Below are 51,983 nucleotides of genomic sequence, written 5' to 3'. Positions count from 1 at the left end.
ACAAGAATTTTAGCAAAAATAACAGCATTAACATTGGTTCAATATATCAATAAATTTATCTTTGATAGACCAATAAATAATATCAAAAATCAAATCATTTAATTACACCCAACGGGTTAAGTTCTAATAAAATTGTATGATGGTTGGATAAATATGTTCTTCAAGTTTTTGCTATTCTTTTAAAAAAGAATACTTTAGTGTTTTAGAATTACTTTTAAAATAAACCGATGAAAAAAACATTATTTTTATTACTCTTAACTTGTTGTGTACATTATTCCAATGCACAACAATCCTCAACACCTCCTAAAGAAACCAAACCAGTTGTCAAAGAGGATTTTTCTCCCTCTAATCTTGTTTTCAATCCTGATCAAAATGTTGTTACTGAACACACCACGACCATAAAAGGACAAAGAGTTTCATACAAAGCGACCACTGGTACCATGCCGGTTTGGGACGAAGAGGGAAAAGCAATTGCAGGATTATTTTATACTTATTATGAACGCTCTGATGTTAAAGATCGTGCTTCACGCCCGTTGGTAATTTCTTTCAACGGCGGTCCCGGTTCTGCTTCGGTTTGGATGCAAATTGCTTACACTGGTCCTAGTTTATTAAATATTGATGATGAAGGATATCCTTTGCAGCCTTATGGAATTAAAGAAAATCCTTATTCTATTTTAGATGTTGCTGATATTGTTTTTGTAAATCCCGTTAACACCGCCTATTCCAGAGCAACAAGCAAAGAAATTCCAACGACTAAGTTTTTTGGCATCAATGCGGATATTAAATATTTAGCCGATTGGATTGGCGGATTTGTAACGCGCACGAACCGTTGGGCTTCGCCTAAATATCTTATTGGCGAAAGCTACGGCACAACCCGAGTTTCCGGATTGGCGCTTCAATTGCAAAACAATCAATGGATGTATCTTAACGGAGTTATATTAGTCTCCCCAACGACATTAGGAATAACTCGTGGCGTGGCTGCTGATGGAGCCCTGAAACTTCCTTATTTTGCAGCTACTGCATGGTATCATAAAATGCTTCCTCCAGATTTACAGAATAAAGATTTGACTGATATGCTGCCAGAAGTGGAAGATTTTACTATCAATGAACTTCTTCCTTCTTTAAGCAAAGGCGGTTCACTTGACGAGCAAAAAAGAAAAGAAATTGCTATAAAAATAGCACGGTACTCCGGTATTTCAGAAAAAGTGGTTATGCAAAACAATTTAGACGTTCCTTATAATTATTTCTGGAAAGAATTGTTGCGCGACAAAGGTTTTACGGTAGGCAGACTAGACTCCCGTTACAAAGGAATTGATCGTAAGAATGCAGGAGATGGTCCTGATTTTAATGCTGAACTTACTTCGTGGCTGCATTCCTTTACTCCCGCAATCAACATGTACATTCGCAATGATTTGAATTATAAAACTGATTTCAAATACAATATGTTTGGTTCGGTAAATCCTTGGGATAAATCAAATGATGAAACAGGTGAAAATCTACGTCAGGCAATGGCACAAAATCCTTATTTGAATGTTATGGTTCAGTCTGGATATTATGATGGCGCCTGCGATTATTTCAATGCAAAATACAATTTATGGCAAATGGATCCCAGCGGAAAGCTAAAAGACAGAATGAGTTGGAAAGGCTACCGAAGCGGACACATGATGTATTTAAGAAAAAAGGATTTAGAAACGGCTAATGAGGATATCAGAGCGTTCATAAAAAATTCATTGCCTAAAACGGGAGAAGCGGCGAAATATTAAGGCTGTGACTTTTGGCTAAAAAGACAAATCAAATCTATTTTTGATTTGTCTTTTTTTGTTTAATAACGCATCGTAATTATTAAAAAAAGATTGAAATTGAATAACAAATTCCCTAGCCCAGATAGAAATGGAAAGCCCACAGTCAAGCCTTTTTAGGCGAGACGAGGACTTGAAATGGAAAGCTGGAAATAGCTCCAAAAAAGATTTAGACGATGACGTTTCAGTAATACTTCGAAAACGTTTGAAACTTTAAACTTTGCTTGCTATCGCCTTTGTCACTCAAAATAAAAGCAATAAATTAGCGCCATCAAATTTTATACAAAAACACAATGAAAAACACTGCGCTTACGCACATACATGAAAGTTTGGGAGCAAAAATGCTTCCGTTTGCCGGATACAATATGCCTATTTTATATGAAGGGGTGAACGCGGAACATGAAACGGTTAGAAATGCTGTTGGTGTTTTTGACGTGTCACACATGGGAGAATTCTTGCTTTCGGGTCAAAATGCTTTGGCTTTGATTCAGAAAGTGACTTCGAATGATGCTTCAACTCTAACAATTGGACGAGCGCAATATTCTTGTTTTCCAAATAATGACGGTGGAATTGTAGATGATTTGATTGTCTATAAAATGAAAGAAGAGCAGTATTTATTAGTGGTAAATGCGTCGAATATTGATAAAGATTGGAATTGGATTTCAGCTCATAATGATCTGGGTGTGGATATGAGAAACCTTTCGGATGATTATTCTTTATTGGCCATTCAAGGACCAAAAGCGGTTGAAGCGATGCAACCTTTGTCTTCATTAGATTTAGCGGCTATTCCTTATTACCATTTTGAAGTGGGTGATTTTGCCGGAATTGAAAACGTGATTATTTCAGCTACGGGTTATACCGGTTCTGGAGGTTTTGAGATTTATTGTAAAAACTCGGAAGTGGAACAAATTTGGAATAAAGTTTTTGAAGCGGGCGCTGCATTTGGTATTAAACCAATTGGATTGGCGGCTCGTGATACGTTGCGTTTAGAAATGGGTTTCTGTTTGTACGGAAATGACATTAATGACACAACTTCACCTCTTGAAGCTGGTTTGGGTTGGATTACAAAATTCAATAAAGAATTCACGAATTCAGAAAACCTGAAAAAACAAAAAGAAGCTGGGGTTACTAAAAAACTGGTTGCTTTTGAAATGCAAGAGCGCTCTGTGCCAAGACATGACTATGAAATTGTGAATGCTGCCGGAGATGTAATCGGGATTGTAACATCAGGAACGATGTCTCCGTCTATGAATAAAGGAATTGGTTTAGGTTATGTAACTGTTGAAAACAGTCCAGTTGACAGCGATATTTTCATTAGAATCCGTAAAAATGATGTTCCTGCCAAAGTGGTAAAATTGCCTTTTTACAAGAAATAAATTATAAATGAAAGGATTTTCGCTGGTAATATTCTTGACTACATTTTCACTATTTGGTCAAAATAGCGCCATCACTTGTGAAAAACTTTCCAAAATAAATGCGTTGATTCAACGCGAGCATCTAAATCCAAAACCGGTAGACGACAGTTTATCGGTTTTTGTTTTTGACAGTTTTATTGATAAATTGGATCCATCAAGAAACATTTTTCTAAAATCAGAATACGATATTCTTTCTAAAAAATACCGACTAAATATTGATGATTTTATCAAAAGTAACGATTGTTCTTTTCTAACGGAAATCTCAAGCGTTTACAAAAAAGACCTTTTGAGAAACAAAGCTATTTTAGAAAAAATTGACCGTGAAGCTATCGATTATGAATTGAAAGATACGATTCGGTTTTATAAAAAAGCATTTCCCATTTATTTATTGGATAGCCAAGTGGAGAAAGTTTGGCGAAAAAAAATCAGATATCAAATTCTGGATGACATCTCCCAAACCAGTAAAAATCTGGATTCTATAAAAGCCAATTTTAATTCTATAGAAGCTTTAGTAAAAGATATTGTCATTCAAAATGAACTTTGCAGAATAAATACCATTTTACAAAATGACACCGATTTAGAAGAAAATCTATATAATGACTTTTGCGGTTATTTTGATCCTCACACTTCGTATTTCAGTGACGATTCTAAGTCCAGTTTTGTAGCATCATTATCAAAAGAACACTTGTCACTAGGACTAAATGTAAGCTTAAATGAAAAAAGCGAAATTATTGTTGAGGATTTAGATCCAAACGGTCCCGCATTTTTAACAGGAAAAATAAAAAAAGGAGATCAAATTATTTCAATTTCAAACCGAAAGGAAACGTTATTGGTTACCTGCGCATCACTAGAATCGATTTCGAATATGATTTTGTCAGAAGCGAATAAAAACATTGTTTTGACCTTAAAACGAAAGACTGGAAAAAGTTTTGAGGTACTTATTGAAAAACAAATAATCAAAGATGAAGAAAACACGGTTTACAGTTTTATTGTTGAAAAAAACATCAAAATAGGATACATAAAAATACCTAGCTTTTACGCTGATTTTGAAGACAATAATGGCAAAGGCTGCGCTCAGGATGTCGTAAAAGAAATAATCAAATTACAAAAAGATAATATTAAAGGATTAATTATCGATCTTGTGGATAATGGTGGTGGTTCCATGGAAGAAGCTATAAAATTGGCGGGCATTTTTATAGACAAAGGTCCTATTTCTGTTGTTATTGACAAAAATAAAATTCAAACGAAAATTGAAGATCCGTTTAAAGGAATGTTTTATAAAGATCCTATTGTGCTACTTGTTAATGGAAATTCAGCATCAGCGAGTGAATTTTTTGCATCCGTTCTTCAAGATTACAATAGAGCAGTATTGATAGGAAGTACGACGTTAGGAAAAGCGACGATGCAAACGATTCTGCCATTGGAGGAAAATGACAACGAAAATTTTGTAAAAGTTACCGTTAATAAATTTTATAGAATTACAGGAAAAAGCCATCAAAGTGTGGGTATATCTCCTAATGTAATCCTTCCTGAAATTTACGAAACCATCTTTCAAAAAGAAAGTAACTTTCCAACGGCTTTTAAAAATGATAGCATAAACACTTCAATAAAATTCAGGACTTACTTTAAGAATAGTTTAATTGAAAAAATAACAAAAAAAAGTAATCAAAGGGTTGCAAACGATTCTTATTTTAATGCGATTAAGAACCGGAATAAAAGAATCGATGATTTGGTTAACCAACCAAAAACAGCAACGCCAGTAAATGTAGATGCCGTTTTTGAAGAACAAAATAAAGTAACCGCTTTATGGGATGATATCACAATTTTTAATTCGAAGAGCATCGATTTGAATGTCTACAACTCGAATTTAAATAAATACCTTCTTGCTATTCACCCTTTGGAAAAAACATATAATCAATTCCAATTAGATGGTTTGAAAACAAATCACTATCTAAATGAAGCAATTACTATAATTGAAGATTTTAACAGTTTAAAATAAAAAATATCACCACAAATCAGCTTAAAATGATGAAAAGAATTTAAATTGATTTTGGTAAAATAACTAATAGCTGTATTTTTGCAGTTCAAAATAAAAAATTAGCAATGGGAAGAGCGTTTGAGTTTAGAAAAGGTAGAAAAATGAAACGTTGGTCAGCAATGGCTAAAGCATTTACAAGAATTGGAAAGGATATCGTCATGGCTGTTAAGGAAGGCGGACCAAATCCAGATGCTAATTCAAGATTAAGAGCAGTTATCCAGAATTCAAAGGCTGCAAATATGCCTAAAGAGAATGTGGAACGTGCCATTAAAAAAGCAACCGATAAAGATACTGCAAACTATAAAGAAGTTTTATTTGAAGGATATGCACCTCATGGGATTGCAATTCTTGTGGAAACGGCTACCGATAACAATAATAGAACTGTTGCAAATGTTAGAAGTTATTTTAACAAATGTAATGGGACAATGGGAACTCAGGGTTCTGTAGAATTTATGTTTGACCATACTTGTAACTTCCGAATTCCAGCTAACGGAATTGATCCGGAAGAATTAGAATTAGAATTAATCGATTTTGGTGCTGAAGAAGTTTTTGAAGATGAAGATGGTATTTTAATTTATGCGCCATTTAATAGTTTTGGAACAATTCAAAAAGAATTGGAAAGCAGAGGTCTTGAAATCCTTTCTTCTGGTTTTGAAAGAATTCCTCAAATTACTAAGACATTAACAGAAGCTGAAATGGCCGATGTAGAAAAACTAATCGAAAAATTAGAAGAAGATGATGATGTAATGAACGTATATCATACAATGGAAGAGGCATAAACTTCAGTACAATTATATATAAAACTCTGGCTCCGGCTGGAGTTTTTTTGTCTCAAATTATTTGCATTTAATATAAAGCCCATGTTTTTTCTTATTTTAAGTATTCTCTGTAGCGTAACCGTAGGGGTAATTTTCAAAGTCGGCCGAAAATACACTTTAAATACAACCCAAGTAGTTGCATGGAATTATGTGTTTGCACTGTTGCTTTGTTACTTCTTTTATAGCCCTGATTTAACCGCAATTAATACATCTGCACCGTGGATTATTTATATTCCGTTAGGGATTTTATTACCCACAATATTTTTGTTTTTAGCGGCTTCCATCAAGCACATGGGAATTGTAAAAACAGATGCTGCACAACGCCTTTCCCTTTTTATTCCTGTACTCGCAGCTTGGTTATTATTCAATGAAGAATTCAACACTATCAAACTGACTGCCTTCTTGATAGCCCTACCCGCTTTAGTATTAATACTTTCAAAAAAAACCGACAATCTAAATAATAAATGGATATATCCAGCGGTCGTATTAGTGGGTTTTGGAGCGATAGACATCTTGTTCAAACAAATCGCTCTAACTACTGGTTTGCCTTTTACAACTTCGCTTTTTATTGTTTTTGGCATTTCGCTCATCTTAATTTTGGCAATAGTCCTTTACGAAATAGCGTTTAAAAAAGCCCCCTTTAAAAGGAACAATTTTCTTTTTGGAGCGCTTGTAGGAGTGTTTAATTTTGGAAATATTTTATTTTATCTTAAAGCGCATCAGGCTTTCGCCAAAAATCCATCGACAGTATTTGCTGCAATGAATATGGGCGTAATCATTATAGGAAGCATCGTAGGAATAGTTGTATTTAAAGAGAAAGTTAGCCGTTACAATTATTTTGGATTATTATTAGCAATAGTTGCTATTGTGCTTATAACATTTTCTCAAGTTCTCACCTAATAAAAAAATTTTGTGCTACATCATACATATAATTGGTATATTACATGCGAAGCCAAAAAAAAAGGCGACACTTTAAACTATTTTTAGGGTAATTATTTGATAAGTAGAACATTATTAATTAAAATATAGAATACAAAAGGGGAAATCAGTTTTTTATGATGATTTTTCACAGAATATAGCCGTTTATTGAATCAGTTTAGTCAATTAACTAAATTTCTTAATAAAGAATATCGTTCTAAGGAACGTTTTAAATTATAACATATATGACAAACAACATTCTAATTGAAAATCAATATAAAAGAACAAGTTTATTTGAAAAAGAAAATGTAAACTATTTAGTTCGTATTTTAAAAAGATTCAATACTGTACCAAAGATAAATAACATCAATATTATCACTTCAACCCGTGAGCCTGATATTTTCAAAATTGTACCCAATAAATCGATTATAATTGGTTCTTCCTTTTTAGACAAACCCATATTAGCGTTAGTTTATTTAAGATATGGTATCGAATGGCAGTTATGGTATAAAGCGTTGAATAACGAAAAAAAAGATACTGTATTATGTGATATCGCAGCACTTGAAGTGATTCGAATCTTTTATAATTTACTACCTAAAGCTGATAAAGAAAAATTAGAAAATCTTGATTATGTTTTAATTAATTTAATTAAAAATAGTAGCGATTTAAATACTGAATATACGTTAAACCACGAAGAGCTACAATCTTTTCATGGCTTGAAGAATTCAGACCACGAACTTAAAGAATCTTGGAAACCTATTGTTGAAAATCTGGCAAAACCTACTGAATACTTACTGATGTCTGGAGGCGATCTGAGATTAAATATAGACGAAATTCATTTGCTAAATAAATACGGATGCCGTCCATTCCCAAGACCTGATGCATTTACTTTTGCCTCGTCTACAGCGTCAAGCGTTTCAAATTTTGCTTTTGATAAAACAGATAAAGTTAGAAGCATATTAATTAGAAACAGCTTGAAAAATGGTTTTAAAAATGCCACTATGGAGTTTTCTGAATTACTAAAAAACAACCTTAGAAAAATATTCAAATTAAATGAGGAATGCGAAATAATTTTTTCCCCATCAGGAACAGATTCTTCACTTCAAATTGCAGCTATAACGCAAATTATTTCCGATAAAGAAATTACACATATTCTGGTTGCGTCTGATGAAACCGGCAGTGGTGTTGCTGCAGCCTTAAAAGGATATCATTTTGAAAACACAACAGCTTTAAATTATCCGATAAAAAAAGGCGATAAAATTGAAGGCTTTAGAGATGTTGATTTAATTGAAATCCCTTTTAGAGATGAAAATGGTGCCTTGAAATCTTCTAATCAATTAGATGAAGAAGTATTTAATGCCGTTTCCAGGACCAAAGATCTTGGCAGGCACGTTGTGTTGCATACCATGGATCAATCGAAATTAGGCTATCAATCTCCTAGCGACGATTTTATAAAAAAACTAAATACACTTGAAAATTTATCAATTCAGATAATTGTGGATGGTTCACAGCTTAGATTAGATCCAAAAGACATACAAAATTATTTAAATAAAGGATATATTGTTACCATAACAGGGAGTAAATTCTTCACTGGTCCTCCATATTGCGGGGCACTAATCCTGCCTGAAACTGTCAATAAATTAATTCATTCTGTAAAAAACACATTACCTAAAGGTTTAACTAAATATTACAATCATTCTGATTGGCCGACTTCTTGGTACTGTTCAAATGAATTATCTGATGGTTATAATTATGGTTCCTATATGCGCTGGAATGCTGCCGTAGTTGAAATGGACAGGTATTACAAAACACCTATTTTATACCGAAATATGGGTATTGAGATGTTTTGCAATTTTGTTGATGACTCAATCAAAGAGGCCACTTTTTTACAGCCTATTTATGGTGATGAAACCAAAACGAAGTGTTACAGCAGTAAAGAGTTTGGAATAAGAAATATCCGCACCATTTTTCCTTTCTTTATTTTTAAAGATAATGAAGTCTTATCTGTTGATAAAGTAAAAAAACTTTATACTTTATTAAATTCCGATTTATCCGATCAGTTTGAAGACTCTTCTTTAGAAATCATCCGACTTGCTGCTCAAAAATGTCATATTGGTCAAGCAGTTAATGTAAAATATACTAACGAAATTGAAAGTGCTATTTTAAGAATTAGTTTGGGTTCAAGAGTTATTTCTGAAAGTTGGGTCAATAGAGATATTAGTCTCTTTTTTAGAAATATAGAATTGCAAATGAGTCAGATCACAATTACTATTAAAAAAATAGAATTAATACTTAGTAATGCTGAATTACTGAAATAAATAGTGTTATCAATGGTCAAAAAAAAGTCCCATTTGCATCAGCAAATGGGACTATAAATCTATAATTTTAAATTTATTTTATAAATTCTATTTTTTGAGCTTCTTCTTCATTGATGCTGTCAAAGAAACCTTGTTCATTCATCCAGTCGTCACTAAATACTTTACTCATATAACGAGAACCATGATCTGGAAAAATAGCAATTACATTACTGTTTTTATCAAATTCTCCTTCTTCGGCATATTGTTTAATGGCTTGCATTACTGCTCCTGAAGTATATCCTACAAATAAACCTTCTTTTTTTACAATCTCTCTGGCTGCATGAGCACTTTCCTCATCAGAAACTTTCATGAACTTATCGATAATATCAAAATCGGTCGCTGATGGAATTAAGTTTTTACCCAAACCTTCTATTCTGTAAGGATAAATTTCATCATTGTCAAACTCTCCTGTTTCATGGTATTTTTTTAATACTGAACCAAAAGCATCTACACCTAAAACTCTAATATTTGGATTTTGCTCTTTCAAGTATTTTGCAGTTCCTGATATAGTACCACCCGTTCCGCTACAAGCGATAAGATGCGTAATTTTACCATTTGTTTGTTTCCAAATTTCTGGCCCGGTAGATTTATAATGTGCGTCAATATTCAATTGATTAAAATATTGATTGATATATACAGAACCTTTCGTTTCTTCATGCAAACGTTTGGCAACATTGTAATACGAACGCTCGTCATCGGCAGAAACATGAGCAGGGCAAACATAAACTTTAGCTCCTAAACTACGAAGCATATCTATTTTATCTTTGGATGATTTTGAACTTACAGCAAGAATACAATTATAGCCTTTTATAATGCTTACCATTGCTAAACTAAAACCGGTATTCCCGGATGTCGTTTCGATTATTGTGTCTCCAGGAGATAAAACACCTCTTTTTTCAGCCTCTTCGATTATATATAAAGCAATTCTATCTTTAGAAGAATGTCCCGGATTAAAAGCTTCTACTTTAGCATAGAAATTACCGTCTAACTCTTCGGTGACTCTATTTAGCTTAATAAGTGGAGTATTACCTATTAATTCTAATACATTATTATAAGCGTTTATTTCTTCTTTCATAAAAAAATAGTTAATCAAGATTCTTTTTATTTAACCTCGAAATATCACAAATTTAACAAAATTTTTTGAATTACTTTTTAATTTTTTCTAAATCTAATAAAAAACTAAATTCTTTCGCCAATTCCTTTAATGCTTCAAATCGTCCAGATGCACCTCCATGACCTGCTTCCATATTTGTATCAAGATATAAAACGGTATCATTTGTTTTTATGGTTCTTAATTTAGCCACCCATTTAGCAGGTTCCCAATACTGCACTTGTGAATCATGAAGACCAGTAGAAACATACATATTGGGGTAATTTTGTTGTTTAATATTATCATAAGGAGAATAGGATAACATATAATTATAATATTTCTTTTTGTTTGGATTTCCCCATTCATCATATTCACCGGTTGTCAGTGGAATGCTATCATCAAGCATTGTGGTTATTACATCCACAAAAGCCACCTGTGCTATAATCCCATTATACAATTCGGGTGCCATATTTACCACTACACCCATTAATAATCCTCCCGCAGAGCCACCTTCGGCATATAAATGAGTTGGTGAAGTATATTTTTGTTCTATTAAAAATTTAGAACAATCAATAAAGTCCGTGAATGTATTTTTCTTCTTTAATAACTTTCCGTCCTCATACCATTGTCTTCCCAGATCTTCCCCGCCTCGAATGTGTGCAATTGCATATATAAATCCTCGATCCAACAATGATAATCTAGTGGAAGAAAAAGTAGCATCCATAGAATGCCCATAAGAACCATACGCATATTGAAGCAGGGGATTTTTCCCGTCTTTTTTTACTTCTTTTCGATACACCAGCGAAATTGGAATTTTTATTCCGTCTTTGGCAGTTGCCCAAACGCGTTCCTCGGTATAATTATTTTTATCAAACTTTCCTCCTAAAACTTGCTGCTCTTTTTTGATTTCTTTCTCTTTAGTTCTCATATTGAAATCAATAACCGAAGAGGGAGTTGTCATTGATTGATAGCCGTACCTCAAAATTTCTGTTTCAAAATCAACATTGGTGCTGGTATATGCGGTATACGTTTCGCTTTCAAAAGGCAAATAATATTCTCCTTCCCCACTCCAAGGCATAATTCGGATTTTGTTTAAACCGTTCGAACGTTCTTCAACAACTAAATAATTAGCAAAAATTTCGATATCTTCCAGCAATACATCTTCTCGATGCGCTATAACTTCTTTCCAATTCTCTTTGGTTGTTGTTGTTTCGAGCGTTTTCATCAATTTGAAATTCTCTGCATCATCCGCATTAGTCATAATATAAAAACTGTCCTCATAATGATTAATACTATACTCTACTCCTCGAATTCGCTTTTGAAAAATTTCAAATTTTCCATCAGGATTATCTGCATTTAGAATTCTGTATTCCGTTGTTAAGGTACTTCCAGACTCAATTGCAAGGTATTTTCTAGATTTAGATTTAGCAATTTCTACATTATAAGTATCATCTTTTTCGAAATAAACCAAAACATCATCCGCCTGTTCTGAACCTAATTTATGCTTAAAAATTTTATCAGACCGCAAAGTAACTTCATCTTGGCTGGAATAAAACATAGTTTTATTATCGTTAGCCCAGACAGCACTTCCAGTAACTTTTTCTATTTTATCTTCTAAAATTTCATTGGTTTCTAAACTTTTAACCTGAATCGTGTATATTCTTCTTCCAACAGTATCAAAACTAAAAATAGCTAATTTATTATCTGGACTAACACTCAAACCACCCAATTGAAAGTAGGATTGCCCTTTGGCCATATCATTACAATCAAACATGATTTCTTCTTTTGCCGTAAGGCTTTCTTTTTTTCGAGAATAAATAGGATAGTCTTTTCCTTTCTCAAAACGAGTGATATAGTAATAACCATTATATAAATAAGGAACCGATTCGTCGTCTTCCTTGATTCGGCTCTTCATTTCCTCAAATAATTCTTTTTGGAAATCTTTAGTATGCGCAGTCATTTTATGATAATATTCATTCTCCTTGTTCAAATAATCGATGACTTCAGGGTTTTCTCTGTCGTTCATCCAAAAATAATTATCAGTTCTGGAGTGTCCTAAATTTTCTAATGTTTTAGGAATTATTTTAGCAACAGGTGGTAGTATATTTTCTGACATTTTTATTCGTTTATTAAATATGTGATTTTACAAAAATAGTACAAAGGTGATTTAAAACACCCCCGTTTTTCATCTAATTTAACATTGCTTATTCCTTCAAATGTAGTAATTTCGTATTTCAATAATTTAAAATTTATCAAAATGGATTTAATGGGAATGATGGGAAAACTTAAAGAGACCCAACAAAAAATAGAGGATACAAAAAAACGTTTGGATACTGTTCTTATCGATGAGCAAAGCACAGATGGTTTATTGAAAGTAACTTTGACTGCCAATAGAAAAATAAAATCAATTACAATTGACGATACTTTACTGGAAGACAAAGATCAACTGGAAGATTATTTAATTCTAACTATAAATAAAGCCATTGAAAAAGCTAGTAAAACAAATGAAGCTGAACTTGATGCCGTTGCAAAAATGGATATGCCAATGATTCCAGGAATGGACAATTTGTTCAAATAAAAAAATAAAGTTTAAGGCTTAGAGTTTTTGAGAATGCGAAAAACTTTAAACCTTAAACAAATTTTACATATTAGAAAATTAATTTTTCTAAAGTTTCCAAAACATACGTATGCATAACTTCTCTATAATCAAGATGTGTAACGATTCTTAATTTTCCATGACCCATAGAACTAATGGAAATATTTTTTTGTTTTAATGTTTCTATTAAAACAGTATCACTTACATTATTTGCCAAAGAAAAGATTAAAATATTAGTTTCAACAGGTTCCACCGATGCTACCCAATTCACTTTTTTCAGTACTTCGGCTATTTCTTTAGCTCTTCGATGGTCTTCACTGAGACGCTCCATATTATGATCTAAAGCATAAATTCCGGCTGCCGCCAAATAACCTACCTGACGCATTCCTCCTCCTAATATTTTTCTGATTCGCAAAGCTCTGTGAATTGTTACCTTATCAGCCAATAAAACAGAACCGATAGGCGCTCCAAGTCCTTTGGACAAACAAACAGAAATGGTATCAAACAATTTCCCAAATTGTTTTGGGTCTTGTTTTTTGGCTACCAATGCATTCCAAATTCGGGCTCCATCCATATGAAACTTCAAATTATTGGCATCACAAACCTGTTTTATTTTTTGCAAATCTTCTAGTTCATAACAGGCACCACCGCCTTTATTAGTTGTATTCTCCACACATACTAAACTGGTTAAAGGGCTGTGATAAAACTCCGGATCATTAATGGCTCCAGCAACTTGTTGGGCAGTAATCATTCCACGATTTCCATCTAATAAACAACAGGAAACTCCGCTATTAAAAGAAACTCCTCCTCCTTCGTAATGATAAACATGAGCATATTTATCGGCTATTAATTGTTCTCCAGGTTGCGTATGTAATTTTATAGCCGTTTGATTTGCCATGGTTCCAGAGGGAAAAAAAAGACCTGCTTCCATGCCAAACATTTCAGCAACTTTAGCTTCTAGCTCAATAACTGTAGGATCTTGTTTATATACGTCATCGCCAACTTGGGCTTTAAACATATACTGTAACATTTCGTATGACGGCTTGGTAATCGTATCGCTAACTAAATTTATTTCCATTTATTTGTTTTATATTTATGTTACGGACAAGCTGTGACTTGTCTCTTCTCAAAATTTTCTTATTTTTGTACCACAAAATTACATAATTTATGACAACTACCGAACAAATTAAAGGTATTGTAGAGCGCCTTGGTGCGTTGAGGAGGTATCTTTGACGTTGATGCCAAATTAATTGAAATTTCTAACGAAGAAGAAAAAACTTTTGCTCCCGACTTTTGGAATAACGCAAAAGAAGCGGAATTGATTGTAAAGAATCTTCGAAATAAAAAAAAATGGATTGAAGATTACAACAAAGCAATCGAAATGACTGACGAGTTGCAACTCGCCCATGATTTTTATAAAGAAGGAGAATTTACCGTAGAAGAACTAGACGATCAATACAAGCAAACCCAAGACCACATTGAAGCTATCGAGTTCAAAAACATGCTTTCGGACGAAGGTGATACTTTGAGCGCAGTAGTGCAAATAACCGCGGGTGCTGGTGGAACGGAAAGTTGCGATTGGGCTGAAATGCTTATGCGTATGTACATGATGTGGGGCGAAAAATACGGTTACAAAATAAAAGAACTGAATTACCAAAAAGGAGAGGCTGCAGGAATAAAAACCGTTACACTTGAATTTGAAGGAGACTATTCTTTTGGATATTTAAAAGGCGAAAACGGTGTACATCGATTGGTTCGTATTTCTCCATTTGATAGTAATGCAAAGCGTCATACTTCGTTTGCATCCGTTTATGTATATCCGCTTGTAGATGATAGTATCGAAATTGACATTAATCCTGCTGATATTGAAATTACAACATCGCGATCCAGTGGTGCTGGAGGACAAAATGTAAATAAAGTAGAAACCAAAGTACAATTGTTTCATAAACCAACCGGAATTCAAATACAATGTTCTGAAACACGGTCACAACAAGATAACAGACAACGTGCGATGCAAATGTTACGATCTCAATTATACGAAATTGAGTTAAAAAAGAAACAGGCACAACGCGCTGATATCGAAGCCGGAAAAATGAAAATTGAATGGGGTTCACAAATCAGAAATTATGTGATGCAACCCTATAAATTAGTCAAAGACGTTCGAACCGGTCATGAAACCAGCAATGTTGATGGCGTTATGAATGGAGAAATCGATGAGTTCCTAAAAGCCTATTTGATGATGATGGGACAAAAGGAAGAAGAATAGTATTTAGCTTTCAGTGGTCAGTTTTCAGTGAAAAGTGAGTTCTTCAAAAGATAAAATAAGTAATAAAATTCTCTTAACTTTCGTTATTCGAAATATTTAAGGGGTTTCTTTTGAATTTTAAAAAACTTACTTATTAGACTTTAGCCTTAGTACTTATTTAAAGACCACTTTTCAAAACATTGTAATTACCCATAATAATTATAGGGTTCTGTTTGGGATCTAACCAATTTACTATCAACTTCATATTTTCCTCATTAATAGCAACACAACCAGCAGTGAAATAAGGCTTTTTTATACCCAAATGAAAAAAGATAGCGCTACCTTTTCCTTTTATTACTGGGTTCGTATTGTATTCTATAACCAAACAATATTTGTAGGCATCACTTTTCAATAATAGATTTTCATAAGATTTCGCATTGGTAAAACCTCTGATAAAGGTATTATAATCCTTCGAATTTGGATCATCAATCCATTTATCTTCTTTAGTCGTTTGTTGGTATTCCAATAATGTGTTTACTTGTTTTTCATAGGTAAATAATTTTCCCAAACGAAATATACCAGTTGGGGATTTGCCGTCACCTTCAAGTTTATTAAGTGGTGGTGCAAATCCATTTTTACCAATACCAGCTTCTATCGGATTATCTTTTACAACCCAATTCCTGTCTTTTCTCTCTAAAGCTACAAGAACAGCGCTATAATTTTCTGGTTGATAATTGTACACCACCAACAATTGTTCACTATTTTCTAATTTTTTTTTATTATTCTCAGCAATTAATAATGCATTTTCAATAATACTATTATTTGTTTGAGACTGCAGATTAATAGAAAAAAGTAGTATAACAGGTAAAAACAAAAATCCGTCTAATAGTTTCATTTTTATGGTAGGTTTATTATTTAAAAGCTAACTAGAAAATAGTGTTAGCATTGTAAATTCGATTTTACGCTCTTTAACAAACATAAACAAATTATCGCAAAACCATTACATTTGCGAAGCACGCATTTTTAAAGTACTAATTTACACACTTACAACCATTCAATCAAAGAAACTCCAACACCTATAGCTGTCTGCAAATGATTTAAGATCGCCTCGACCAATATATTATGCAATATCAGGATTGTCGTTTTTTGCTACTGATAAAATGAGCCAAGGTCTACTGTAAACACTCAAATGATTGTTTAAAAATCCAGCATGAAAAATAATTCTGTTCCAGCTTCGTGAATAAAGATCACTTTTCCCATTTGATTCATGATTTATTTCCATACCTATCATGCGTGTATTTAACCCAAAAAGTTTAAACTTGATAGGGAAATTCAGAATTAATTCTGGTTCATAATTAGCTTCCCTGAAAGGGCGTAATAAATCAGTATTGTAAATTTGCCAGTGTCATATTTGGGTATAAGCCACCCAGAAATCACTATGTTCGCTAAAAAAGTTCTGCAATACATTAGTCTTCAAACTCAATTGAAATTTAGATTCAATACTCTTATAATTAACTCTTGTTGTTGCAGTATAATCAGGATCTACAAGTTGTTCAGTAGGGGAATTAGTTTAGTGCACCGATAAAACATCCATAGGTTTATCGGATGTTTCTAAAAAGGTTCCGCTAACTGACGTTGTATCTAATTCCAAACGCTCCGTCATATTACGGAGTTGCGTTTTCTGATTAAAGTAAGCCTGCATCTGAGCATTTGCAGTAAAATTAGAAAATAAAAGTATAAAAATTAAGAACTTTATATGTCGTAATTCCATAATATATTAGCGCATATTAACCGACAAAAATAATTGTTTAAAACTGTTATTTGATCTATTTTTTTTTGGTTATGTAAATGCCACTTGTAATCGTGTTAAAGAATTGCGAAAGATTAGGAATTATAAACCCAATTTGTTTTATTTGATGACTATAACTAAACAATCCAATCTAAGCTTAATGAAATCCTATTCAATCCAAGAAATAAATGAAATTTTAAAAGGGGAAATTGTCGGGGAAATTTTCCAAAAAATCACTGCTCCTGAACAACTTGAAGTGGCTAATGAATCCGAAATTTCTTTTATTGGAAATAAAAAATACGAAAAATTTTGGGTAACTTCTAAAGCTGCTGTAGCGGTTGTAAATGAGGATATTTCGATAGAACCAGGAGAAAACAGGGCTTTCATAAAAGTTAAAAATGCTGATCTGGCTATGTCACAAGTTTTAGCTCTTTTTGCACCTCCAACCCCATTATTTAATATTGATATTCATCCGACAGCAGTTATAGATGACACCGCAATTATTTGTAATGGTGTTCGAATTGGTGCAGGGTGTTATATAGGAGCTAAAGTTGTTCTTGGAGACAATTCAACAATATATCCAAATGTCACTATTCTAGACGAATGTACCCTAGGAAAAAACACTGTAATCTGGTCTGGGGCGGTAATTCGAGAGCGTTGTCACATAGGGAACGATTGCATAATACACCCTAATGCAACTATTGGTGCGGATGGTTTTGGTTTTCGGCCTGATCCTGAAAGAGGTTTGGTGAAAATCCCACAAATTGGAAATGTAATTATAGGCAATGGTGTTGAAATTGGCGCTAATACTTGCATTGACCGAGGAAAATTCAGTTCTACTATTTTAGGTGATGGTTGTAAAATTGATAATTTAGTTCAAATTGGGCACAATAGTAAATTGGGCAAATTTTGCATTATGGCTGGAAACAGTGGATTGGCAGGGTCCGTAACTTTAGGAAATGGTGTAATTATAGGCGGAAGCGCTTCTATAAAAGACCATACAACAATTGGCGACGGTGCCATTGTAGGCGCTGGTTCTGGTGTCACGGGAGATATTCCTGCAGGGAAAACCATGTTGGGGTATCCTGCTGTCGAAGCACGTGATGCTTTAAAACAATGGGCAATTTTAAAAAGAATGGTTAACGATTCAAAAAAATAACTAATTATATTTTTTGTTAAATTCATAAAAAAACAGAACTTAAACTCTGTTTTTTTGCTATAATACCAATAATACATTCAATTTTATTTCTAAACTAATAGCGTTTAAAAGATTTATCTCAATAAATTTTTTACTTTAGCTCTAATTATTTAACAACTATTTCATCATGGATTTGAACTTCAATAAAAACGAAGACCACAATAAACTTTTACTTTCAGCATTACGCCAAAAATTAAGCCTGGTGAAATTGGGCGGTGGTGAAAAACGCATTCAAAAATTACATAACGAAGGTAAAATGACTGCTCGGGAACGCATTGATTATTTGCTAGATCCCAAAGCTAAAAGTATAGAAATTGGAGCATTTGTTGGTGAAGGAATGTATGCTGAACATGGCGGTTGCCCTTCGGGTGGAGTTGTTGTGAAAATAGGATATATCAAAGGAAAACAATGCATTGTGGTGGCCAATGATGCTACCGTAAAAGCGGGTGCTTGGTTTCCAATTACCGCTAAGAAAAACTTACGTGCTCAGGAAATCGCAATGGAAAATAGATTACCAATTATCTATTTAGTTGATAGTGCCGGTGTGTATTTGCCTTTGCAAGATGAAATTTTTCCTGACAAAGAACATTTTGGTCGCATTTTTAGAAATAATGCTCAAATGAGTAGTATGGGAATCACCCAAATTGCTGCTGTTATGGGAAGTTGCGTTGCCGGTGGAGCTTATCTGCCAATTATGAGTGATGAAGCTTTGATTGTAGAAAAAACAGGAAGTATTTTCTTAGCAGGAAGTTATTTAGTTAAAGCAGCCATTGGCGAAAGCATCGATAATGAAACATTGGGCGGAGCAACTACACACTGCGAAATTTCGGGTGTTACGGATTATAAAGCCAAAGATGACAAAGATGCATTAGACAAAATAAAAAATATAGTTGATAAAATTGGTGATTTCGACAAGGCAGGCTATAGCCGAATAAAAGCGGTAAAACCAGCATTAGACGAAAATGATATTTATGGTATTTTGCCAAAAGCTAGAAATGAACAATATGATATGATGGAAATCATTAATCGTTTGGTTGACAATTCTGAGTTTGAAGCGTACAAAGACGGTTACGGTCAAACCATTATTACTGGTTATGCCAGAATTGATGGTTGGGCAGTGGGAATTGTTGCTAATCAACGAAAAGTGGTGAAAACTAAAAATGGTGAAATGCAGTTTGGAGGCGTAATTTATTCGGATAGTGCAGATAAAGCTACTCGATTTATCGCAAATTGTAATCAAAAGAAAATCCCTTTAATATTCGTTCAAGATGTTACTGGTTTTATGGTTGGATCTAAATCAGAACATGGCGGAATTATAAAAGATGGGGCTAAAATGGTGAATGCTGTTTCTAATTCGGTTGTTCCAAAATTTACCGTTATTGTAGGAAATTCATATGGTGCCGGAAATTATGCTATGTGTGGAAAAGCGTATGACCCAAGATTAATTTTTGCTTGGCCAAGTGCTGAATTGGCCGTTATGGGCGGAACACAAGCTGCAAAAGTATTGGCACAAATTGAAGCTTCTTCGCTTAAAGCAAAAGGAGAAATAGTTGATGAAGCCAAAGAGAAAGCCCTTTTTGACAAAATTAAAGCAAGATATGACGAGCAAGTTTCTCCCTATTATGCAGCCTCTCGCTTGTGGACAGACGCGATCATTGATCCTTTGGATACTCGAACTTGGATTTCTATGGGAATTGAAGCGGCAAATCACTCGCCTATTGAAAAAAAGTTTAACTTAGGAGTAATTCAGGTATAAAAAATAGTTTTCAGTCGTCAGTGCTCAGTCATCTGTGTTAAGGGAAAAACATTCGTAGGTAAAAAATGAGAAAAATAATTCTATTCGGTTTTACATTATTGTTCTTTAGTCAGTGTGCCTCCATAAAAAAGCATAACGAGCATTTGAATGATCTAATTTCTGAAAAAGATTTAAAATCTGATGTTGATTTTACTTATAAAAAACTTCAGCAATTACATCCCAATTTATACTGGTACATTTCTAAAAAAGAACTCGATTATAAATTTGACAGTTTAAAAACGACTATTCGAAAACCAATTACGAGTTTAGATTTTTTCAAAAAACTCAGTCCTATTGTTGCAGCGGTAAGACAAGGACATACGTTTGTATATCCTGCTACAAAATTAAAAACAAAGAAGGAAACCAAAGCACTTCTTAAAAAAGGGACTGGACCATTTTCTCAATTTGATTTTGATTATTTTAATGACAAACTGTATGTCATAAAAAATAAATCTTATGATAAAAGCATCAAACCAGGAACCGAAGTTGTCGATGCAAACGGAACAAAACCAAAAGATTTAATTCAGGAATACAATAAATTTTATAGTTCTGACGGCTATAATACTACTCTTAAAACACGTAGTTCTGGTAAGCGATTTCCTTCCTTTTTTACAACTCAAAATGGCATAAAAGACAGTCTGAAATTTAATTTTAAATTTAATGACAGTCTGAAAACCATTACAATTAAAAGGGATAAAGACACAACTGATAAGCAGAATAAAAAAGTCAAAAAAAGACTAACTGAGGTTGACAGAGCAAAAACAAAAGCATTCAAAAAGAAGAAAAGAGTCAATGGCTATAATCCAGATTTGAAAAATTACAACCGAAACCTACATTTTGAAGAAAAAGACAGCAGTGTAGCTGTAATGAAAATCAGAGGCTTCAAAAGTGGGGTTTTTCGAACTTTTTACAAAGAGAGCTTCAGTAAAATTAAGAACTGTAAATCGACCACATTTGTACTTGATTTAAGAGATAATGGTGGCGGACGTGTAACTGAAATCAACAATTTATACTCTTACTTATCCGATTCAACTTTTGTGTTTTTGGATAAATCTGAGGTAGTATCCAGATCAAGTTTATTCGAGGGAGCCTATTTTAATGGCGGTTCTTTCGCAGTGAAAACTATAAAAACAATTTTTTCTCCTTTAATATATGCGTATCTGCTTTTAACCGTTCATAAAGACAAGAACGGGAAAAATTTTTATGCAACACAAACAAAGCCTCAAAAAATTAATAAAAATTCTTTCAAAGGAAAGGTATATGTTCTTATCAACGGAAGGAGCTTTTCGGCTTCCAGCATTATTTCCTCCAATTTGAAAGGTTCAAAAAGAGCCACTTTTGTAGGGGAAGAAACCGGAGGAGCATACAACGGAACTGTCGCTGGATTTATGCCTCTTGTAAAATTACCCCATTCTGAATTAAAAATTAGAATAGGCTTGATGATGATGGCCACACATTATAAGTCAGAAATTAATGGTAGAGGTATTTTTCCTGATGCGCCAATTATCCCAACATTGCAAGACCAAATTAAAGGAACTGACCCAGAAATGAATTGGATTTTGAATGATATAAAATCAACTGTTTCAGAAATTCCTAAAACAAAGTAGTTTTCTATAAAATCTATCCTATACTATTTTTAAACCTTTTTTAAAGACAAATGTTCCTCATTTCCGACAAAGATTGTAGTGCATAACTCTTCTTAAATGAAAATTGAATTTTACTACGATTCGCTTCCTTTATAAATTTTCTAATAATCCTTACAAAATTTAATCAATTATATAGTTCATAAAACCTTGATTAATAAGATTTTAAAACAATTGTTGTTTGTATCTTTGATTAATATATTGGTAAATATAATTCCCCAAACTGCAACTTATCATTTATCATCATTTTTTTTTTAAAATAAATTTTTTCCAACAAAATTTTAATTTTAATTCCAAGAAAAAATGAAAAAAATTTTAAAAAGATATCGTTTGCATTGTTTTTCTTATGATTGCTCCGTTTGCATGCCATTTCCGACGAAGACCCGAAAATTGGATTAGGTTTTGTCGATGAATATAATGGTCCTACTAGTTTTGGCACTTGTTCCCAAATATATTTAGGGAAATACCTTGCTAATGACAAACTGAACATCTCCTTGAATCTAACAAATTTCGTTGCTCATAGGCATGCCGAAAACACACTTGGGCTGAAGTTTAATTATTGCTTTTTTAAATAAAAAAATGCCTGTTTTTTATTTAAAAATCTATTTTACAGCAAAAAATTTCGCATTTTTTTTTGCAAAGTATTTCCTATGTCATTAAAAATTAATATCTTAGTGTATCATTTCTAAAACTAAGTATTATGAACAGCGTAAAAGAATTAAATAAATGGGCTAATACCCATACTTATTTACCTATTGATTTGTTACGAATAGCGCTTGGTGTTTTTTTATTTATGAAAGGAATTTCCTTTATAACTAACATCCAATATCTAGCGGATTTAATATCTCCAATCGACAAAATTGGTGGAGGAATGTTTCTCATCCATTATATTGCTCCAGCACATATGGTAGGTGGAATAATGATTGTTTTTGGTTTACTGACCAGATGGGCAATCATTGCACAATTACCTATTTTAATATCCGCAATTATCATAAATTTCATGGGAGAAATGCATTCTCAAAATCTATTATTAGCATTATTTACATTGGCAATTTGTGTGTTTTTCCTGTTTTATGGCAGCGGAAAACATTCAGCCGATTACTATTTTAAAATGCAAAAATAACAAATCATAAAAAAAGCATCACGCGCTAACGGATGCTTTTTTTATGATTTAAATTAGTCTACAGACTTTCTTGAATTTCTTTTCTTTTTATTTTTCCGTTATGTGTTTCAATAAACTTTGAAACATAAAAAACTTCTTTGGGTTTTTCATATTTGTCCAATTCATCAAAAGTGCTTTCATCTAAAACTTGTTTTTCCCCTTCAACAACTAATATTAGTTTTTCTCCCAAAATAGGATCTTGAATACCACTAACAAAAAATCTTGACTGAATTTTGTACGATAATTTATCTTCAATTTGTTCCGGAATCAGTTTAATTCCTCCACTATTGATTACATTATCAATTCGTCCTAAATAACTAAATTGTTTTTCATTTATAAGTTCCGCTAAATCATTGGTAACAATTGTATCGTTTGAAATATTTGGAGCATCAATCACCAAACAATTTCGATTGTCTTGATAAATTTTAATATTAGGCAAAACAGTAAAATATTTTTCGCCAATTTTTTTTGCAGCAATATGAGTAATCGTCTCCGTCATACCATACGTCTCATAGGTCTCTGTTTTCAACTTAGAAAGACTTTTTTCTAAAGATTTACTCATTTTGACACCTCCAACGATCATTTTCTTCACGTTTTTGAGTTCTGCCAAAGAATTTTGCGCTTGCAAAGGAACCATTGCCACAAAATCATACTTTGTATCGTTACGCAGCATAGGATGTGAGCTTGGAGCGACAAAGTCGATATCAAGTCCCAAAATAAAACTTCTGACAAACATCATTTTTCCGGCAATATATTTTGTGGGCAAACAATGCAGTGCTTTATCGCCAGGACTCAAATTAAAAAAATCGCCTGTCGCTAAAGCAGAATTTACCATCGCTTGTTTTTCAATTCTAATAATTTTTGGAGTACCAGTTGTCCCGGAAGTATTAAGTTCAAGATATGACTTGTTGTCAAACCAGTCCAAAATAAAATCACCGACAGACTTTTCATGATCTTCACCTTCTTTTATAAAACTATAGGCTACTCTGCACAAATCTTTTCGGTCTAAATGAAATCCATTCAGTTTAAAATGATTGTGTACGTTTTTGTAAGTGATTGTATTCATAATATTTTTACTTGTATTTAAGTTTTTTTTTGAAAGATGTTTGTTATTCTATTTTGCCTGTTAGCTTCTCTTTCCAATTAGTCCAGTTGTATTTTTTACTAAAGATAAATAAAAGTATTGGGTAAATGATGACAACAGGAAATATAACATCTAAACCAGCTGATGGCTGGGAAATATCTTTGAAAATAGAATGCGTTTGAAAAGCCGACCAATCTGATGTTACCAATAATGCACTAACTAAATTGTTAGCAGCATGAAATCCCAAAGCTAATTCCATTCCATCATCCATCAAAGTGATTATTCCTAACATTAATCCTGTTCCTATGTAATATACTAAAATGATATTTCCCATTTTAGTTACTTCCGGATTAGAAAGATGCATAGCGCCAAAAATTACAGAAGTCATGATTAGCGGAAACCATTTATTTTTAGCGAGATTAGCAAAACCTTGCATTAAATAACCTCGAAAAATATATTCTTCCGTGCTGGTTTGAATTGGAATTAAGACCGTGCCTATTAAACCCAAAATTGCAAATGGAATAGGTTTAAAATTGATTACAAAATCAGCTGGATTAGATAAATAGAAACCTAATGTGGATATAATAGTAAACAGTGCCCAAATAGAAAATGAAAAAAAAACTCTTTTCCAATCTATTTTTGCCCTTGAGGTCGTTATAGAAAGCAACGTTTGATGGTGCAAGTAGCGCACAACAAAGAAAATCCCAAACATCGTAAAAACAAAGGAAATCAATATCAAAAATAATGTCAGATTTGGTTCAAAAAAACGCATAACATCATCATTTTCTGAAGGATATGCTTTACCATTAACAAAACTGTCATACAAAATAGCAACTAATAAAGGAGCTTGACCTAAAAAAGAAGCAACGATAATAAGCAATGATCCTACAATATACTTCCAAAATTTATTCTCTGACTTGATACCCTGCTTTATGAACATAGATTATTTGTTTTTATATTTTATTAAAATTAGAGTAACAAATTCAACTTTTGTTACACTTATAATGAGCATTTACAACTCTATTTTCTTAATCACATGATACAAATATACCATAATCCACGATGTGGAAAATCAAGAAATTGTCTACTTCTCATAAAAGAATCTGAAAAAGAACATCAAGTCATTAACTACCTTGAAAATGGACCAACTTTCGATGAATTAATTGCTCTTACTCAAAAGCTAGATTTTGAGCCTATCGCTTTGGTTCGGCAAAAAGAAAAAATTTGGGTTGAAAACTTCAAAAATAAACAAATGACTAACGATGAAATCATACAAGCAATGGTTAATTATCCCATTCTTATCGAAAGACCTATTGTTATTATTGGAGATAAAGCTATAATAGGAAGAGAATTAGACTCCGTTATTGATTTTATTTAATTAACATTTTTTTGTGATTTGGCATTTAAACCAAATCCATTTTTCACAATCTAAAATAGCATATCTAATACTACTAGCATGCCGAAAAAAACAAAACAATTCTTAGCCTTTGTAATCCTTTTTATAAGCTCAATAAATTTTGCGCAACAAGGACCCAATTCAAAACCAAAAATTAAAATTACTGGAAATGTAATAGAAAAAATAAGCAAACAGCCGCTTGAATACGCTACAATTACTTTTCTTTTTCCAAATAATCCAAAACCTGTTGCTGGTGGAATTACAAACGCAAAAGGAGAATTTGATATTGATGTGAATCCTGGAGTTTACGATATAAAAATTGAGTTTATTTCTTTCAAACTAAATCAAATTAAACAAAAAAATCTTCAGGCAAGTACAAATCTGGGGCAAATCGCTTTAGAAGAAGATGCAAATCAATTAAATGAAGTTGTTATTCGATCTGAGAAAACGACCGTTGAAATTAAATTAGACAAAAAAGTTTATAATGTAGGGAATGATTTAATGGTAAAAGGCGGAACGGTAAGTGATGTTTTAGACAATATACCATCGGTTTCAGTGGATGTAGAAGGAAATGTAAGCCTTCGTGGAAACGATAATGTAAAAGTACTTATCGACGGAAAACCTTCTAATGCAATTAATATTGCTGAAGCTTTACGTTTAATCCCTGCTGATGCTATTGAAAAAGTAGAAGTTATCACTAATCCATCCGCCAGATATGATGCTGAAGGTGGCGGTGGTATATTAAATATTATTTTGAAAAAGGGGAAAAATCTTGGATTAAACGGGACTTTTATTGCATCTACTGGTTATCCAGAAAATTATGGACTGAGCGGTACTTTAAATTACAAATCAAAAAACTTTAATCTTTTTACTAACCAAGGTTACAATTACAGAAGTAGCCCAGGAAATATGATCACAAATACCGAATATTTAAATTCAGATAATTCGATAAGAAACTATGTGAATGAAAATAGAGAAAACGAGAGATTCAGTAAAGGATATAATGGGAATTTTGGTATCGAACTTTATATAGATAAAACAACTTCATGGACCAATACTTTTAATTACAGAAAAAGTAATGGAGATGATACGGATAATGTTTTCCAAAAATATTACGATGTTAATTATGTTTACGACTACACTCGAACTCGTATAAATGTCGAAGACAGTAAGAGTGAAAATGTCGAATTTGCCACAAATTTTATTAAAAACTTTAAAAAGGACGGACATAAATTGACTATTGACGGTTCCTTTTCAGCCAATGACGACAACACAACAGCTTTGGTAACGGATACAGCAAATAATACCGCGGACATAAAATTAGACAACACACTTAATCATCAAACTCAAAATAGAAATTTACTGCAGGCAGATTATGTTTTGCCGTTAGCAAAGGGAAGCCAATTTGAAGCCGGATATCGTGGAGATTTCTCTAAACTGGTTACTGATTACAAAGTAGAAAATGATGGCGTGATTGATCCAAACTTCACCAATACATTAGAATACAAAGAAAAAGTGAATGCCATTTACACTCAATATGGTTTGAAAGTAAATAAATTCTCCGCTCTTTTTGGTTTGCGTTGGGAGGATTCTAATATCGATATCAATCAGTTAGCTACGAATGATTTCAACAATAAAAAATACAATAATTTCTTCCCCAGTGCTTTCTTTACCTATGAAATTTCAGATAAAAGCAGCACTTCTATAAGCTACAGCCGAAGAATCCAAAGACCTAGAGGAAGAATGATAAATCCATTTAGCAATTTATCCAGTAATATCAATATTTTTATGGGAAATCCTGATTTAGATCCAGCATTTACTGATGCTATTGATTTAGGATATATCAAACGTTGGGACAAACTGACTTTTAATACGTCATTATACGTCAACAAAACTAGCGATGTTTTTCAATTTGCAAGAAGAGAATCAGGAGATTTTGTCAATGGCACACCAATTATCATCAGTTCACCAATCAATTTGGCTACGGAATATAGAACAGGATTTGAATTTACTTTAAACTACTCTCCATACAAATGGTGGAAATTAAACGGTAATTTCAATTTCTTCAGAAACCAAACTCAAGGGAATTATGTGTACACGGATTTTAATAATGTTGAAATAACTCAAAATTTTGACAACACAGCAACTTCATGGTTTACAAGAATCACATCAAAAGTTACCTTGCCTTACAAAATTGACTGGCAAACTAATGCGACATATAATGGTCCGCAAAGTAATGCTCAAGGAAAAAGTCTAGCTGTTTTTGCTGCCAACTTAGCGTTTAGTAAAGATGTAATGAAAGATAAAGGAACACTTTCTTTCAACATCAGTGACGTATTCAATTCCAGAAAAAGGATAATGGAAACAAATCTTCCAGGAATACTTAATTCTTATTCTGAAATGCAGTGGAGAGAAAGACAGTTTACCTTATCATTTACCTATCGTTTCAACAAACAGAAAAACGAAAAAGAAAAACAACCTAAGAAAAACATGAATGAAGGTGAGGGAGACTTTCAAGGCTAAATAGAAAAAGGACTCGTACAAAAGGATCCTTTTTATGCAATAATTAATTATAATAAAAAAAAGGACTCGTAAAAACGGGTCCTTTTTTTATGTCACAATCAGATTAAACTGACTGTTGTTGTTGCTTCTTTTTAGCTCTTTTCTCTTTATATGATTCCCAAGTTGCTCCACCTATCCAATAAGATACGAAACCAACTAAAAAAAACATCAACCAGAATCCTATAGTAAGAACGGTTAAGAAAAGTAAAAAGCCTAAGTACTGTGAAAATTCAAACATGTTTTCCAGAATTTTGAATGTAGCCACAAATGTAAGTTTAATTCCTTTTCTTACCAATAAAAAAGAACAAAAACTATCAATCAATTTTTATAAAAAGGGAATTATCCGTATTTTTGAGCTCAGAATTTAGAGCTACTCCCGCTATACGTTACAATCTTTTATGCCGAACACCGGCATAAAAGGATTTTCACTATTATCGGGGCTAAAAATCAAACAAACTACTTAATACTTATAAACAACAACGAAATGAAATTCAGAATAGAAAAAGACACGATGGGTGAAGTGCAGGTTCCTGCAGACAAATATTGGGGAGCACAAACAGAACGTTCCCGAAACAATTTCAAAATCGGATCTTCGGCTTCCATGCCAAAAGAAATTATTGAAGGCTTTGCTTATTTAAAAAAAGCAGCCGCGTATGCTAACTGTGATTTAGGCGTTTTGCCAATCGAAAAGCGTGATGCTATTGCTGCCGTTTGTGACGAAATCCTAGCCGGTAAATTAGACAACGAATTTCCATTGGTGATTTGGCAAACTGGTTCTGGTACGCAAAGTAACATGAACGTAAATGAAGTAGTTGCTAATCGTGCTCAAGTATTAAAAGGATTCAATATTGGCGAAGGCGAACAATTCATCAAAGCTAATGATGATGTAAACAAATCACAATCTTCTAACGATACGTTCCCAACAGGAATGCATATTGCAGCATACAAAGCGGTAGTAGAAATAACTATTCCAGGTGTAGAAAAGTTAAGAGATACACTTCACGCAAAAGCGCTTGAATTTAATACTGTAGTTAAAATTGGTCGTACCCACTTAATGGATGCTACTCCACTTACATTAGGACAAGAAATTTCAGGATACGTAGCGCAATTAAACTACGGTTTGAAAGCGGTTAAAAACACTTTAGCGCACTTATCAGAAGTGGCTTTGGGTGGAACGGCTGTAGGAACCGGATTGAATACTCCTGAAGGGTATGACGTAAAAGTAGCCGAATATATTGCTGAATTTACCGGACATCCATTTGTAACTGCTGAAAACAAATTTGAAGCTTTGGCAGCTCATGATGCAATCGTAGAAACTCATGGTGCATTAAAGCAATTGGCGGTTTCATTGAATAAAATTGCAAATGACGTTCGTATGTTGGCTTCAGGGCCACGTTCAGGAATTGGTGAAATTATTATTCCGGAAAACGAGCCGGGTTCATCTATTATGCCGGGAAAAGTAAATCCTACGCAATGTGAAGCTTTAACTATGGTTTGCGCACAAGTAATGGGTAACGATGTTGCGATAACTGTTGGAGGAATGCAAGGTCATTATGAATTGAATGTATTCAAACCATTGATGGCAGCTAACTTCTTGCAATCAGCAAGATTATTAGGTGATGCTTGCATGTCTTTTGACGAGCATTGTGCACAAGGTATAGAACCAAACTACAAACGAATTAAAGAATTAGTAGATAATTCATTAATGCTTGTTACGGCGTTAAACACTAAAATTGGATATTATAAATCGGCTGAAATTGCTCAAACTGCTCACAAAAACGGGACGACTCTAAAAGAAGAAGCTGTTCGTTTGGGTTATGTAACTCCAGAAGATTTTGATGCTTGGGTAAAACCCGAAGATATGGTAGGAAGCTTGAAATAATTTTGAATTTTGAGTTATAAATAAAAACCCTGCAGTGATAAAACATTGCAGGGTTTTTAGTTTTAATAATTTTAAAAAAAAATGTTTCAATTCGGCATTTATAATTTACAATTCATAACTATTTCCCATCTACATAATCTTGTAAATAACTAAATCTAGGCGTCAATTTTCCTTTTTCGGTGATTTTGGCTCTTTGAAGAATCCCGTCTTTATCACCATTAAAAAAGGCTGGAATTACATGTTCCATGAACATCTCACCAAAACCTTCGCTGGCATCTTTTGGTAATTCGCATGGCAAATTATCAACTGCCATTACAACTACTGCAGCAGGATGAAATACATCAACTTCTTTATTTTCAGCAGATAAATATCCATACAAAGGTTCCGCAATAGTTGATGATCTAAGGGTAGACGCAACTGGACCATTGACATCACAGGAAATATCAGCAACCACTTTTATTTTACAGTCATTGGATTGAAGCATTTCCTGAGTAAGAATTACTGGCGACTGATTGGCATAATAATGACCCGCAATAAAAACCTCTGTTACTTTTGTGAATTTTTCGAAATCAGAAACATATTCCTGTGGATTATTATAAAAATCATTGAAATCTAATACTTGACCGTCTTTACGTTTATTATAATCCAATACATCAATTTGAGTATAAACGGGCTGTGTATAGTTTTTAGTTAAGTAATTTTCAATCGAAACTTCTTTGATTTTTATAGCATCCAAAATTTCTTTTGCACCGTTACCCACTTTTCCGGTTCCGGTAATAACAAATTTTAAAGGTGGCAAAACCACTCGTTTTAAATGCGCTATTAGTGCTTCTTTTCCAGAAAGTGTTTCTGCTTTCGGGATTTTAAACAAGCCAAATTTTATTCCAAAAGCTCTGATACTATTATAAGCACCTACAATTCCGGCATATCTCCCAAAACCTATTAATCGGCGATTGTTAGCATCAACAATCGTTTCATGATCATATAGATCAATATTTTTTTCAAGTATAGCCTGCAGCAATTTTCTGTTGTAAGGTTGCTTTTTTATGGTGTGAGAAAAAAAGAAATATGATTTATTAGGAATAAGATAATCGACCGGAACTTCTTTTACCCCAAAAAAAACATCGCAATCACTTATGTCATTTGCAACTTCAATTCCCAATTTCTTGTACTGCTCGTCAGTAAAAATTCTAATATCTGAACTTTCTACTTTTATAGAAGCGTCCTGATATAGCTGTTTTATTTTTGCCAATTCATCTGGTGAAAAAACAACTCTTCTGTCTGGTGGGGTTTTTCTCTCTTTTATAATTCCGAATTTCATTTTTAAATGCTTTATTTATGATTTAATATAACTTAATACCTTTAATTTGTTACAAATATAACAAATAAGATGAAATTTAATTTATTTTTTTAATAAATTTATAATTCTGAAACGATTAAAAGCTGATGTCCATAAACATAGAAAACGGCTAATGCCAGACAGTGATAAAATAGTGTTAAGGTTTTGGAAAAAAAATAAATCAACAGGGATTGATTCTATATATTTGCCTTTCTAGCACTATTGAAATGAATTTTATAAAAAACGCAAATATACTACAAATACTCATCCTTATATTAGTTTTGAGTTCTTGTACAAAAGAGAAGAAAAAAGTACAATTGAGCGATGCACTACTACCCAAGAGTACCTTGCCTAAAATGAAACCTTTAACGAATGAACATCCTAAATTAACGGCTGAATACATTAATTCTAAAAAAAGATCAGTAGAATCTTTTTATAATAAAACGTGGCCCAATAATAGTGCAAATGGAAGTTTTCTTGTTGCTCAAAATGGTCAGATCATCTATGAAAATTACGAGGGCTATGCTAATAAAAGAGACAAAAGATTAATAACAAGTACTACTCCCCTTCACTTGGCCTCTGTGAGCAAAGTATTAACTGCAACTGCAGTTTTGAAATTAATTAATGCCAAGAGGATTGATTTAGACCAAAAGGTAAATACCATTCTAAAAGAATTTCCTTATCCTGATGTTACTATTAAAACACTTTTGGACCACAGAAGCGGAATGAGGAACTACGCCTATTTTACAGATCGCGATAAGACGGTATGGGACAGACATAATAGACTGACCAATCAAGATATTTTAACTATAATGGCTACTAAGGATATTGGGTTGGAGTTTAAAACGGACACGCGCTTCAGCTATTGCAATACTAATTATGCAATGTTGGCACTGATAATAGAGAAAATAACCAAGCTTCCCTACAAAGAAGCAATGAGACAAATTATTTTCAAACCACTAGGAATGAAAAACACTTATGTCTTTGATTACGAAAGAGATAAAGATACTATTGCGCCGTCCTATAAGGGAAATGGAGTCGAAATAGGTAAAGATTATTTAGATGCCGTTTACGGGGATAAAAACATCTATTCGACGCCCCGAGATTTATTGAAATTTGACAGAGCGAGAAATTCCGGTGTATTTTTGAATCCAAAGTTATTCAAAGAAGTTTTTGAGGGATACAGCAATGAACGTGCAGGAGAAAAGAATTATGGTCTTGGTATTCGAATAATAAATTGGAAAACAGGACAAAATTTTTATTTCCATAACGGTTGGTGGCATGGAAACACCTCATCATATATCACATTACCAAAAGAGAAAGTTACCATTATTGCGCTGTCTAATAAATTCACAACTAGAACTTATCAGGTCAGGAAACTATCTAGGTTATTTGGTGATTATCCATTCCCATTGGGCAAGGGAGAAAAAGAGGAATGATTTTTGATAAATATATTCTAAATATAGATGGCAGATTTAAACAAAAATAGAATACATTTGCAAACTCAAATTATTTCTGAGTCAGAATAAAAAAGGGGTCGACTGGTTTTGACAGCAAGTCGAATTGATAAGTAAGCACGTCGAGCATTGAGACCTTGCTCGTAAATATAAGATCTTACAATTTTACACGGCGAAAATAACTACGCTCTAGCTGCATAATCTGAATTATAGTAAGATTAGCCTCGTTCCTATCAGATAGGAAAGCAGGATTCTCCTTGAAAGCCTTGGTTTGTGGCGTTCAGTAAAGGGGAACCGTAAAAATAAACCTAGATTTCCATGAGCTTCGGGTGGATTTCAAAATTAAGAAGATAAGTATAGTGTGGCTGTTTCTGGCCTAGCACAATATCGAAAACTCAATCAGGAAATAAACGCGTAGAAAGCTTTTTAGTTGCTTGTTTGGACCCGAGTTCGATTCTCGGCGACTCCACTTTAAAAAAATCGTAATAAGCTATATTTTAAGCTTTTACGGTTTTTTTTTATTTTGCTAATTCCCAATATCTTCCCAACAAAATAAATTAAAATTTATTTACAATAGAATACAATCCTATATTTTTGTTTTTAGCTTGTAAATTCCATTCCTGATACATATTAGCTTAAGAAATGATTCAAGATTTGATCAAATTAAAACACTAAAAAACTAATTTATCAAAAAGAACTGTTTGAAAGAGTTGCATCTTTTTTCCAGAAAGAAATATCTTTGCAAAGACAACGACCAAATGAAATTATTTTTTTTAAATTTTTGTTAATTATCTGTAAAACAAATTAATATATTATTTTTATTAGTAATTTTAATCCTCAAAAAAAAACTCCAAAAGTAAAAAGGAAACTGGAATGAGCAGAAAGATAGTTCCAGCAAAAAATTGAATTCTTAAGTGATGTCTACCTTATTTTTGAAAAAAAATGCTTGAAAACCCCAAATCGAGCTTAGTAATATCATTTAATCTTTGAAAATACCGTAAAATTTTTGTGTAGAATTCATATCCTGTAATTGAATGCTACAAAAAGCCCTGATTTTTCATTGCATTGAATTTATTTACAGATTATATTTCTATCATTAAATATAAAACACAAAAAATGAAATCAAAACTAAAAAAAGTCGGGATATTATTGTTAGCGATTGCTTTTTCTGGTGAAGTAGCTGCACAAACAAAAGATGCTTCACAAGATCCGAACATTGAAAGCAATATCAGAGGTTTTTTAAAAGTCCTTAATTCAGGAACTGGAAAGCCTATAGAACAATTACCACCTAAAGAAGGTCGGGCAGTGCTGAGTGGCTTACAATCATCTGTAAAAGTTGATATATCTGGAATAATTGTTACAGAGAAAACGATTGTTGTGGATGGTCAAAATATTAAACTAAATATTGTCAAACCTGCAAGTGAAAAAGGCCCATTGCCAGTATTTATGTTCTTTCATGGAGGAGGTTGGGTCCTTGGAGATTTTCCTACCCATCAGCGAATGGTTAGAGATTTAGTAGTCGAATCTGGCGCAGCAGCGGTGTTTGTTAACTATTCACCATCTCCTGAAGCGCACTACCCAGCCGCTATTAACCAAGCCTATAACGCTACTAAATGGGTAGCTGAACATGGGAAGGAAATTGGAGTTGATGGTAAAAGACTAGCGGTTGCAGGGAACAGTGTCGGAGGAAACATGGCTACCGTGGTTGCAATGATGGCTAAAGAAAAAAAAGGGCCGAACATTAAATTGCAGGTTTTATTTTGGCCGGTTACCGATGCTAATTTTGAAACCGAATCCTATAACTTGTTTGCTAAAGATCGATTCCTGACTAAAAATTTGATGATGTGGATGTGGGACAATTATACAACTGACCCGAAACAACGTAAAGAAATTTATGCCTCTCCTTTGCAGGCTACAAGTAGCCAGTTGAAAGGATTGCCACCAGCATTAGTGCAGACCGCACAAAATGATATTTTAAGAGATGAAGGAGAAGCGTATGCCCGAAAATTAGACGATGCAGGGGTAAAAGTTACTGCAACACGTTATAATGGAATGATTCACGATTGGGGGTTACTAAATCCAATAAGTACAATTCCTGGGACCACATCAGCTTTATTACAAGCAGCTTCTGAAATAAAAAAAGCATTAAAATAAAACTTGATTTTGTAACGATGCTAAATACAAATTTTAGATATAATTAAAGGGAAGATGAAACATATACTCCTGTCAATGTCACAACGTAAAAGCGTAACTAATTTTTAAAATAGCATTCATAAATAAGCAGGATTCAATTTAAAAACATTCAAAATGAAAAAAACAGTAGCAATTCTTTCGCTAATTCTCATTGCAGGATTAGGAAAATTATCCGCACAGGACAACAAAATGTCTAAGGATAAAACAATAATGATGATGCCCAATGTAAGCGACTGGCCTGAAGCTTCCCGTATGGCGGTAAAAGAAATCAACGACAAATACGGTAAACCTGATGGGGTTACAAAAGACGAACTTATCTGGATGAAGAAAGGCGTTTGGAAAAAAATATGCATCAGTAAAAAAGAATCCAAACATAGTTTCCCCATTGAACATACCGATATGATGCAAACTACGATAAGTTACAAAGTACCTATGGATATAATGGATGAACTTGGTAAATTTGATGGTAGTGTAACATTTGATCGTACGCAAGGAACTATGAGCGCACGCTGCGATAAAGAAGGGAATAACTTCTTAGCATTAAACCTGGCTAATGATATTATTACAGGTAAAAAATCTGTTGAAGAAGCACGAAAAGCATATGGAGATACTGTAAAAGAGAAAATGAATGGAGGTAACCCAATATATATGCAAAAGCTAACTTTCTCAACACAGGAAAACTCTGCCGATCCAGACATAAATACCACAGGATTAACGAAAGAAGATGTAATGAAAGGAATGAAAAAAAAAGGGGCAAAATAAACGAAATTTTTAAACAATATATAATAACAAGTTTAAACTTAAATGCATAATTATAATTCTAACCCTTATATGTAATTTGATAATTTAAGTTTTAATATTTTTCTCAAACCTAACGCACCTACTGCATCATTTATTAATATAATTAGTAACCTTTTAATTGTTTAAATTATGAAAAATGTAGTAAAGATTCAAAAAGCGGAATCTTCCTTTACCGACAGGAGGAAATTCCTTAAAATCAGCGGGCTCACTATGGTGGGCACAGGCTTATTATTAACCGGTTGTAACAAAGACGACTATATCTTTATTAGCCCTAATGACGCTAATTTAACATCAAAATATGGTGGTGGTCATTTCCCTGGGGTAAAAAATGGGGTATTTGATTTAGGCGGAAACGATCTAGGAGTGTTGACCTATGCATATGCTCTGGAACAATTAGAAGCCGATTTTTATACTAAAGTCGTAAATGCCAGTGGTTTTACATCAAATTTTACAGCAGAAGATCAGCAAGTGTTGATTGATTTGTATCATCATGAAGTAATACACCGAGACTTCTTTAAAGCAACTCTGAGCGCAGCGCTTCCAAATCCAAAAAAACAATTACTTCCTGATTTAGCCTTTGATTATGGGGGTTTAAATTTTAGTAGTCGCAGTGAGGTTTTAGCTATAGCTAAAGCATTGGAAGATACTGGAGTTGCCGCTTATAACGGTGCGGGAAGATTAATTTCAAATCCGGAATATTTGTTATTAGCTGGGAAAATAGTTTCGGTTGAAGCGAGACATGCTTCTGCCATCAGAAGTTTAATTAATCCCAATTCCAAAGATTTTGCCGGGGATGATGTAGTAGATACTACAACTGGTCTGGATGTTAAGAAAAATCCTTCGGAAGTCCTCGCTATTGCTGATGGATTTATTACAACTCCATTCACTGCATTATACTTACCGTAAAACAATTAACTTTTAACTTTTAAAAATAGAAATTATGAACATATTAAAATTTATAGAGTCTTTTGCTAATGAGAGTTTAATGCAAAGTAAAGGTTCCCGAAGAGAAAGTTTTACACAATTTGGTCAGTTGGGGAAAAATTTAGCTTTAGCATCTATCCCATTTGGATTGTCAACATTCACAAATGCTGCCTATGCTGCAGACATTAGCCCAACGCCAAGCACCCCAACTGGTGCTTTACAACTTGCTCTGACTTTAGAATACCTTGAAAAGGAGTATTATCTTCTAGGACTACAGTCGGGTGTGATCCCTACAAATGGAAGAGATGAAAAAGTTTTTAAGCAAATATCAGACCATGAAACAGATCATGTTACCTTTTTAATAAACGCATTAGGTGGCGCTGGAAGTCCGAACGTTGTTGCAAAACCGACATTTGACTTTACAGTTGGTGGACTTTTTCACCCATTTAGTGATTACGCAACGTTTTTGGCATTGGCACAAGCTTTTGAAGATACTGGCGTACGAGCATACAAAGGACAAGCTGGAAATTTAATTTCAACGCCTGATTTACTGACCGCAGCCTTGCAGATCCATTCTGTCGAAGCGCGTCATGCCTCTGAAGTAAGACGATTACGCGCTCAAAAAGGATGGATTATCCGCAATGATCGTGGCGGTTTACCGGAGCAGGCGCAACCTGTATATAATGGGGAGGAAAATACCAACCAGGCAGGTTTCAATACCGCAGCATTATTTGGTGTTGATGCAGGAACAGAATCATTTGACGAGCCATTAACAACGCAAGAAACGGTTACAATAGCTAATTTATTTATTGTGTAATTTAATAAGCAACAAAGTGTAAAAAAACAACTCAATTCCTTTTAAAGTGCTTTTTTTATTGTAGTTAATAGATTTATTAAAGAAAATTATAATCTTGTTTAAAACAAAAGAGCGTTACTTTAATAAGTTCGCTCTTTTTATTATCTGAAAAGTAATAGTAACGAAAAGATCCGCTGTTTACAACCTTATTTTTTTATAAATATATGAAAATGATATATTTAATATCAATTTGGAAAATAACTTAACGGAAATAGAAAACCGAATTGACAGCCAATCAGAAAGAATATCTTACGGCTATAAAAATAAGTGGTGATGCATTGATTGTGCTTATCAATGACATTCTAAATCTAGCAAAAGTAGATGCAGGAAAAATGGCATTTGACAAAAAACCTTTTAATATCTCCGAATGCATTACCGACATATTTTATTTGTTTGAATCAAAATGCTTAGAAAAAAATTTAGAACTAGAGAAACAATATGATACAGCTATCCCAGAATATATAGTAGGTGATTGTCTGCGTTTGCGACAAATAATATTAAATTTAATAAGCAATACCATAAAGTTTACACAGGCTGGTAAAATTACCCTGAGTATTCTTCTACTAAAAGAAGATTTAGAAAAAATAACAATCCAATTTATGTTAACCGACACTGGCATTGGAATTCCAAAAAACAAACTGGAACATATTTTTGATAATTTTGAGCAGGCATCCATCGAGACATCCAGATTATATGGTGGAACAGGCTTGGGGCTCACTATAGTCAAGCAACTGGTAGAACAGCAAGATGGAACTTTAATTGTAGAAAGCGAAGAAGGCAAAGGATCTACTTTTGGTTATATTTTAGATTTTGAAAAATACATAACAGCAATTGCTATCGAAAAAAAAATAATATCAAATCTGGCTATTGGGATAGAAAATGTAAAAGTATTAGTTGCTGAATACATGCCACTGAATCAGCTTTTGATAAAAATTATATTGAAAGAATTTGGCTTTGAATGTGACATTGCCGAAAATGGAAAAATTGCAATATAAAAGCTACAGGAAAACAATTACGATATAGTTCTGATGAATATACAAATGCCTGAAATGAACGGATTTGAAGCTACAGAGTACATAAGAAATAAAATGAATTCCAAAATCCCTATTATAGCTCTAACCGCAGATGTAAAGACTATAGATACGGAAAAATCTAAAGCAGTTGGAATGAATGACTACATATCTAAGCCCATTGATGAGAAACTTTTATATAATAAAATTATCAAACAACTAAAAAAAAAAATCTTAAAAACTAAATTAGATTTAAAATAATAAACTAAAAATCAATAACTTACTCTTTAATTGTTGTATTTATTTCGTAAATTTATTCTCTCCAAAATGTTTGCACTAAATAAGAAAGACAAACTCAAATGAAAACTCCTAATACTTTCGAATCTAAAAATGGTACTATAACCTCGGGAGATAATCTATCCTATTGGTTTTCATCTGCTGTGAAGCCAATAGCATTTGAGAAATTAAACCAGGATATTAATACTGATATTTTGGTTATTGGTGGTGGAATTTCTGGACTTACCACTGCTTATTGTCTTGCAAAGGAAGGACGTAAAGTAATTTTGGTTGAAGACGGATTTATTGGAAGCGGTGAAAGCGGAAGAACTACTGCTCATCTTACCTGTGCGCTTGACGACCGTTATTTTGAATTGGAAAAAAATTTCGATGAACATACTGCACAATTAGCAGCCAATAGTCACATGGCAGCTATTGAATGGATAGCTAACACCGTTAAACATCATAAAATTAATTGTCATTTTAAAAGAGTGGATGGCTATTTGTTTTTACATCCTTCTGATTCCAAGGAAACATTAGAGAAGGAATTCGAAGCTACAAAACGTGCGGGACTTATTACCGAGATGCTGAATTCCGTTCCGTCCGTTGCAACAGAAGATGACAAGTGGTGCATTAAATTCTCAGATCAAGCACAATTTCATATACTTCTTTATCTTAAAGGATTGACTAATGCCTTTATAAAATTGGGCGGAAAAATATATACAGAAACAAAAGCGGGGAACATTACAAAGGAAGGAGCTACTGCAAACGGTTTTAAAATAAAAGCAAATCACATTGTAGTGGCAACAAATACCCCCATCAATGACTGGGTAATAATGCACACCAAACAATGGCCTTATCGCACTTATGTGATAGCTGCCAAAGTTTCAAGAGGAAAATTACCTTATGCATTGTGGTGGGACACAGGCGATCATGACTCAAAATGGATATCGAAGCCTTATCATTATGTACGCTTAGAAGAGTTTGATGAACAATATGATATGTTGATTGCTGGTGGAGAAGATCATCGCACGGGGCAGGCAGATGATGAACATATCAAAGAAGAAGACCGCTATCATAAACTGGAAAAATGGACAAAGAAACATTTTCCGGCTATTAAAACTATCGAATTCAAATGGTCAGGTCAGGTAATGGAACCTCTTGATTCATTGGCATACATTGGTAAGAATCCTGGTGAAGATAACATTTATATCATAACTGGAGACTCCGGCAACGGTATGACACACGGAACCCTTGGTGGAATGATTATCACCGACATAATTACAGGAAGAGATAATCCTTGGATTAAATTATATAGCCCGTCTCGCATTTCATTAAAAACCGCTGGTGATTATTTACACGAAGTTGGAAACATGATTTTGCAATATGGAGACTGGCTTACTAAAGAAGATATAAAAGAAGTAGGTGATTTAAAACCTGGTGAAGGTGGAATTATTTCTTCAGGATTAAAAAAAATCACAGTATATCGTGACGAACAGAATAATCTTCATACCTGCACTGCTGTTTGTCCCCACTTAGGTGGCATACTGCAATGGAATGCTGACGAAAAAACATTTGATTGTCCCATGCACGGTTCCCGTTTTACCAATGAAGGCACAGTAATAAACGGCCCCGCAACCTCCGATTTAAAAAAAATCATTATTAACAAAGAACCTAAAGTTTAAAAGTTAATACCGGTCTAAAAATACTCATTTCAAGTGGTAAAATAAATTAACAAATTTTATTTATTATGGCAAAGAAGGAAACATCAAAAACAAAAGAGATTGATAATCTTAAAATTAATGACCTTGCTAAAAACACAGAGAGTGGTCAGGGTGAATTTTTAACCACGAATCATGGATTGCGAATCAACGATGATCAAAACTCATTAAAGGCAGGCGAACGTGGCGCAACTTTGCTGGAAGACTTTCACTTTCGTGAAAAGATTACGCACTTTGATCATGAAAGAATTCCAGAACGCATTGTGCATGCAAGAGGAAGTGCGGCACACGGATATTTTGAACTTCACGAATCCATGTCAAAATATACCAAGGCTAAATTCTTGCAGACTCCAGGCAAGCAAACTCCCGTATTTGTAAGGTTCAGTACCGTAGCGGGATCGCGTGGGTCATCGGATTTAGCGCGTGACCCACGGGGATTTGCAGTTAAGTTTTATACCGAAGAAGGCAACTATGATTTAGTCGGGAATAATATTCCTGTGTTTTTTATTCAGGATGCCCTTAAGTTTCCAGACCTTATTCATGCAGTAAAACCAGAACCACACAACGAAATGCCACAGGCGGGATCCGCACACGATACCTTTTGGGATTTTGTTTCTCTGATGCCGGAGAGCATGCACATGATTATGTGGGCGATGAGTGACCGTGCTATTCCGAGAAGCTTGCGGATGATGGAGGGATTTGGCATTCATACTTTTCGTTTCATAAATGAAAATAATAAATCAGTATTTGTAAAGTTTCATTGGAAACCCGTATTGGGTGTTCATTCTGTTACATGGGATGAGGCACAAAAAATTTCGGGAAAAGACACTGACTATCATCGTAGAGATTTATGGGAAGCTATAGAAACCGGCAACTTTCCGGAATGGAATTTTGGAGTGCAGATTGTAGCGGAAGAAGACGAACATAAGTTTGACTTTGATTTGCTTGATCCTACCAAAATTATTCCTGAGGAAATTGTTCCGGTGCAGATAATTGGTAAAATGACACTGAATCGCAACCCCGATAATTTTTTTGCAGAAACTGAGCAGGTAGCTTTTCATCCCGGTCATATTGTTTCCGGAATTGATTTCAGTAATGATCCTTTATTACAAGGTCGATTATTTTCCTATACAGACACACAGCTCAGCCGACTGGGAGGCCCTAATTTTCATGAAATACCGATCAATCGCCCCATCGCACCTGTACACAACAATCAACGGGACGGAATAATGCGGCAAACCATTAATACAGGTCAGTCGAGTTATAATCCGAACGCGACAGGAAATGGATGTCCGTTCCAAGCCGGAGCGGCCGATGGAGGATTTGTTTCGTACAATGAGCGAATCGATGCCAGAAAAGTCCGTGCACGCAGTCAAAGTTTTTTTGATCATTTCAGTCAGGCAACATTATTCTACAACAGCCAAAGTGAAACCGAAAAAAATCATATTGTCGATGCCTTGTTATTTGAATTAGGTAAACTGGAAACAGAGGCTATTCGAGTGCGAGTAGTAGGCATGCTTACCCAAGTGGACAAAACGCTGGCTGAAAAAGTTGCGGAGGGCTTAGGCATACCTGTTCCAAAAGCCCCTGAAGAACCAATGAATCAAAGTATTCCTGCTGATGGTGATCCAATGAAATTTCAACCCATAAAAGTGGAATCTTCATTGAAAAGTTCAGCAGCACTAAGTATGGAAAATACAGTTAAAGATAGTATTAAGACCAGACAAGTAGCGATACTTGCCGCTGATGGGATTGATGATATTTCATTAAATACCATGAAAGAAGCACTCGAAGCCGCAGGAGCACAAACAAAAATTATTGCGCCTCACTTAGGGTTTATTGCAACGGCAACGAGTAAACAAATCAAAGTTGATCAAAGTTTTTTAACCGCAGCTTCCGTTTTATTTGACGCAGTATATGTGCCGGATGGAAAGCGAAGTGCTACTGCATTAAAAGAAGAACCTGATGCTATTCATTTCATTAATGAAGCGTATAAACATTGTAAAGCTATAGCTGCAGATGGATCTGGTGTAGATTTCATATATCTGACTGCTGTCGGGGTTAAAATTCAAAACGAAGACAAAGCAGATAAAAACAACCTTGCAACCGGAGTGTTGCTTAATCGTGATTCTAAAGAATTTATAAATGCAATCGCACAACATCGTTTTTGGGAACGCGAAAAAAGGGGTAAGGTTCCCGCTTAGGATGAATTATCGCATGACAAACACTTCGGATAAAATAATTATAAAGCATGAATCTAAAGTTTAAAAATTGACGGCAAAAGTTTACAATAATTAATAATGATTCTTAACAATTTAAAAATAAAATGGATAAAAAAAATAAATTGAAGTGTTAAACAAACTCATCTAAATCAACAACGACAGAATTGAAGCGTACGAAAACTTATTTTTAAAATTATATAATGCTTTCTGGAATTAACTGGGATACTTTTAATTAACTTCTAAATCATATTTTATGTCATTACTTACTGTATTACTTGTATTAATTGTTGTAGGTGTTCTTCTTTGGCTTGTCAATACCTATATACCTATGGATGGGACAATAAAAAAAATATTTAACATTGTGGTGATTATTGTTGTGATTATTTGGCTTCTCAAGGTGTTTGGACTTTTCAATAGCTTGATGGATGTACATGTATAAAAATGCATGTTGCATTCAAATATCGATTCTGAAATCGAACAATTTTCAAAAACAATAATCAAATACAAAAATTAAATTTTATAGCAACAAATCTTTAAAACTAAAAATCATGAATCTAAAAAGAATCTTTGGAGCGTAATTTACTGCTCTCGGAATAAGTGGTCTTATTTATACTGCTTTAATATTTATGGATACCTCTGGTGGTAAACTTGACATTAATATGCTCGTCATTTATGGTATACTGGGCCTTATATTCTTCATATCAGGCATTAGTTTAGTTCATACAACAAAAGATGAATCATAGTTTTTGAAATTAAAAAAATAACTAATTTAATAGTATTTATCTGAATGGTAGGTCGCCCGTAACGGCAGCTAAAGCATAGAAGTTTTTCTACCTTCCTTCTATTACCAACGAAAAGATATAAGAGCTACATACCCGTTAAACCGTAAATGCTTTTGAAATACATTTACAAATTAGTAATTGATTTGCATTTCTAACTTTTTTTTTAAAGAAAAGCACGGTTTGGCGCATCAGACAGAGACGATAAATGTCCTGATTCTGATAGAGACGTTGTTGCCGCTATTGATAACCGTTGTTTAATTACAAAAGGAACTATCCTAAAGATCAGGTTGTCCTGAAATTATTCCTCAAGATTCCAAAAAAATCACGGATATCGCCAGTACACTTTTCTTCAAAAACACCAACGATAAACTAAAAATAGTTACTTTGATTCAACTAGACGAGTTGGAAAATCTAGTAAACCGTCACAAAGGTACATACTTGTTTATTGAGAGCTGTAGACAACAGATGTTTACAACTTAGATCGCTAACATAGTTATACCGATTCTGTAAAAGATCCTTAGATGGTTGAGCAATCTCCAATACTAGATTAAAACTATAAGATTTGGCAAAAGTAAACTAATAGTGAGTAATAAGACTTCTTTTGGTCGTGCAAAAAACAGATCAGCCTAATTGAAAACATCGTGTTAAAGAGATATATTACCTAGTTCAATGTTAGTTTGGAAGAAGAAGCTGTTAGTCATCAATAGCTTTTTTTGTTTTAAAAATTTTGAAAAAAAATCTGTGTCTAACTACAAGAATTTTAAATGTTTTATTTGCTTCACAAGGAATCCCTAGTAAAAATTTTGCGAAGTTATTATACAAATTTCCTAACTAGTTTACATGGCTAATAACCTAACAATACTAATAACGGGCGTTTCTTTTATAACAACTTGACAATATGTAAATAACATAACTTTTTAACAATTTTTTGCAACGGATTTTAACATTAGAAATCGAACTTTACATTTCAATAGCGAAAACAATTATAAAAGTTATTGTCTTCTTGCTAATGTTTTTTTTAAGAAAGCCAATCAAAATAAGGAATCATGATAGCAGCCAAAAAAGAAAGTATACTATTTATCTGCTTACACTGCGGTAATGGACTTACAAAATTCGATAAAAAAATTGCTCGATTGTCGTAGCAATCATTTAAACCCGAATTGATATGGGAATTGATATGGGAATTGAAAGAAGAAGTAAATAATGTATGTTTTTGCCACGGCATTATGTAGAGATACACTTTAACTTTATTATAGCGCTGCCGATGAACGGATAGGTTGTACATCTGTTGATCAATATTAATTACTGAAAGAATTAATGCTTAATACCAAAAAAATGAAAAACAGAATCACAACTAAAAGTTCCATTGTACGATCTGCAGGAAATCAAAAAAAAGGGAATTTTTTGGAGTTTAATACTTTATATATTCCTGAGACTAAAGAGAAGTTGCCCGAAATTTTATTTATCACTTCGTATCCTCCTCGCGAATGTGGCATTGCGACTTATTCTCAGGATTTAATTAAGGCATTGGATAACAAATTCAAACATTCGTTCAAGATAAAAATATGCCCGCTAGAATCCCAAAATGAGCAACATGTTTACTCCGAACCAACACAATATATTCTGAATACCGACCATACAAATGCTTTCCAAAATTTAGCGACCAAAATTAATAATAACACTGCTATTCAGATTGTATTGATACAACATGAATTTGGATTGTTTAGAAAAAAAGAGCCCGATTTTAGACAGTTTTTAAATACTCTTCTAAAACCGGTAATCCTTGTTTTTCATACCGTATTGCCAAATCCAAATGAATTATTAAAAGAAAACGTAAAAAAAATAGCCGAATCGGCCCATTCTATTATTGTAATGACCAGTTCATCCGCAAAAATTTTAATAAATGATTACGGGGTTACTTCAGAGAAAATAGCCATCATCGCGCATGGAACGCATTTAGTTCCTCATTCTGACAAAGCACTTTTGAAGGAAAAATATAAATTAACGGGTAGAAATGTACTTTCCACTTTTGGGTTACTTAGTTCCGGAAAGAGCATTGAAACCACACTAGATGCGTTACCCAAGATAATTAAAGAAAATCACGATGTATTGTTTCTAATTATTGGAAAGACACATCCATCTGTCATAAAAGAAGAGGGAGAAAAATATCGATTAATGCTCGAAGCGAAGATTGAAACCCTGCAACTGCAAAATCACGTACAATTTATTAATCGCTATTTGTCGCTATCGAATCTATTGGAATATTTACAACTTACCGATATTTATTTGTTTACATCCAAAGATCCAAACCAAGCTGTCAGTGGCACTTTTTCTTATGCGATGAGTTGTGGATGTCCAATTGTCTCTACCCCTATTCCGCATGCCAGCGAAGTATTGTGTGGTGGATCTGGAATTATTGTAGATTTTGGAAACGTTCAACAATTAGCCATAGAAGTAAACCATTTGTTACTAGACGAGCAGTTGAGAAAAAACACCAGCGCCAATGCATTGCACAAAATAGCACCAACAGCATGGGAAAATGCGGCAATTGCTCACGCTTTATTATTCGAAAAAATTGCAGAAATCACGCTTTCTTTGCATTTTAAAATGCCCAAAATTAATTTGGATCACATAAAAAAATTAACCACTTCTTTTGGAATGATTCAGTTTTCAAATATCAATCAGCCAGATATAAATTCCGGCTACACATTAGATGATAACGCAAGAGCTATGGTTGCAATGTGCCAACATTTTGAATTGACAAAAGACGTAACCGATTTAGAATACATTTATATCTATTTTGATTTTATCAAATATTGTATGCAGCCTGGAGGACATTTCTTAAACTATATAGATGAATATCAACAATTTACAAATCAAAATAATACCACTAACTTATCCGATTCCAATGGAAGAGCTATATGGGCATTGGGATATTTAATTTCTATAGGTGATTTGATACCACAAAATTTAGCGAAAGCCGCACAAACTACGATGGATACCGCTTTGTTGAATGTCAATAAAATATATTCTACCAGAGCAATGGCATTTATAATAAAAGGAGTGTATTATAGTAATGCAAAAAATAAATTGGCAAAAAATGTAGTTTTAATAAAAGAACTGGCCAATAGATTGGTTCAAATGTACAGACATGAATCCGACAAAAAATGGGCTTGGTTCGAGAGCTACCTTACTTATGGAAACAGCATTTTGCCCGAAGCCTTATTATGCGCCTGGTTAGCAACTGGAGATGCTGTTTATAAAAAAACTGCCAAATCCTCATTTGACTTTCTTTTGTCAAAAATATTCAGAGAAAATTGCATAAATGTAGTTTCTAACAAAGGGTGGCTGCATAAAGAAAAGGAGTCTATTCCGACACCATTAGGCGGTGAACAACCAATAGATGTTGCTTATACCATTTTGGCTTTAAGCAAATTCTATGATGTATTTAAAGAAGACGCCTATTTACAAAAAATAGAAATTGCTTTCAGTTGGTTTTTAGGAAACAATCATTTGAGACAAATTATTTATAACCCCTGTACGGGAGGATGTTATGACGGGCTGGAAGACACTTATATCAATTTGAATCAAGGAGCAGAATCTACAGTAAGTTATTTAATGGCAAGGCTAACCGTTAAAAAAACATTCAAAAAAATACTTAAACATTTCAGGACCACTGAAAGTCAAAAGAAGCTTTATTTGAAATTGAACAGCAAAAATCAATTTGCATAATATATTTATGATATCAGGTTCTTAGAAGCAATAAGAACACTTATCTTCTAGCTTACTCATAATCCAAATATTTATATTAAATAAGCCGTCTCACTACATTGAGATGGCTATATTTTATCTGACATAAACATTTGTTTTTGGGATATTTGACTGCACTGCAAAAACTGATATGCAATAAGAGAAACAAATCTCTCTTTATTCGCAAAAGAAAACCAAAAAATTATGTTTTGGTTTTTCTGTTTTTAAATACCTTCTTATTTTATACTTTTTACAACTTGCACTATTGATCCTAAATGCTGGGTAATCTTTATAAAAGAAATTTGAAGCCTTCACCTTACATGTGAGACGACATTATTCAGTTAAAGTTTGAAGGATAGAGCTAATAGAAATTAATATTTAAAATTTGGTTGCCGTCAATCATCAGGTCTTTAAAAAAGCATTCGCTCCGTAAATCAAATATTAACACTTATTTTATTATTATTTTTGTAATTTTGACATAATCACTTAACTAAAGTTTGAGCTTCCAAAATTCCCAACTTCTTAAAGTGATTCGTGCTGAATCAGGTTGAGACCGATAGCGTCAACAAAATGACCTTCAGAACAAAAGAATAAAGTCTTTTTGCGTTAGCATTTCAATAATTTTATTTACTTCATCAACGCTTGGCTTGGGTATCAACGCTTTATTGGACAGGTTTAGAGGTAGACGTCACTTGGAGCGAAAATGGAAACGTTTCAAACAAATACCCTTGTAGGTTCGTCTAAAACAGGAACGAGCTACGAGGTAATAAACTTAAACGACTTTTTATCACTACATAAAAAAGCGTACTTAATTTTATTATAATTTAAAAATAAAGCTATGCGAGTTCCAGTAATCCGAAAAAATATAATATTCACTCCTGATTCCAAGAGGGTTGTTGCGCGGTATTTTATGAATGGTGAGCAACGGACGCAACAGATGGTGAGCCGCATAATGATGTTGGATGAAAAACAAGTTATAGACACACTAGAACATACACTCCGGGAATTTGCCAGACGCCATAGAAATATTTCAAGTATATTTTTTAAGCATTGCGAAAAAATTAGAAGTATAATTGAAGGGATGCAAATCGACTATGACGGTCTGTCTCAGGAAAGAAAAATGCTCATCGGTTCCTATTGTACAATGGAATATGCTATTGAATCCGCCGCTATTTTTAACCCTTCCATTGTGGAAGATTTCGATCAGTCGGATCTCGAAGAAGGAGAGAAGCGTGTTATCATTTCTTTCCGTGCCACTGGGGAAGGTCATATCTCATCCATTGTCTTTAGAAGAGGAATCTTGGATAAGAATAACAATCTCCGAGTGATGAAAATTGGTAATAACATTGATAAAGCAGAGATTGTACACAAAACCTTATACAACAAAGAACGATTTCTGATGAAATTGGCAGAAATGCATACCTCTGACAAATACTCAACACGCATTATGCAGGACCTGCCAGACGAATTTGAGTACGCCATATTAAAAAGTTTGGTGAATAAAGCATTAAGCGATCCAATGATCCGCCAGGAGAGAAGAACTGCACTCGAAGAAGTAATCTGGTTGGCGGATTCATTTTATGATTTGCAATTCAAACACGATTCCGATATCACCGAGCGTGTTATATTTCCGATATCTGATTCTGAAAGCCGTGGTATTGAAGATGCCCGTTTTGTGCGCTTTGTGGATGATGATAAATCAGATAAAGTAATGGCTACATATACGGCTTATAATGGTCATGTAATTCTTCCAAAACTCATTTCTACTGAAGATTTTTATACATTCCGTGTAATGCCCTTATATGGAATCGGTGCTCAAAATAAAAACCTGGCGTTATTCCCTAGAAAAATCAAGGGTAAGTATGCTATGCTGTCCAGAATTGATGGTGTTAACAATTACCTTATGTATTCCGAAAGGCCTACGCAATGGAATGATCCAGTTATCCTCCAGGAGCCCCGTTATACATGGGAGTTTACGCAAATTGGAAATTGTGGATCGCCGCTTTGGACCGAAGAAGGCTGGCTGGTTATTACTCATGGTGTAGGTGCTATGAGACGGTATTGCATAGGTGCTTCACTGTTTGATCTTGATGATCCTTCAAAGGAAATTGGAAGACTTAAAGAGCCCCTGCTTTCACCACTGGAAGATGAGCGGGAAGGTTATGTACCTAATGTAGTGTATTCTTGTGGTTCGATTATTCACAACAATAGCCTTATATTGCCTTATGCCGTTTCAGACTATTCATCTACTTATGGTGTAGTCGATTTGGTAGAATTGATCGAGGCTTTGAAGAAAAGTAAATGATGACTTGAGGCGTTAATGTCTTTACTGATTTCATTGACGAGAGTTAAAATTATTCTGATAATTGTTATAAAAAAACTTGCGTTGTTTGAATCACTTATTACCTGGATATATTTAGTTAAAGTGGATATGTAGGTAAGAATAAATTAATGCTTTTGTTAGCTTTATTAAATATATAATAGTCCACTCAAAAGCTTCAGATCTTCTAAAAAATGGTTCTAAAATTGTCCCGACAGGGTCACAAAGCTAAAAGATTATTTCTAACAAATTAGGATTATTTATTTTTCCTAAAATTATTAAATTTATCTTCCAAAGTCATCTTGCAAACGAATAATATCATCTTCATCAGACGGATTTTCAAGATCAGTGTGCTGCCAAATTTCAGCCACTATTCCCCATGAATCCAAGCCTATCAAACGATGACGTTCTCCTTTGTCCATTTGGATAAAAGTGCCTGGTTGCAGTTCCTTAATGTCTCCTTCTTCATCAGTTAGGCTGGTTTTTACACCAACAACACCCGAAAGTATTTTCCATATTTCTGCTCTACGATGGTGAAATTGCCATGACAACCGCTTATTTGGAGCCACGACCAGAATTTTCGGGCTTAACTTATTGGTAATTCTAATCGCATCCATTCCCAGATGAGGAAAAAATTTAGCGGCAAAAGCTGCTGCCTGACTTTCATCAATTACAAAAAAGCCTCCCCAAGGACGGGTTTCATCTTGTTTTATAACGATAAAATTTTCTTGTTTTAGCGCCGCTGCAATTTGTTCAAAAACAGCACTTTTTTCTAAAGTACTAGGTATGTTAAGATTCATTTTTATTGTTTTAAAAAGTAAAAATATTCGATTGATGTTTTTTTGCTAATGATAGTTTCTGTAAATAATAAAGTCGTTTGGTTTCAATTTCGGTTTTCCCAATAGGATTTTTGCTCCTTTTGGAATTCTTACTTTCTTTGCTGAGCCAAAATTTAGTACCACGGTTATTTTATCTCCTTCATAAGATCGGGTAAACAAAATTTGATTGTCATTGTGTTCCAATTTGTCGTAGGTTCCATATTGCAACACTTTTTCGTTATTTCTTAAGGCTATCAGTTTTTTGTAACCGTTAAGAATAGAATTTTCTTTATTCATTAAATGCTGAACATTGACTTTCATATAATCCGAATTAATTTTAATCCAAGTTTTCTTGGTTGAAAATCCCGCAAAAGCATTTCCATTCCACTGCATCGGGCTTCGAGATTTGTCGCGGTTGTGTTCATTTCCTTCCACAAGAGCCTTTTCAGGACTTTTACCTTTGACCAAAGCCAATTGATAATGAGTTCTTCCTTGAATATCGACCATTTCATTCAAATTGTTGGAGATAATGTTATGCATCCCGATTTCTTCGCCATAATAAACAAAAGGAACTCCTTTGGCGGTAAGCATCAAAGCCGCTAATGCCAAGGCTCTATCTGGGTTACCATCGGCTAATCGGTCAATTATTCGCGGCATGTCATGGCTTCCAAAAAATAACGTTGGATAATTACTCATATTTTTTTCCATACTTTGCAACTCGTCAAAAATGCGCTGTGAAGAAAATGTTTTAATACTTCCAAAGTTGAAATTGAAAACCACATCCAACAAATCCTGTGATTGGTATTGCTTTAAAACCTCAATTTTGTCGCTTCCTATTTCGCCAACAATGAAGCGATCATCATATTCGTTTACGGTCGATTTTATTATTCGCATAGCATCTTTTACACCTGCCTGATCAATGTCATTAATATGTTCTTGTTGACCTTCTCTTATAGGGTTGTCAGCTGTAATTCCGTTAGTGGTTAAAAAATTAATCACATCCAATCGAAATCCATCGACGCCGCTATCCAACCAAAAACGAAGCAATTTTTGAACCTCAGCAACTACTTTTGGATTGGACCAGTTGAGATCTGCCATTTTTTTATCAAACTTATGATAGTAGTATTGATTGGTCAACGTGTCTTTTTCCCAAGCCGTACCCCCAAAAAAAGATTCCCAATTGTTGGGTTTATCCTTCCAGATGTAATAATCCCGATACGGATTATTAATAGATTTTTGGGATTCCTGAAACCATTTACATTCCGTAGAAGTATGATTCAGTACCATATCCATAATTACTTTGATTCCTCTTTTATGAGCTTCCTTTAAGAAAATGTCAAAATCGGATTTGCTGCCATAAGTGGGATCTACCTCATAATAATTAGCAATATCATAACCATTATCTACTTTTGGGGAAGTCAGAAAAGGAGTCAGCCAAATCCCTTTTACACCTAAGCCTTTCAAATAATCCAACTTATGGGTCATTCCTTTAAAATCACCATATCCATCTCCATTATTGTCGGCATAACTAGGCATGTAGATTTGATAAAACACTGATTCTTTCCACCATTTTTGGGAGTTCTTAGCGTCTTGTGCTTCCATAGAACTACTATTAAAAATAAAAAAAGAAAATAGAGTAATAATTCCTATATTACATTTCATAAGCAAATCCTTTTATCTTTTCTGTTGAAAGTTATAATCTACCACAACACCATTCACCAGCATTT

At 33.7% G+C, this 51,983-nt stretch carries 38 protein-coding genes, 1 other RNA gene and 3 pseudogenes (1 of these 42 cut by a window edge); 29 read left to right on the top strand and 13 right to left on the bottom strand.

The annotated features are described in order from the left end of the window. The 7 genes and pseudogenes from ACFX5F_RS04745 to ACFX5F_RS04715 all read left to right on the top strand — a co-directional run. A pseudogene (locus ACFX5F_RS04745) lies at positions 1 to 102 on the top strand (IS982 family transposase); the annotation flags it as partial. Positions 103 to 227: 125 nt separating this feature from the next. Then, positions 228 to 1,763: a S10 family peptidase gene (locus ACFX5F_RS04740; protein WP_379850391.1), complete on the top strand. Its 1,536-nt coding sequence runs from the start codon at positions 228 to 230 to the stop codon at positions 1,761 to 1,763. 329 nt (positions 1,764 to 2,092) lie between these two features. Further along, a complete protein-coding gene (gene gcvT / locus ACFX5F_RS04735) occupies positions 2,093 to 3,175 on the top strand; it encodes a glycine cleavage system aminomethyltransferase GcvT (protein WP_379850389.1) in 1,083 nt (360 codons plus the stop codon). Positions 3,176 to 3,182: 7 nt separating this feature from the next. Further along, the gene (locus ACFX5F_RS04730) at positions 3,183 to 5,213 is read left to right on the top strand and encodes a carboxy terminal-processing peptidase (protein ID WP_379850387.1); all 2,031 of its coding nucleotides are present in this window, start codon (positions 3,183 to 3,185) and stop codon (positions 5,211 to 5,213) included. A gap of 104 nt (positions 5,214 to 5,317) precedes the next feature. Next, positions 5,318 to 6,031 carry a YebC/PmpR family DNA-binding transcriptional regulator gene (locus ACFX5F_RS04725; protein WP_379850385.1) on the top strand — a complete coding sequence of 238 codons (714 nt, stop codon included), beginning with the start codon at positions 5,318 to 5,320 and terminating at the stop codon, positions 6,029 to 6,031. Between the two features lie 81 nt (positions 6,032 to 6,112). Beyond that, the gene (locus ACFX5F_RS04720; protein ID WP_379850383.1) at positions 6,113 to 6,970 is read left to right on the top strand and encodes an EamA family transporter; all 858 of its coding nucleotides are present in this window, start codon (positions 6,113 to 6,115) and stop codon (positions 6,968 to 6,970) included. A 263-nt stretch (positions 6,971 to 7,233) separates the two neighbouring features. Next, positions 7,234 to 9,306 carry a hypothetical protein gene (locus ACFX5F_RS04715; protein ID WP_379850381.1) on the top strand — a complete coding sequence of 691 codons (2,073 nt, stop codon included), beginning with the start codon at positions 7,234 to 7,236 and terminating at the stop codon, positions 9,304 to 9,306. 73 nt (positions 9,307 to 9,379) lie between these two features. Here the strand turns inward: ACFX5F_RS04715 and capA are convergent, their stop codons facing one another. Together capA and ACFX5F_RS04705 are read right to left on the bottom strand one after the other, a co-directional pair. Then, complete coding sequence (gene capA, locus ACFX5F_RS04710; protein ID WP_379850379.1) at positions 9,380 to 10,420, bottom strand: cysteate synthase; 1,041 nt, start codon at positions 10,418 to 10,420, stop codon at positions 9,380 to 9,382. Positions 10,421 to 10,490: 70 nt separating this feature from the next. Then, entirely contained in the window at positions 10,491 to 12,551 is a 2,061-nt protein-coding gene (locus ACFX5F_RS04705) for a S9 family peptidase (RefSeq protein ID WP_379850377.1), read from the bottom strand. A 141-nt stretch (positions 12,552 to 12,692) separates the two neighbouring features. On the opposite strand from ACFX5F_RS04705, the gene ACFX5F_RS04700 reads away from it, so the two are divergent. After that, positions 12,693 to 13,013, top strand: a complete 321-nt coding sequence (locus ACFX5F_RS04700; RefSeq protein WP_379850375.1) for a YbaB/EbfC family nucleoid-associated protein — start codon at positions 12,693 to 12,695, stop codon at positions 13,011 to 13,013. Between the two features lie 70 nt (positions 13,014 to 13,083). Here the strand turns inward: ACFX5F_RS04700 and ACFX5F_RS04695 are convergent, their stop codons facing one another. Beyond that, positions 13,084 to 14,109, bottom strand: coding sequence for a threonine aldolase family protein (locus ACFX5F_RS04695; protein ID WP_379850373.1), 1,026 nt, complete (start codon positions 14,107 to 14,109; stop codon positions 13,084 to 13,086). 89 nt (positions 14,110 to 14,198) lie between these two features. Here ACFX5F_RS04695 and prfB point away from each other — a divergent pair. Further along, a protein-coding gene (gene prfB, locus ACFX5F_RS04690; protein WP_131478861.1) for a peptide chain release factor 2 occupies positions 14,199 to 15,297 on the top strand; the annotation gives its coding sequence in 2 pieces (ribosomal slippage) (positions 14,199 to 14,261 and positions 14,263 to 15,297; 1,098 coding nt in all). Between the two features lie 157 nt (positions 15,298 to 15,454). Here the strand turns inward: prfB and ACFX5F_RS04685 are convergent. The 3 genes and pseudogenes from ACFX5F_RS04685 to ACFX5F_RS04675 form a co-directional block, all read right to left on the bottom strand. Beyond that, positions 15,455 to 16,171: a L,D-transpeptidase family protein gene (locus ACFX5F_RS04685; protein ID WP_379850371.1), complete on the bottom strand. Its 717-nt coding sequence runs from the start codon at positions 16,169 to 16,171 to the stop codon at positions 15,455 to 15,457. A 225-nt stretch (positions 16,172 to 16,396) separates the two neighbouring features. Further along, positions 16,397 to 16,828, bottom strand: a pseudogene (locus tag ACFX5F_RS04680) (phospholipase A); the annotation flags it as partial. 18 nt (positions 16,829 to 16,846) lie between these two features. Beyond that, positions 16,847 to 17,047 (bottom strand): hypothetical protein, encoded by a 201-nt coding sequence (locus ACFX5F_RS04675; RefSeq protein WP_379850369.1) that lies wholly within the window; start codon positions 17,045 to 17,047, stop codon positions 16,847 to 16,849. A 178-nt stretch (positions 17,048 to 17,225) separates the two neighbouring features. Here ACFX5F_RS04675 and lpxD point away from each other — a divergent pair, with 178 nt between their 5' ends. The 4 genes from lpxD to ACFX5F_RS04655 all read left to right on the top strand — a co-directional run bounded on the left by lpxD (position 17,226) and on the right by ACFX5F_RS04655 (position 22,824). Next, on the top strand, positions 17,226 to 18,224 hold the full coding sequence (gene lpxD, locus ACFX5F_RS04670) for a UDP-3-O-(3-hydroxymyristoyl)glucosamine N-acyltransferase (protein WP_379850367.1): 999 nt from the start codon (positions 17,226 to 17,228) through the stop codon (positions 18,222 to 18,224). 166 nt (positions 18,225 to 18,390) lie between these two features. Then, on the top strand, positions 18,391 to 20,019 hold the full coding sequence (locus ACFX5F_RS04665; RefSeq protein ID WP_379850365.1) for an acyl-CoA carboxylase subunit beta: 1,629 nt from the start codon (positions 18,391 to 18,393) through the stop codon (positions 20,017 to 20,019). Between the two features lie 65 nt (positions 20,020 to 20,084). Continuing rightward, positions 20,085 to 21,665, top strand: coding sequence for a S41 family peptidase (locus tag ACFX5F_RS04660; protein WP_379850363.1), 1,581 nt, complete (start codon positions 20,085 to 20,087; stop codon positions 21,663 to 21,665). Between the two features lie 736 nt (positions 21,666 to 22,401). Further along, positions 22,402 to 22,824, top strand: a complete 423-nt coding sequence (locus ACFX5F_RS04655) for a DoxX family protein (protein ID WP_379850361.1) — start codon at positions 22,402 to 22,404, stop codon at positions 22,822 to 22,824. A 58-nt stretch (positions 22,825 to 22,882) separates the two neighbouring features. On the opposite strand, the gene ACFX5F_RS04650 is transcribed toward ACFX5F_RS04655, so the two are convergent. Both ACFX5F_RS04650 and ACFX5F_RS04645 read right to left on the bottom strand, forming a co-directional pair. Continuing rightward, positions 22,883 to 23,929 (bottom strand): AMP-binding protein, encoded by a 1,047-nt coding sequence (locus ACFX5F_RS04650; RefSeq protein WP_379850359.1) that lies wholly within the window; start codon positions 23,927 to 23,929, stop codon positions 22,883 to 22,885. A 43-nt stretch (positions 23,930 to 23,972) separates the two neighbouring features. Next, positions 23,973 to 24,887, bottom strand: a complete 915-nt coding sequence (locus ACFX5F_RS04645; protein ID WP_379850358.1) for a CPBP family intramembrane glutamic endopeptidase — start codon at positions 24,885 to 24,887, stop codon at positions 23,973 to 23,975. A 96-nt stretch (positions 24,888 to 24,983) separates the two neighbouring features. Here ACFX5F_RS04645 and ACFX5F_RS04640 point away from each other — a divergent pair, with 96 nt between their 5' ends. Both ACFX5F_RS04640 and ACFX5F_RS04635 read left to right on the top strand, forming a co-directional pair. After that, positions 24,984 to 25,325 (top strand): arsenate reductase family protein, encoded by a 342-nt coding sequence (locus ACFX5F_RS04640; protein WP_379850356.1) that lies wholly within the window; start codon positions 24,984 to 24,986, stop codon positions 25,323 to 25,325. A gap of 78 nt (positions 25,326 to 25,403) precedes the next feature. Next, the gene (locus tag ACFX5F_RS04635; protein ID WP_379850354.1) at positions 25,404 to 27,866 is read left to right on the top strand and encodes a TonB-dependent receptor; all 2,463 of its coding nucleotides are present in this window, start codon (positions 25,404 to 25,406) and stop codon (positions 27,864 to 27,866) included. A gap of 103 nt (positions 27,867 to 27,969) precedes the next feature. Here ACFX5F_RS04635 and ACFX5F_RS04630 read toward each other — a convergent pair whose 3' ends face one another. Continuing rightward, the gene (locus ACFX5F_RS04630; protein ID WP_379850414.1) at positions 27,970 to 28,170 is read right to left on the bottom strand and encodes a hypothetical protein; all 201 of its coding nucleotides are present in this window, start codon (positions 28,168 to 28,170) and stop codon (positions 27,970 to 27,972) included. 219 nt (positions 28,171 to 28,389) lie between these two features. Between ACFX5F_RS04630 and fumC the strand changes: the two genes are divergently transcribed. Continuing rightward, positions 28,390 to 29,787 (top strand): class II fumarate hydratase, encoded by a 1,398-nt coding sequence (gene fumC / locus ACFX5F_RS04625; RefSeq protein WP_379850352.1) that lies wholly within the window; start codon positions 28,390 to 28,392, stop codon positions 29,785 to 29,787. A 118-nt stretch (positions 29,788 to 29,905) separates the two neighbouring features. On the opposite strand, the gene ACFX5F_RS04620 is transcribed toward fumC, so the two are convergent. After that, complete coding sequence (locus ACFX5F_RS04620) at positions 29,906 to 31,108, bottom strand: NAD(P)-dependent oxidoreductase (protein ID WP_379850350.1); 1,203 nt, start codon at positions 31,106 to 31,108, stop codon at positions 29,906 to 29,908. Positions 31,109 to 31,347: 239 nt separating this feature from the next. Between ACFX5F_RS04620 and ACFX5F_RS04615 the strand changes: the two genes are divergently transcribed. From ACFX5F_RS04615 to ACFX5F_RS04555, 13 genes and pseudogenes are all read left to right on the top strand, one after another. Beyond that, positions 31,348 to 32,565 (top strand): serine hydrolase domain-containing protein, encoded by a 1,218-nt coding sequence (locus ACFX5F_RS04615; RefSeq protein WP_379850413.1) that lies wholly within the window; start codon positions 31,348 to 31,350, stop codon positions 32,563 to 32,565. A gap of 94 nt (positions 32,566 to 32,659) precedes the next feature. Then, positions 32,660 to 33,055, top strand: a transfer-messenger RNA (tmRNA) gene (ssrA, locus tag ACFX5F_RS04610). Positions 33,056 to 33,699: 644 nt separating this feature from the next. After that, positions 33,700 to 34,737, top strand: coding sequence for an alpha/beta hydrolase (locus ACFX5F_RS04605; RefSeq protein WP_379850348.1), 1,038 nt, complete (start codon positions 33,700 to 33,702; stop codon positions 34,735 to 34,737). A 153-nt stretch (positions 34,738 to 34,890) separates the two neighbouring features. Beyond that, positions 34,891 to 35,538 carry a hypothetical protein gene (locus ACFX5F_RS04600; RefSeq protein ID WP_379850346.1) on the top strand — a complete coding sequence of 216 codons (648 nt, stop codon included), beginning with the start codon at positions 34,891 to 34,893 and terminating at the stop codon, positions 35,536 to 35,538. A 168-nt stretch (positions 35,539 to 35,706) separates the two neighbouring features. Further along, positions 35,707 to 36,483, top strand: a complete 777-nt coding sequence (locus ACFX5F_RS04595; RefSeq protein WP_379850344.1) for a ferritin-like domain-containing protein — start codon at positions 35,707 to 35,709, stop codon at positions 36,481 to 36,483. 34 nt (positions 36,484 to 36,517) lie between these two features. Next, positions 36,518 to 37,318 carry a ferritin-like domain-containing protein gene (locus ACFX5F_RS04590; RefSeq protein ID WP_379850343.1) on the top strand — a complete coding sequence of 267 codons (801 nt, stop codon included), beginning with the start codon at positions 36,518 to 36,520 and terminating at the stop codon, positions 37,316 to 37,318. 263 nt (positions 37,319 to 37,581) lie between these two features. After that, entirely contained in the window at positions 37,582 to 38,352 is a 771-nt protein-coding gene (locus ACFX5F_RS04585; RefSeq protein ID WP_379850341.1) for a hybrid sensor histidine kinase/response regulator, read from the top strand. Between the two features lie 15 nt (positions 38,353 to 38,367). After that, a pseudogene (locus ACFX5F_RS04580) lies at positions 38,368 to 38,628 on the top strand (response regulator); the annotation flags it as partial. A 98-nt stretch (positions 38,629 to 38,726) separates the two neighbouring features. After that, the gene (locus ACFX5F_RS04575; RefSeq protein WP_379850339.1) at positions 38,727 to 40,328 is read left to right on the top strand and encodes an FAD-dependent oxidoreductase; all 1,602 of its coding nucleotides are present in this window, start codon (positions 38,727 to 38,729) and stop codon (positions 40,326 to 40,328) included. A 65-nt stretch (positions 40,329 to 40,393) separates the two neighbouring features. Further along, entirely contained in the window at positions 40,394 to 42,568 is a 2,175-nt protein-coding gene (locus ACFX5F_RS04570) for a catalase (protein WP_379850337.1), read from the top strand. Positions 42,569 to 42,839: 271 nt separating this feature from the next. Continuing rightward, a complete protein-coding gene (locus ACFX5F_RS04565) occupies positions 42,840 to 43,025 on the top strand; it encodes a Thivi_2564 family membrane protein (RefSeq protein ID WP_379850335.1) in 186 nt (61 codons plus the stop codon). Positions 43,026 to 44,703: 1,678 nt separating this feature from the next. Next, positions 44,704 to 47,100 carry a glycosyltransferase gene (locus ACFX5F_RS04560; RefSeq protein ID WP_379850333.1) on the top strand — a complete coding sequence of 799 codons (2,397 nt, stop codon included), beginning with the start codon at positions 44,704 to 44,706 and terminating at the stop codon, positions 47,098 to 47,100. Positions 47,101 to 47,956: 856 nt separating this feature from the next. Beyond that, positions 47,957 to 49,423 (top strand): glycoside hydrolase family 130 protein, encoded by a 1,467-nt coding sequence (locus ACFX5F_RS04555; RefSeq protein ID WP_379850331.1) that lies wholly within the window; start codon positions 47,957 to 47,959, stop codon positions 49,421 to 49,423. Between the two features lie 299 nt (positions 49,424 to 49,722). On the opposite strand, the gene ACFX5F_RS04550 is transcribed toward ACFX5F_RS04555, so the two are convergent. The 3 genes in view from ACFX5F_RS04550 to ACFX5F_RS04540 are tightly spaced (at most 45 nt apart) and all read right to left on the bottom strand, a layout consistent with a single transcriptional unit that may run on beyond the window. Beyond that, positions 49,723 to 50,238, bottom strand: coding sequence for a cupin domain-containing protein (locus ACFX5F_RS04550; protein ID WP_379850329.1), 516 nt, complete (start codon positions 50,236 to 50,238; stop codon positions 49,723 to 49,725). 45 nt (positions 50,239 to 50,283) lie between these two features. Beyond that, the gene (locus tag ACFX5F_RS04545; protein WP_379850327.1) at positions 50,284 to 51,918 is read right to left on the bottom strand and encodes an alpha-amylase family glycosyl hydrolase; all 1,635 of its coding nucleotides are present in this window, start codon (positions 51,916 to 51,918) and stop codon (positions 50,284 to 50,286) included. Positions 51,919 to 51,930: 12 nt separating this feature from the next. Further along, on the bottom strand, positions 51,931 to 51,983 hold the 3' portion of the coding sequence (locus tag ACFX5F_RS04540; protein ID WP_379850325.1) for a glycoside hydrolase family protein. The gene runs 1,675 nt beyond the window's last position; the window shows 53 of its 1,728 coding nt (coding positions 1,676–1,728); the start codon falls outside the window, past its right edge; it ends in the stop codon at positions 51,931 to 51,933.

Source organism: Flavobacterium zhoui (genome assembly GCF_042787235.1).
Classification (GTDB): Bacteria; Bacteroidota; Bacteroidia; order Flavobacteriales; family Flavobacteriaceae; genus Flavobacterium; species Flavobacterium zhoui.
The sequence above is the reverse complement of the archived record's forward strand: the minus strand, read 5'-3'. Positions and strand labels throughout refer to the sequence as shown.

Bases quoted from the DNA above. Each gene is read 5' to 3' on its own strand.
- ACFX5F_RS04645 (WP_379850358.1), bottom strand. From the start codon at position 24,887: ATGTTCATAAAGCAGGGTATCAAGTCAGAGAATAAATTTTGGAAGTAT.
- ACFX5F_RS04555 (WP_379850331.1), top strand. From the start codon at position 47,957: ATGCGAGTTCCAGTAATCCGAAAAAATATAATATTCACTCCTGATTCC.
- capA (WP_379850379.1), bottom strand. From the start codon at position 10,420: ATGAAAGAAGAAATAAACGCTTATAATAATGTATTAGAATTAATAGGT.
- ACFX5F_RS04595 (WP_379850344.1), top strand. From the start codon at position 35,707: ATGAAAAATGTAGTAAAGATTCAAAAAGCGGAATCTTCCTTTACCGAC.
- gcvT (WP_379850389.1), top strand. From the start codon at position 2,093: ATGAAAAACACTGCGCTTACGCACATACATGAAAGTTTGGGAGCAAAA.
- ACFX5F_RS04600 (WP_379850346.1), top strand. From the start codon at position 34,891: ATGAAAAAAACAGTAGCAATTCTTTCGCTAATTCTCATTGCAGGATTA.
- ACFX5F_RS04685 (WP_379850371.1), bottom strand. From the start codon at position 16,171: ATGAAACTATTAGACGGATTTTTGTTTTTACCTGTTATACTACTTTTT.
- ACFX5F_RS04545 (WP_379850327.1), bottom strand. From the start codon at position 51,918: ATGAAATGTAATATAGGAATTATTACTCTATTTTCTTTTTTTATTTTT.
- ACFX5F_RS04715 (WP_379850381.1), top strand. From the start codon at position 7,234: ATGACAAACAACATTCTAATTGAAAATCAATATAAAAGAACAAGTTTA.
- ACFX5F_RS04700 (WP_379850375.1), top strand. From the start codon at position 12,693: ATGGATTTAATGGGAATGATGGGAAAACTTAAAGAGACCCAACAAAAA.
- ACFX5F_RS04570 (WP_379850337.1), top strand. From the start codon at position 40,394: ATGGCAAAGAAGGAAACATCAAAAACAAAAGAGATTGATAATCTTAAA.
- ACFX5F_RS04640 (WP_379850356.1), top strand. From the start codon at position 24,984: ATGATACAAATATACCATAATCCACGATGTGGAAAATCAAGAAATTGT.
- ACFX5F_RS04695 (WP_379850373.1), bottom strand. From the start codon at position 14,109: ATGGAAATAAATTTAGTTAGCGATACGATTACCAAGCCGTCATACGAA.
- ACFX5F_RS04550 (WP_379850329.1), bottom strand. From the start codon at position 50,238: ATGAATCTTAACATACCTAGTACTTTAGAAAAAAGTGCTGTTTTTGAA.
- ACFX5F_RS04725 (WP_379850385.1), top strand. From the start codon at position 5,318: ATGGGAAGAGCGTTTGAGTTTAGAAAAGGTAGAAAAATGAAACGTTGG.
- fumC (WP_379850352.1), top strand. From the start codon at position 28,390: ATGAAATTCAGAATAGAAAAAGACACGATGGGTGAAGTGCAGGTTCCT.
- ACFX5F_RS04635 (WP_379850354.1), top strand. From the start codon at position 25,404: ATGCCGAAAAAAACAAAACAATTCTTAGCCTTTGTAATCCTTTTTATA.
- ACFX5F_RS04620 (WP_379850350.1), bottom strand. From the start codon at position 31,108: ATGAAATTCGGAATTATAAAAGAGAGAAAAACCCCACCAGACAGAAGA.
- ACFX5F_RS04675 (WP_379850369.1), bottom strand. From the start codon at position 17,047: ATGGAATTACGACATATAAAGTTCTTAATTTTTATACTTTTATTTTCT.
- lpxD (WP_379850367.1), top strand. From the start codon at position 17,226: ATGAAATCCTATTCAATCCAAGAAATAAATGAAATTTTAAAAGGGGAA.
- ACFX5F_RS04730 (WP_379850387.1), top strand. From the start codon at position 3,183: ATGAAAGGATTTTCGCTGGTAATATTCTTGACTACATTTTCACTATTT.
- ACFX5F_RS04565 (WP_379850335.1), top strand. From the start codon at position 42,840: ATGTCATTACTTACTGTATTACTTGTATTAATTGTTGTAGGTGTTCTT.
- ACFX5F_RS04660 (WP_379850363.1), top strand. From the start codon at position 20,085: ATGAGAAAAATAATTCTATTCGGTTTTACATTATTGTTCTTTAGTCAG.
- ACFX5F_RS04720 (WP_379850383.1), top strand. From the start codon at position 6,113: ATGTTTTTTCTTATTTTAAGTATTCTCTGTAGCGTAACCGTAGGGGTA.
- ACFX5F_RS04560 (WP_379850333.1), top strand. From the start codon at position 44,704: ATGAAAAACAGAATCACAACTAAAAGTTCCATTGTACGATCTGCAGGA.
- ACFX5F_RS04740 (WP_379850391.1), top strand. From the start codon at position 228: ATGAAAAAAACATTATTTTTATTACTCTTAACTTGTTGTGTACATTAT.
- ACFX5F_RS04575 (WP_379850339.1), top strand. From the start codon at position 38,727: ATGAAAACTCCTAATACTTTCGAATCTAAAAATGGTACTATAACCTCG.
- ACFX5F_RS04655 (WP_379850361.1), top strand. From the start codon at position 22,402: ATGAACAGCGTAAAAGAATTAAATAAATGGGCTAATACCCATACTTAT.
- ACFX5F_RS04650 (WP_379850359.1), bottom strand. From the start codon at position 23,929: ATGAATACAATCACTTACAAAAACGTACACAATCATTTTAAACTGAAT.
- ACFX5F_RS04705 (WP_379850377.1), bottom strand. From the start codon at position 12,551: ATGTCAGAAAATATACTACCACCTGTTGCTAAAATAATTCCTAAAACA.
- ACFX5F_RS04665 (WP_379850365.1), top strand. From the start codon at position 18,391: ATGGATTTGAACTTCAATAAAAACGAAGACCACAATAAACTTTTACTT.
- ACFX5F_RS04605 (WP_379850348.1), top strand. From the start codon at position 33,700: ATGAAATCAAAACTAAAAAAAGTCGGGATATTATTGTTAGCGATTGCT.
- ACFX5F_RS04590 (WP_379850343.1), top strand. From the start codon at position 36,518: ATGAACATATTAAAATTTATAGAGTCTTTTGCTAATGAGAGTTTAATG.